At 73.7% G+C, this 55,521-nt stretch carries 54 protein-coding genes, 1 tRNA gene and 1 riboswitch (1 of these 56 only partly in view); of the genes, 24 read left to right on the top strand and 31 right to left on the bottom strand.

All coding sequences use genetic code 11. The features are described from left to right. Positions 1 to 259, bottom strand: partial view of an ECF transporter S component gene (locus tag ACYVJ4_RS01360; protein ID WP_460458309.1) — the start only. It extends 557 nt beyond the left edge of the window; only the first 259 of its 816 coding nucleotides appear in the window; its start codon is at positions 257 to 259; its stop codon lies beyond the left edge, outside the window. A gap of 78 nt (positions 260 to 337) precedes the next feature. After that, a riboswitch (TPP riboswitch) is annotated at positions 338 to 443 on the bottom strand. 32 nt (positions 444 to 475) lie between these two features. Here ACYVJ4_RS01360 and ACYVJ4_RS01355 point away from each other — a divergent pair. Both ACYVJ4_RS01355 and ACYVJ4_RS01350 read left to right on the top strand, forming a co-directional pair. Continuing rightward, a complete protein-coding gene (locus ACYVJ4_RS01355) occupies positions 476 to 634 on the top strand; it encodes a hypothetical protein (protein ID WP_460458308.1) in 159 nt (52 codons plus the stop codon). 14 nt (positions 635 to 648) lie between these two features. Continuing rightward, entirely contained in the window at positions 649 to 927 is a 279-nt protein-coding gene (locus tag ACYVJ4_RS01350; RefSeq protein WP_460458307.1) for a DUF4235 domain-containing protein, read from the top strand. Positions 928 to 1,071: 144 nt separating this feature from the next. Here ACYVJ4_RS01350 and hutI read toward each other — a convergent pair whose 3' ends face one another. The 3 genes from hutI to ACYVJ4_RS01335 are packed head-to-tail and all read right to left on the bottom strand — an operon-like array spanning position 1,072 to position 4,774. After that, positions 1,072 to 2,250, bottom strand: a complete 1,179-nt coding sequence (gene hutI / locus ACYVJ4_RS01345; RefSeq protein ID WP_460458306.1) for an imidazolonepropionase — start codon at positions 2,248 to 2,250, stop codon at positions 1,072 to 1,074. Next, entirely contained in the window at positions 2,247 to 3,569 is a 1,323-nt protein-coding gene (locus ACYVJ4_RS01340; protein ID WP_460458305.1) for a formimidoylglutamate deiminase, read from the bottom strand. The genes hutI and ACYVJ4_RS01340 overlap by 4 nt, the downstream gene beginning before the upstream one ends. Continuing rightward, a complete protein-coding gene (locus ACYVJ4_RS01335) occupies positions 3,566 to 4,774 on the bottom strand; it encodes an allantoate amidohydrolase (protein WP_460458304.1) in 1,209 nt (402 codons plus the stop codon). The genes ACYVJ4_RS01340 and ACYVJ4_RS01335 overlap by 4 nt, the downstream gene beginning before the upstream one ends. 24 nt (positions 4,775 to 4,798) lie before the next feature. Between ACYVJ4_RS01335 and ACYVJ4_RS01330 the strand changes: the two genes are divergently transcribed. After that, positions 4,799 to 5,257, top strand: coding sequence for an aminoacyl-tRNA deacylase (locus ACYVJ4_RS01330; protein ID WP_460458303.1), 459 nt, complete (start codon positions 4,799 to 4,801; stop codon positions 5,255 to 5,257). On the opposite strand, the gene hutU is transcribed toward ACYVJ4_RS01330, so the two are convergent. Beyond that, positions 5,254 to 6,912 (bottom strand): urocanate hydratase, encoded by a 1,659-nt coding sequence (gene hutU / locus ACYVJ4_RS01325; RefSeq protein ID WP_460458302.1) that lies wholly within the window; start codon positions 6,910 to 6,912, stop codon positions 5,254 to 5,256. The two genes, ACYVJ4_RS01330 and hutU, sit on opposite strands and share 4 nt — an antisense overlap. A gap of 110 nt (positions 6,913 to 7,022) precedes the next feature. Beyond that, positions 7,023 to 8,591 carry a histidine ammonia-lyase gene (hutH, locus tag ACYVJ4_RS01320; protein WP_460458301.1) on the bottom strand — a complete coding sequence of 523 codons (1,569 nt, stop codon included), beginning with the start codon at positions 8,589 to 8,591 and terminating at the stop codon, positions 7,023 to 7,025. Between the two features lie 94 nt (positions 8,592 to 8,685). On the opposite strand from hutH, the gene ACYVJ4_RS01315 reads away from it, so the two are divergent. Further along, entirely contained in the window at positions 8,686 to 9,471 is a 786-nt protein-coding gene (locus ACYVJ4_RS01315; protein WP_460458300.1) for an IclR family transcriptional regulator, read from the top strand. Between the two features lie 132 nt (positions 9,472 to 9,603). Further along, entirely contained in the window at positions 9,604 to 11,955 is a 2,352-nt protein-coding gene (locus ACYVJ4_RS01310; RefSeq protein ID WP_460458299.1) for a (Fe-S)-binding protein, read from the top strand. On the opposite strand, the gene ACYVJ4_RS01305 is transcribed toward ACYVJ4_RS01310, so the two are convergent. Next, entirely contained in the window at positions 11,944 to 12,627 is a 684-nt protein-coding gene (locus ACYVJ4_RS01305; protein WP_460458298.1) for a TetR/AcrR family transcriptional regulator, read from the bottom strand. The two genes, ACYVJ4_RS01310 and ACYVJ4_RS01305, sit on opposite strands and share 12 nt — an antisense overlap. A gap of 60 nt (positions 12,628 to 12,687) precedes the next feature. Here ACYVJ4_RS01305 and ACYVJ4_RS01300 point away from each other — a divergent pair, with 60 nt between their 5' ends. After that, on the top strand, positions 12,688 to 13,572 hold the full coding sequence (locus ACYVJ4_RS01300) for an AurF N-oxygenase family protein (RefSeq protein WP_460458297.1): 885 nt from the start codon (positions 12,688 to 12,690) through the stop codon (positions 13,570 to 13,572). Positions 13,573 to 13,595: 23 nt separating this feature from the next. On the opposite strand, the gene ACYVJ4_RS01295 is transcribed toward ACYVJ4_RS01300, so the two are convergent. Further along, positions 13,596 to 14,657, bottom strand: a complete 1,062-nt coding sequence (locus tag ACYVJ4_RS01295; RefSeq protein WP_460458296.1) for a hypothetical protein — start codon at positions 14,655 to 14,657, stop codon at positions 13,596 to 13,598. Positions 14,658 to 14,671: 14 nt separating this feature from the next. Further along, entirely contained in the window at positions 14,672 to 15,247 is a 576-nt protein-coding gene (gene dcd, locus ACYVJ4_RS01290) for a dCTP deaminase (protein ID WP_460458295.1), read from the bottom strand. Between the two features lie 155 nt (positions 15,248 to 15,402). Between dcd and ACYVJ4_RS01285 the strand changes: the two genes are divergently transcribed. The 5 genes from ACYVJ4_RS01285 to ACYVJ4_RS01265 all read left to right on the top strand — a co-directional run bounded on the left by ACYVJ4_RS01285 (position 15,403) and on the right by ACYVJ4_RS01265 (position 19,316). Beyond that, entirely contained in the window at positions 15,403 to 16,788 is a 1,386-nt protein-coding gene (locus ACYVJ4_RS01285; protein ID WP_460458294.1) for an MFS transporter, read from the top strand. Positions 16,789 to 16,846: 58 nt separating this feature from the next. After that, positions 16,847 to 16,917, top strand: a tRNA-Gly gene (locus ACYVJ4_RS01280). A 67-nt stretch (positions 16,918 to 16,984) separates the two neighbouring features. After that, a complete protein-coding gene (locus ACYVJ4_RS01275; protein ID WP_460458293.1) occupies positions 16,985 to 17,764 on the top strand; it encodes an ABC transporter ATP-binding protein in 780 nt (259 codons plus the stop codon). Continuing rightward, a complete protein-coding gene (locus ACYVJ4_RS01270; protein WP_460458292.1) occupies positions 17,761 to 18,522 on the top strand; it encodes an ABC transporter permease in 762 nt (253 codons plus the stop codon). Before ACYVJ4_RS01275 ends, ACYVJ4_RS01270 begins: the two co-directional genes overlap by 4 nt. Before the next feature lie 17 nt (positions 18,523 to 18,539). Further along, positions 18,540 to 19,316, top strand: coding sequence for a MerR family transcriptional regulator (locus tag ACYVJ4_RS01265; RefSeq protein WP_460458291.1), 777 nt, complete (start codon positions 18,540 to 18,542; stop codon positions 19,314 to 19,316). A 21-nt stretch (positions 19,317 to 19,337) separates the two neighbouring features. On the opposite strand, the gene ACYVJ4_RS01260 is transcribed toward ACYVJ4_RS01265, so the two are convergent. The 4 genes from ACYVJ4_RS01260 to ACYVJ4_RS01245 form a co-directional block, all read right to left on the bottom strand. Continuing rightward, positions 19,338 to 19,871, bottom strand: coding sequence for a DUF2231 domain-containing protein (locus tag ACYVJ4_RS01260; protein WP_460458290.1), 534 nt, complete (start codon positions 19,869 to 19,871; stop codon positions 19,338 to 19,340). Between the two features lie 67 nt (positions 19,872 to 19,938). Next, entirely contained in the window at positions 19,939 to 21,183 is a 1,245-nt protein-coding gene (locus ACYVJ4_RS01255; protein ID WP_460458289.1) for a sensor histidine kinase, read from the bottom strand. After that, complete coding sequence (locus ACYVJ4_RS01250; RefSeq protein ID WP_460458288.1) at positions 21,180 to 21,857, bottom strand: response regulator transcription factor; 678 nt, start codon at positions 21,855 to 21,857, stop codon at positions 21,180 to 21,182. The genes ACYVJ4_RS01255 and ACYVJ4_RS01250 overlap by 4 nt, the downstream gene beginning before the upstream one ends. An 8-nt stretch (positions 21,858 to 21,865) precedes the next feature. Next, positions 21,866 to 22,216, bottom strand: a complete 351-nt coding sequence (locus ACYVJ4_RS01245) for an ArsR/SmtB family transcription factor (RefSeq protein WP_460458287.1) — start codon at positions 22,214 to 22,216, stop codon at positions 21,866 to 21,868. Between the two features lie 84 nt (positions 22,217 to 22,300). Between ACYVJ4_RS01245 and ACYVJ4_RS01240 the strand changes: the two genes are divergently transcribed. From ACYVJ4_RS01240 to ACYVJ4_RS01215, 6 genes are all read left to right on the top strand, one after another. After that, positions 22,301 to 22,750: an ArsI/CadI family heavy metal resistance metalloenzyme gene (locus ACYVJ4_RS01240; RefSeq protein WP_460458286.1), complete on the top strand. Its 450-nt coding sequence runs from the start codon at positions 22,301 to 22,303 to the stop codon at positions 22,748 to 22,750. Beyond that, entirely contained in the window at positions 22,744 to 23,454 is a 711-nt protein-coding gene (locus tag ACYVJ4_RS01235) for an aquaporin (RefSeq protein ID WP_460458285.1), read from the top strand. The genes ACYVJ4_RS01240 and ACYVJ4_RS01235 overlap by 7 nt, the downstream gene beginning before the upstream one ends. Further along, a complete protein-coding gene (locus ACYVJ4_RS01230) occupies positions 23,451 to 23,909 on the top strand; it encodes an arsenate-mycothiol transferase ArsC (RefSeq protein ID WP_460458284.1) in 459 nt (152 codons plus the stop codon). Before ACYVJ4_RS01235 ends, ACYVJ4_RS01230 begins: the two co-directional genes overlap by 4 nt. A 94-nt stretch (positions 23,910 to 24,003) precedes the next feature. After that, positions 24,004 to 24,303 (top strand): ANTAR domain-containing protein, encoded by a 300-nt coding sequence (locus ACYVJ4_RS01225; protein WP_460458283.1) that lies wholly within the window; start codon positions 24,004 to 24,006, stop codon positions 24,301 to 24,303. A gap of 21 nt (positions 24,304 to 24,324) precedes the next feature. Continuing rightward, complete coding sequence (locus tag ACYVJ4_RS01220; protein ID WP_460458282.1) at positions 24,325 to 24,894, top strand: MOSC domain-containing protein; 570 nt, start codon at positions 24,325 to 24,327, stop codon at positions 24,892 to 24,894. Between the two features lie 162 nt (positions 24,895 to 25,056). Next, on the top strand, positions 25,057 to 25,533 hold the full coding sequence (locus tag ACYVJ4_RS01215) for an Hsp20/alpha crystallin family protein (RefSeq protein ID WP_460458281.1): 477 nt from the start codon (positions 25,057 to 25,059) through the stop codon (positions 25,531 to 25,533). 31 nt (positions 25,534 to 25,564) lie between these two features. Here the strand turns inward: ACYVJ4_RS01215 and ACYVJ4_RS01210 are convergent, their stop codons facing one another. Genes ACYVJ4_RS01210 through ACYVJ4_RS01200 form a run of 3 tightly spaced genes read right to left on the bottom strand, consistent with a single transcriptional unit; the run spans position 25,565 to position 28,606 of the window. Next, complete coding sequence (locus tag ACYVJ4_RS01210) at positions 25,565 to 27,064, bottom strand: tripartite tricarboxylate transporter permease (RefSeq protein ID WP_460458280.1); 1,500 nt, start codon at positions 27,062 to 27,064, stop codon at positions 25,565 to 25,567. After that, positions 27,057 to 27,587, bottom strand: a complete 531-nt coding sequence (locus ACYVJ4_RS01205) for a tripartite tricarboxylate transporter TctB family protein (protein WP_460458279.1) — start codon at positions 27,585 to 27,587, stop codon at positions 27,057 to 27,059. Before ACYVJ4_RS01205 ends, ACYVJ4_RS01210 begins: the two co-directional genes overlap by 8 nt. Positions 27,588 to 27,595: 8 nt before the next feature. Continuing rightward, on the bottom strand, positions 27,596 to 28,606 hold the full coding sequence (locus ACYVJ4_RS01200) for a Bug family tripartite tricarboxylate transporter substrate binding protein (RefSeq protein WP_460458278.1): 1,011 nt from the start codon (positions 28,604 to 28,606) through the stop codon (positions 27,596 to 27,598). 152 nt (positions 28,607 to 28,758) lie between these two features. On the opposite strand from ACYVJ4_RS01200, the gene ACYVJ4_RS01195 reads away from it, so the two are divergent. Then, positions 28,759 to 30,351 carry an ATP-binding protein gene (locus tag ACYVJ4_RS01195; RefSeq protein WP_460458277.1) on the top strand — a complete coding sequence of 531 codons (1,593 nt, stop codon included), beginning with the start codon at positions 28,759 to 28,761 and terminating at the stop codon, positions 30,349 to 30,351. Next, a complete protein-coding gene (locus ACYVJ4_RS01190; protein ID WP_460458276.1) occupies positions 30,348 to 31,094 on the top strand; it encodes a response regulator in 747 nt (248 codons plus the stop codon). The genes ACYVJ4_RS01195 and ACYVJ4_RS01190 overlap by 4 nt, the downstream gene beginning before the upstream one ends. Here ACYVJ4_RS01190 and ACYVJ4_RS01185 read toward each other — a convergent pair. The 3 genes from ACYVJ4_RS01185 to ACYVJ4_RS01175 are packed head-to-tail and all read right to left on the bottom strand — an operon-like array spanning position 31,069 to position 33,809. Next, complete coding sequence (locus ACYVJ4_RS01185; RefSeq protein ID WP_460458357.1) at positions 31,069 to 33,207, bottom strand: heavy metal translocating P-type ATPase; 2,139 nt, start codon at positions 33,205 to 33,207, stop codon at positions 31,069 to 31,071. The genes ACYVJ4_RS01190 and ACYVJ4_RS01185 overlap by 26 nt on opposite strands. Positions 33,208 to 33,239: 32 nt before the next feature. After that, positions 33,240 to 33,461 (bottom strand): heavy-metal-associated domain-containing protein, encoded by a 222-nt coding sequence (locus ACYVJ4_RS01180; protein ID WP_460458275.1) that lies wholly within the window; start codon positions 33,459 to 33,461, stop codon positions 33,240 to 33,242. Between the two features lie 30 nt (positions 33,462 to 33,491). Then, entirely contained in the window at positions 33,492 to 33,809 is a 318-nt protein-coding gene (locus ACYVJ4_RS01175; RefSeq protein ID WP_460458274.1) for a metal-sensitive transcriptional regulator, read from the bottom strand. A gap of 135 nt (positions 33,810 to 33,944) precedes the next feature. Between ACYVJ4_RS01175 and ACYVJ4_RS01170 the strand changes: the two genes are divergently transcribed. Next, positions 33,945 to 35,813: an acyl-CoA dehydrogenase gene (locus tag ACYVJ4_RS01170; RefSeq protein WP_460458273.1), complete on the top strand. Its 1,869-nt coding sequence runs from the start codon at positions 33,945 to 33,947 to the stop codon at positions 35,811 to 35,813. 84 nt (positions 35,814 to 35,897) lie between these two features. Here the strand turns inward: ACYVJ4_RS01170 and ACYVJ4_RS01165 are convergent, their stop codons facing one another. The 5 genes from ACYVJ4_RS01165 to ACYVJ4_RS01145 all read right to left on the bottom strand — a co-directional run bounded on the left by ACYVJ4_RS01165 (position 35,898) and on the right by ACYVJ4_RS01145 (position 41,395). Next, positions 35,898 to 36,131 carry a DUF6458 family protein gene (locus ACYVJ4_RS01165; RefSeq protein WP_460458272.1) on the bottom strand — a complete coding sequence of 78 codons (234 nt, stop codon included), beginning with the start codon at positions 36,129 to 36,131 and terminating at the stop codon, positions 35,898 to 35,900. Between the two features lie 196 nt (positions 36,132 to 36,327). Further along, a complete protein-coding gene (locus ACYVJ4_RS01160) occupies positions 36,328 to 38,217 on the bottom strand; it encodes an NHL domain-containing thioredoxin family protein (protein ID WP_460458271.1) in 1,890 nt (629 codons plus the stop codon). Continuing rightward, the gene (locus ACYVJ4_RS01155; protein ID WP_460458270.1) at positions 38,214 to 38,558 is read right to left on the bottom strand and encodes a hypothetical protein; all 345 of its coding nucleotides are present in this window, start codon (positions 38,556 to 38,558) and stop codon (positions 38,214 to 38,216) included. The genes ACYVJ4_RS01160 and ACYVJ4_RS01155 overlap by 4 nt, the downstream gene beginning before the upstream one ends. Further along, positions 38,559 to 39,377, bottom strand: a complete 819-nt coding sequence (locus ACYVJ4_RS01150) for a carbon-nitrogen family hydrolase (RefSeq protein WP_460458269.1) — start codon at positions 39,375 to 39,377, stop codon at positions 38,559 to 38,561. Next, the gene (locus ACYVJ4_RS01145; protein WP_460458268.1) at positions 39,374 to 41,395 is read right to left on the bottom strand and encodes a cytochrome c oxidase assembly protein; all 2,022 of its coding nucleotides are present in this window, start codon (positions 41,393 to 41,395) and stop codon (positions 39,374 to 39,376) included. The genes ACYVJ4_RS01150 and ACYVJ4_RS01145 overlap by 4 nt, the downstream gene beginning before the upstream one ends. A 116-nt stretch (positions 41,396 to 41,511) precedes the next feature. Here ACYVJ4_RS01145 and ACYVJ4_RS01140 point away from each other — a divergent pair, with 116 nt between their 5' ends. Together ACYVJ4_RS01140 and ACYVJ4_RS01135 are read left to right on the top strand one after the other, a co-directional pair. Further along, positions 41,512 to 41,997, top strand: a complete 486-nt coding sequence (locus ACYVJ4_RS01140) for a MarR family winged helix-turn-helix transcriptional regulator (RefSeq protein WP_460458267.1) — start codon at positions 41,512 to 41,514, stop codon at positions 41,995 to 41,997. After that, the gene (locus tag ACYVJ4_RS01135; protein WP_460458266.1) at positions 41,994 to 43,703 is read left to right on the top strand and encodes an MDR family MFS transporter; all 1,710 of its coding nucleotides are present in this window, start codon (positions 41,994 to 41,996) and stop codon (positions 43,701 to 43,703) included. The genes ACYVJ4_RS01140 and ACYVJ4_RS01135 overlap by 4 nt, the downstream gene beginning before the upstream one ends. Positions 43,704 to 43,760: 57 nt before the next feature. Here the strand turns inward: ACYVJ4_RS01135 and ACYVJ4_RS01130 are convergent, their stop codons facing one another. The 6 genes from ACYVJ4_RS01130 to hisC all read right to left on the bottom strand — a co-directional run bounded on the left by ACYVJ4_RS01130 (position 43,761) and on the right by hisC (position 51,628). Beyond that, positions 43,761 to 44,651, bottom strand: coding sequence for an endonuclease domain-containing protein (locus ACYVJ4_RS01130; protein WP_460458265.1), 891 nt, complete (start codon positions 44,649 to 44,651; stop codon positions 43,761 to 43,763). A 123-nt stretch (positions 44,652 to 44,774) separates the two neighbouring features. Next, positions 44,775 to 46,316: a dihydrolipoamide acetyltransferase family protein gene (locus tag ACYVJ4_RS01125; RefSeq protein WP_460458264.1), complete on the bottom strand. Its 1,542-nt coding sequence runs from the start codon at positions 46,314 to 46,316 to the stop codon at positions 44,775 to 44,777. A 14-nt stretch (positions 46,317 to 46,330) separates the two neighbouring features. Further along, positions 46,331 to 47,314 (bottom strand): alpha-ketoacid dehydrogenase subunit beta, encoded by a 984-nt coding sequence (locus tag ACYVJ4_RS01120; protein WP_460458263.1) that lies wholly within the window; start codon positions 47,312 to 47,314, stop codon positions 46,331 to 46,333. Position 47,315: 1 nt separating this feature from the next. Then, positions 47,316 to 48,485, bottom strand: coding sequence for a pyruvate dehydrogenase (acetyl-transferring) E1 component subunit alpha (gene pdhA / locus ACYVJ4_RS01115; RefSeq protein WP_460458262.1), 1,170 nt, complete (start codon positions 48,483 to 48,485; stop codon positions 47,316 to 47,318). 272 nt (positions 48,486 to 48,757) lie between these two features. Continuing rightward, positions 48,758 to 50,275 carry a hypothetical protein gene (locus tag ACYVJ4_RS01110; RefSeq protein WP_460458261.1) on the bottom strand — a complete coding sequence of 506 codons (1,518 nt, stop codon included), beginning with the start codon at positions 50,273 to 50,275 and terminating at the stop codon, positions 48,758 to 48,760. Positions 50,276 to 50,524: 249 nt separating this feature from the next. Next, positions 50,525 to 51,628 carry a histidinol-phosphate transaminase gene (gene hisC, locus ACYVJ4_RS01105; RefSeq protein WP_460458260.1) on the bottom strand — a complete coding sequence of 368 codons (1,104 nt, stop codon included), beginning with the start codon at positions 51,626 to 51,628 and terminating at the stop codon, positions 50,525 to 50,527. Between the two features lie 225 nt (positions 51,629 to 51,853). Here hisC and ACYVJ4_RS01100 point away from each other — a divergent pair, with 225 nt between their 5' ends. Both ACYVJ4_RS01100 and ACYVJ4_RS01095 read left to right on the top strand, forming a co-directional pair. Beyond that, entirely contained in the window at positions 51,854 to 54,262 is a 2,409-nt protein-coding gene (locus ACYVJ4_RS01100) for an immune inhibitor A domain-containing protein (protein ID WP_460458259.1), read from the top strand. 103 nt (positions 54,263 to 54,365) lie between these two features. Further along, positions 54,366 to 54,749, top strand: a complete 384-nt coding sequence (locus ACYVJ4_RS01095; RefSeq protein ID WP_460458258.1) for a phage holin family protein — start codon at positions 54,366 to 54,368, stop codon at positions 54,747 to 54,749. 31 nt (positions 54,750 to 54,780) lie between these two features. On the opposite strand, the gene ACYVJ4_RS01090 is transcribed toward ACYVJ4_RS01095, so the two are convergent. Further along, positions 54,781 to 55,521 (bottom strand): aldehyde dehydrogenase family protein (locus ACYVJ4_RS01090; protein WP_460458257.1); only part of this gene is annotated, 741 nt, incomplete at its 5' end.

The raw sequence follows: 55,521 nt of genomic DNA, 5'->3' as shown, positions 1-55,521 counted from the left end.
GCCAGGGCGCGCGGGCGCTGGCCAGCGAGAAGGCGAGCCAGGCCGCGACCAGCGCGATGATCAGGCCGGCGGGCAGGGCGAGGTCGCTCAGCGGCGTCCCGAACAGCGAGGTGCCGGACGGCAGGCCGACGAGGTACACCGCCAGCCCGAGGACGACGCCGACGGCGGCGACGACCAGCGCGGCGCGCGGGGTCGTGCGGGGGGTGGTGCGGGAGGTCGGGCTCGCGTCGAGCCCGGGCTCCGTGGTGCGTGCGGTCATGCTGGGTCCCTCCGGTAGGAGGGGGACCGGGCCGCCGTCACCTTGCCGCGCTGCTGAGCGCGACCGCGTGCCGGCGACCTGGTGAGATGCTCGACTCCCTTCGCCGGTGCTAACCGGAGCAGGTTCGAGGGTCTGCGGACGGGCCGCACTCTCAGCGCCTCGCGGCGCTCCCCTGTCGTGTGGCTCCACGGTACACCCGGGTGCGACACTCGGCCCGTGCTGCTGCGGATGATGCGAGGACGCCGGACGGGCTCGCCGTCCCCGGTGGCGCGCCTGCTCGCGCTGCTCGTGGTCGTCGGGCTGCTGGCCATCACCGCGCCGGTCGTCGGGCCGCCCGCCGTGCGCACGGTGCGTTGGCTGAGCAGCCTGCTCTGAGGCAGGCTGGGGCCATGAGCGCACTGCCGTGGAAGGTCCTGGGCACGGGCGGAGCCGTGCTGTCCGGCATCGCCGCCAAGAAGATCATCACCACCGGGTGGAAGGCCGCGACCGGCAACCCGCCGCCGGCCAACCCCGAGCATCCCGACACGTCCTGGGGCGAGGCGATCGCCTGGGCCGTCGTCAGCGGCGCGATCATCGGCGTGGCCCGCATGCTCGCCGCCCGCAAGGCCGCCGACTACTACCGGCACTCCACCGGCCACCTCCCACCCAAGATGCAAGAGGTCGGCTGACCCTCCGCCACCGCCGCAGTTGATCACGTGATGCATGCGCAGGCGTGCTTCACGTGGGCTGCAGCACCCGACAAGCGCACGCAACCCTCGACAAGTACCCGCCGCCGGCGCCACGACCCAGCGGCCCGGACGACGGCACGCGGCTCAGAGGTCGAGCGCGCGGGCGATCGGCACGCCGGGCCGGTAGGCGAGGTGCCGGTACGTCGGGGCGTCGAGCACCGTGAGGTCGGCCCGCGCCCCGACCCCCAGGTGGCCGACGTCCGAGCGCCGCAGCGCGAGCGCGCCGCCGGCGGTCACGGCCCAGAGCGCCTCGGCCGGCGAGAGCCCCATCTCGCGCACGGCGAGCGCGACCACCAGCGGGATCGAGGACGTGAAGCAGCTGCCGGGGTTGCAGTCGGTCGCCAGCGCGACGACCACGCCCGCGTCGACGAGCGCTCGCGCGTCGGGGTAGGGCGAGCGGGTCGAGAACTCGACGCCCGGAAGCAGCGTCGCCACCGTGCCGTCGCGACCGGACGTCGGCGCCGCACCCGCGAGCGCGTCGACGTCGTCCGTGGTCAGGTGGGTGCAGTGGTCGACGCTCGCCGCGCCGAGCTCGACCGCGAGCCGCACGCCCGGACCGGCCGAGAGCTGGTTGCCGTGCACGCGCGGCAGCAGGCCTGCCGCGATCCCGCCCGTGAGCACCTCGCGCGCCTCGTCGCCGTCGAAGGCGTGCGGGCTGGCCGGCTCGCAGAAGACGTCGACCCAGCGGGCGTGCGGGCGGCAGGCCTCGAGCATCGGGCCGGTCACGAGGTCGACGTACGCGCGGCGGTCGGTGCCGGCGGGCACGACGTGCGCCCCCAGGAACGTCGTCTCGTCGGTGACCTCTGACGCGACCCGCAGGCTGCGCCGCTCGTCGGCGACCGTCAGCCCGTAGCCGCTCTTGACCTCGACCGTGGTGGTGCCCTGCGCCCGCATCTCGGCCACCAGCGCGCGCAACCGCGCGAGCAGCAGCTCGTCCGGCGCCTCGCGCGTGGCGGCCACGGTGGTGGCGATGCCGCCGCCGTCGTACGGCGCGCCGGTCATCCGCGCCTCGAACTCGCGCGCTCGGTCGCCCGCGAACACCAGGTGGCTGTGCGAGTCCACGAAGCCGGGGACGACGGCCCGCCCGCTGACGTCCACCTGCGCGTCGGCGTCGGGCGCCTCGAGCGCCGGGCCGACCCACGCGACACGGCCGTGCTCGACGACGACGGCCGCGCGCTCGACCACTCCCAGCCGCGAGCCGTCGCCGAGCGCCGGGTCGTTCGTCACGAGCTCGGCGATCCCGTTGATCAGCACGCTGCTCATCGGGCGTCCTCCCAGATCGGGTCGATCGCATCACGCAGCAGGCGGGCGACGTCCCCGAGCACGTGCTCGCCGTCCCGGACGACGACCCGGCCGGCGTTGACGACGGTGCGGACGTCGGCCGCCGTGGCGGCGTAGACCGCTTGGGCCGCAGCGCTTCCCGCCGTGCGCACGCTGCCCAGGTCGACGCTCACCAGGTCGGCGGTCGCGCCCACCTCGAGCCGCCCGGCCTCGGGCCAGCCGAGCGACTGGTGCCCGGCCGACGTCAGCGCGTCGACCAGCTCCGACGGCGCGAACACCCCGCGCTCCAACGTGAACAGCCGCTCGTGCATCTCCAGCGCGCGCGCCTCCTCGAGCAGGTCGACCACCGCGTTCTGGTCGCTGCCGAGGCAGATCGGGCTGCCGTGCTGCGACATCAGCCGCGCCGGCCCGATGCCGTCGGCCAGGTCGCGCTCGGTGGTGGGGCACAGGCAGATCGAGGTGCCGGTGCTGCCCAGCAGCTCCATGTGCGGGTTCACCGTCGCGTGCACCATCGTGCTGCGCTCGCCGAGGGCGTCGGCCGCGGCCATCAGCTCGGTGGGCGACAGCCCGTAGAACTGGAAGGCGGCCTGGTTCTCGGCCACCTGCTCGCTGAGGTGCGCGTGCAGCGGCAGCTCCGGGAAGGCCGCCGCCACCTCGCCCATCTCGATCCGCGGCACCCCCCGCACCGAGTGGATCGCCGTGCCGACCCGGAACCCGTCGTCGGCCTTCAGCTCACCCACCCGCGCCGCCCAGCGCGAGGCCGAGCCGTCCGAGAACCGTTGCTGCACAGCGTCCGGTCGGGTGTGCCCCTCCGCGGTGAGCCCGCCCGCGAGGTAGCAGGCGTCGAGCAGCGTGAGACGCACGCCGGCGTCGCGCGCCGCCTGCCGCAGGGCCTCCGCCATCGCGTTGGGGTCGTCGTACGGCGTGCCGCCCGGCGCGTGGTGCAGGTAGTGGAACTCGCCGACGCACGTCACGCCCGCCAGCGCCATCTCGGCGAACGTCGCGCGCGCCAGCGCCAGGTAGGAGTCGGGGTCCAGCCGCGACGCCACGGCGTACATGCGCTCGCGCCAGGTCCAGAAGGTGCCGCCCTCGTCGTGCGTGCGGCCGCGCAGGGCGCGGTGGAAGGCGTGCGAGTGCGCGTTCGCGAAGCCGGGCAGCACCAGCCCGGCCAGCCGTTCGTCGTCCGGGCCGGGGTCGACGTCACGCTCGACCGCGCTGATCTCGCTGCCCTGCACCGTGATCCGGACCCGCGCCACCGGTGCGCCCTCGAGCCAGGCGTGCTCGCACCACCAGGTCGTCATCCGGCCAGCCTCTCGACCACCGTCGTCAGGGCCGCCACGCCGGCCAGGCAGTCGTCGCGCTCGGCGTGCTCCGACGGCGAGTGCGATACCCCGGTCGGGTTGCGGACGTAGAGCATGGACGACGGCACGCCGGCCAGGGCCAGCACCCCGGCGTCGTGCCCGGCCCCGGTCTCCAGCACCGGCACCGCGTCAGACCCGCCCAGGACGTCCACCAGCCGCGACGTCAGCCCGTCGTCGAACGGCGTGCGCGCCGTCCAGGACTCCTCGGCCGGCTCGCCCAGCTCGCCCGCGAGGTCGGCGACGACGGCGCGCACCGCGGCCTCCTCCGCCCCGCGCGCGTCGAGCCAGGCGGTCACCGACGACGGGATCGCGTTGACCCCGTTGGGATCCACCCGCACCTTGCCGACCGTGGCGACGGCGCCGTGCCGCTCCGCCGCCGACCGCGCACCCGTGACCAGAGCCGCCAGCCGCAGCATCGGGTCGTCCCGGTCGGCGAGCCGCGTGGTGCCGGCGTGGTCGGCGCGCCCGGCGAGGTCGAAGCGCCAGCGGCCGTGCGGCCAGATCGCGCTGCCCGCCCCTACCGCGGCCGAGCCGTCGACGAGCCCGCGCCCCTGCTCGACGTGCAGCTCGACGAACGCGCCGACCCGGCGCAGCGCCTCGTCGTCGCGCCCGAGCTGCTGCGGGTCGCGCCCGGCCGCCGACATCGCCTCGGCCATGGTGGTGCCGTCGGCGTCGCGCAGCGCACGGGCCCGGTCGGCGTCCAGCGCCCCGGTGACGAGCCGCGACCCGGCGCACGCGATGCCGAAGCGAGCGCCCTCCTCGTCGCCGAAGCAGGCGACGGCGACCGGACGCGAGGGCGTGAACCCGTTGCGTCGCAACGTGCCGACTGCGACCAGCGAGGACACGACGCCGAGCGGGCCGTCGAAGGCACCACCCTCGGGCACGGAGTCCAGGTGGCTGCCGACGACGAGGCCCGGGCCGTCCGAGTCCGGGTCGCCCCACCAGGCCCACAGGTTGCCGGCGCGGTCGGCGACGACGTCCAGGCCGAGGCTCGACGCCGCACCGGTGAACCACTCGCGCAGCGTGAGGTCCTCGGCGGTCCAGGCGAACCGGCGGTAGCCGCCGGCCGACGTCCGGCCGACCGGCGCCAGGTCGTCCCACCAGCGGTCGAAGGCCGACGCGGCTGCGGGGTCGATGGCGCTCACGGCACCACCGTAGGCTCGACGTCCATGAGCGAGGAACGGGCGATCGCGGCGCTCGACGCCAGCGGCATCGCGTACCGGGTGGTGCGGCACGGCAAGGTCGGCTCGCTCGAGGAGGCCGCCGCGGCCCGCGGCATCGAGCCGCGCTCGCTGCTCAAGAGCATCGTGGTGCGCCGCGCGGACGACGACTTCCTGTTCGTCCTGGTGCCCGGCGACCGCGAGATCTCGTGGCCGAAGCTGCGCGCGCTGCTCGGCGTCAAGCGGATGTCGATGCCGGACGCCGCCACCGCGCTCGCGATGACCGGGTACGAGCGCGGCACCATCACGCCGTTCGGCTCGACCCGGCCGTGGCCCGTGGTCATGGACGCCTCGGTCGCCGGCACCAAGATCTCGCTCGGCGCCGGCGCGCACGGGGTCGGCGTCGTCGCGCAAGCGGACGACGTCGTCCGCGCCCTCGACGCGCAGGTCGCGGACGTCACCGACTAGGACTCCTCGCGCATCGGCACGCGCACGCCGCGCTCGGCCGCCACCTCGTCGGCCAGGTCGTACCCGGCGTCGACGTGCCGGATCACGCCCATGCCCGGGTCGTTGGTCAGCACGCGGTCGAGCTTGGCCGCCGCGAGCGCCGTGCCGTCGGCGACGCTGACCTGGCCGGCGTGGATCGAGCGGCCGATGCCGACGCCGCCGCCGTGGTGGATCGACACCCAGCTCGCGCCGGACGCCGTGTTGACCAGCGCGTTGAGCAGCGGCCAGTCGGCGATGGCGTCGGAGCCGTCCGCCATGGCCTCGGTCTCGCGGTACGGCGAGGCGACGCTGCCGCAGTCGAGGTGGTCGCGGCCGATGACGATCGGCGCGCTGACCTCGCCGCTGGCCACCATGTCGTTGAACCGCGCGCCCGCCTTGTCGCGCTCGCCGTAGCCCAGCCAGCAGATGCGCGCCGGCAGGCCCTGGAACGCCACGCGGTCCTGCGCCGCGCGGATCCACCGGTGCAGGTGGTCGTTGTCGGGGAACAGGTCCAGCACCGCGCGGTCGGTGGCGGCGATGTCCTTCGGGTCGCCGCTCAGGGCGGCCCAGCGGAACGGGCCCTTGCCCTCGCAGAACAGCGGGCGGATGTACGCCGGCACGAAGCCGGGGAACGCGAACGCGCGGTCGTACCCGCCCTGCCGCGCCTCGTCGCGGATCGAGTTGCCGTAGTCGAAGACCTCGGCGCCGGCGTCCATGAAGCCGACCATCGCCTCGACGTGCTTCGCCATCGCGGCGCGGGCGCGGTCGGTGAACTCCTCGGGCTTGGCGTCGGCGTAGTCGTGCCAGTTACCGAGGTCGACGCCCTCGGGCAGGTAGCTGAGCGGGTCGTGCGCGCTCGTCTGGTCGGTGACGACGTCGACCTCGACGCCCCGCCGCAGCAGCTCGGGCAGCACGGTGGCGCTGTTGCCGACGAGGCCAACGCTCAGGGCCTGGCGCTCGCGCCTGGCCTTCTCGCAGCGGGCGATCGCGTCGTCCAGGTCGTCGGCGACCTCGTCGAGGTAGCGGTGCTCGACCCGGCGCTGCAGGCGGGTGCCGTCGACGTCGACGACGAGGCAGACGCCGCCGTTCAGCGTGACGGCGAGCGGCTGCGCGCCGCCCATGCCGCCGCAGCCGCCCGTGACGGTGAGCGTGCCGGCCAGCGTGCCCCCGAACCGCTTGGCGGCCACGGCCGCGAAGGTCTCGTAGGTGCCCTGCAGGATGCCCTGGGTGCCGATGTAGATCCACGAGCCGGCGGTCATCTGGCCGTACATCGTCAGGCCCTGGCGCTCGAGCTCGCGGAACTTCGGCCACGTCGCCCAGTCGCCGACCAGGTTGGAGTTGGCGATCAGCACGCGGGGTGCCCACTCGTGGGTGCGCATCACGCCGACGGGCCGGCCGGACTGCACGAGCAGCGTCTCGTCGTCCGCGAGCGTCGTCAGCGTGCGGACGATGGCGTCGTAGCTGCGCCAGTCGCGCGCCGCCCGGCCGGTGCCGCCGTAGACGACCAGGTCGTCCGGCCGCTCGGCCACCTCGGGGTCGAGGTTGTTCATGAGCATGCGCATCGGCGCCTCGGTCTGCCAGCTGCGCGCGGTCAGGGTCGTGCCGCGCGGCGCCCGCACCGGTCGTGCTCCGTCCATCGTCGTCGTCCTCTCGTCGTGCCGTTTCCTGCACCTGCTTGAGGAGTCGGCCCCATCCGGCCCGGATGAGCCCGAGTGCTTGAGCAGGTGCAGAAGGTAGGGGGCTGGGGTCAGGTCAGGGGGCCGGTGGCGGACTCGGCGGCGCGGCGGACGGCGCCGCTGGCCACCGCCTCGACGGCCAGCTCGAGCTCGGGGGCCAGGAACCGGTCGGCCCCGGGGCCGGGAACGCCCGCCGCCCGCAGGACGTCGCGCACGGCCCCGGTCGCGGCCGCCGGCTCGAGCGGGGCGCGCAGGTCCAGGGCGCGGGTCGCGGTCAGCACCTCGACGGCCAGCACGCGCGTGAGGCCATCGACCGCCCGGCGCAGCTTGCGCGCGGCCGACCAGCCCATCGAGACGTGGTCCTCCTGCATGGCGCTGCTCGGGATCGAGTCGACCGACGCCGGCGCCGCCAGCCGCTTGAGCTCGCTGACGATCCCGGCCGCGGTGTACTGCGCGATCATGTGGCCGCTGTCGACGCCCGCGTCGTCGGCGAGGAACGGCGGCAACCCGTTGCTGCGCGCGACGTCCAGGAACCGGTCGGTGCGGCGCTCGCTCATCGACGCGACGTCGGCGACCGCGATCGCCAGGAAGTCGAGCACGTACCCGACAGATGCGCCGTGGAAGTTGCCGTTGCTCTCGACCCGCCCGTCAACCGTCACGACCGGGTTGTCGACCGCGGCCTGCAGCTCGCGCCCGGCGACGAGGGCCGCGTGGTCGAGGGTGTCGCGCGCGGCGCCGTGCACCTGCGGCGCGCACCGCAGCGAGTAGGCGTCCTGCACCCGCGTGCACTCCGGACCACGGTGGCTCGCCATGACGCCGCTGCCGGCCAGCACCGCCCGCAGGTTGGCCGCGCTGGCGGCCTGGCCCGGGTGCGGCCGCAGCGCCTGCAGGTCGTCGGCGAAGACCGCGTCGGTACCCATCAGCGACTCGACGCTGAGCGCCGCCGCGACGTCGGCGACGACGAGCAGCGAGCGCAGGTCGTGCAGCGCCAGCACCAGCATGCCGAGCATGCCGTCGGTGCCGTTGATGAGGGCGAGCCCCTCCTTCTCGGCCAGCTCGACCGGCTCGATCCCGTTCTCGTGCAGCACGTCGAGCGTCGGCCGTCGTACGCCCGAGGCGTCGCGCACGAATCCCTCGCCCATGATCGCGAGCGCGCAGTGCGCCAGGGGCGCGAGGTCGCCCGAGCAGCCGAGCGAGCCGTACTCGTGCACGACCGGCGTGATGCCCGCGTCGAGCACCGCCGCGTAGGTCTGCGCCACCACCGGTCGCACGCCGGTGCGCCCGGTCGCGAGCGTCGACAGGCGCAGCAGCATCAGCGCGCGCACCACCTCGCGCTCGACCTCGGGGCCCGACCCCGCGGCGTGCGAGCGCACCAGGCTGCGCTGCAGCTGCGCGCGCCGCTCGGTGGGGATGTGCTTGGTGGCCAGCGCGCCGAAGCCGGTCGAGACGCCGTAGTGCGGCTCGACGTCGTCCGCGAGCGCCTCGATGACGGCCCGGGTGCGGGCGATCTCGGCCAGCGCCGCGTCGTCCAGCCGCACGCCGGCGCCGTCGCGCGCCACGGCCACGACGTCGGACGGCGACACCGGGCCGGTGCCGACGGTGACCTGGCGGGTGGCGGAGCGGGGGAGCGTCTCGGTCATGCCGTCCATGGAACCGCCCGCCCGGGGCCCGGACGACGGCTCGCACCGCAGAAGTGTCTGGTATCCCAGACCTGACCAGCCTACCGTGGTCGCCGTGCCCCCCACCAGCGCGCCCGCCAGCCGCGTGCCGGCCGCCGAGCAGACGCTGCGCATCCTGACCCACCTGGCCCGCCACGCCGGACCGCTGCCCGCCGGCCGCATCGCTGCCGACCTCGGGCTGCCCCGCTCGACGACCTACCACCTGCTGGCGGTGCTGGCCGAGGCCGGTTTCGTCGTCCACCTGCCCGAGGAGCGGCGCTACGGCCTGGGCGTCGCGGCGTTCGAGGTCGGCTCGGCGTACACCCACCAGGACGCGCTCGCCCGCCTCGCCCGGCCCCTGCTGGCCCGGCTCGTCGACGCGCTCGGCCAGAGCGCGCACCTCGCGGTGCTGCACGGGCGCGAGGTGCTCTACGTCGTCGAGGAGCGCGCCACCGGCCGGCCGAGCCTCGTCACGGACGTCGGCGTCCGCCTGCCCGCGCACCTCGCGGCGTCCGGCCGGGCCCAGCTCGCCGCGCTGCCGGCCGCGCAGGTGCGCGCGCTCTTCCCCGACCGCTCGGCGTTCGTGCTGCGCCATGCCGCCGGCCCGAGCTCGCTGTCGGCGCTGCGGCACCTGCTGGTCGACGTCCGGGCGCGCGGCTACGCGGTGGAGGACGGCGAGATCACCCCCGGGTTCGCCAGCGTGGCCACCGCGGTGCTCGACCACTCGGGGCACCCGGCCGCCGGCGTCGCGATCACCTACGCCGTGGACGACCCCGCCGGGCCGCCCGACCCCGCCGCGCTGGCGGCACGGCTCACCGACCTGGCCAGCACGCTGAGCCGGCGCATCGGCGGCCGCGGCTGACGGCTGCCGCCGAGAGGCTGGTCACACCGGGTGGGCAGCACAAGTTACCCGCCAGTACAGTGAGGCGGCCTGCTGGTGCGCCCCGCGCGCACTAGCCTCGGCACGCCGCACCCGCACCCGACAGGAGCCCGCATGCAGGCCGTCGCCGCCGTCCTGGCCCTCGCCGCCACCGCCGCGGGCGTGGCGCTGCTCGCCCGCGCGGCCGGCACCATCGTCAGCACCGTCCGCCTCGGCCAGCCCGACCCGCGCCGCACCGACGCCCCGGCCACCCGCACCGTCACGCTGGTGCGCGAGTTCCTCGGCCACACCCGGATGGCCCGGCTGCCCGTCGTCGCGATCGCGCACTGGTTCGTCATGGTGTCGTTCGGCCTGCTCTTCCTCAGCCTCGTCACGGCGTACGGCCAGCTCTTCTCCCCCGACTTCGCGCTGCCGCTGATCGGCCACCTCGCGCCGTTCGAGTGGCTGGTCGAGGCGATCGCCTGGGCCTCGCTGCTCGGCATCCTCACCCTGATCGCGATCCGGCAGAAGAACCACCCGCGCCGCGCGGCCGCCGACGGCCGCCGCTCGCGCTTCTTCGGCTCGACCTTCTGGCAGGCCTACTACGTCGAGCTCACGATCCTCGGCGTCGTCGTCTGCGTGCTGCTGCTGCGCGCGCTCGAGTACGGCTTGGGGCTCAGCGAGGGCGAGGACTGGGCGTCCGCGCTGCACTTCCCGCTGACCGCGTGGATCGGCGGCGGCTTCGACGGCCTGACCCGCACCAGCCTCGAGAACGCCGTGGTCGTCGTGGCCGCGGTCAAGATCCTCATCTCGATGGCGTGGGCGATCACCATCGGCCTCAAGCCCACGATGGGTGTCGCCTGGCACCGGTTCCTCGCGTTCTTCAACATCTGGTTCAAGCGCCACGCGAGCGGCCGCACCAGCCTGGGCGCCCTGCAGCCGATCGCCGTCAAGGGCGAGCCGGTGGACTTCGAGAACGTCGACGAGCTCGACGAGGACGCCGCGCTCGGCGTCGGCAAGGTCGAGGACTTCACCTGGAAGGGCCTGCTCGACTTCAGCACCTGCACCGAGTGCGGCCGCTGCCAGAGCCAGTGCCCGGCCTGGAACACCGACAAGCCGCTGTCGCCCAAGCTGCTGATGATGGCCCTGCGCGACCACGCCGCCGACAAGGCGCCGTACCTGCAGGCGCTCGCCAACCCGACCTACCTCGCGGCGCAGAACGGCAAGCCGCTGCAGGCCGCCGAGCCGGACGTCGCGCAGTTCTCGGCCGCCGTCCGGGCCGCGCACGAACGGCCGCTGGTCGCCGCCACCGGGTACGACCAGGGCGAGGGCGCGCCGGACATGACCCGCGCCTACAACCCCGGCGGTCGCGGCGCGGCCGAGCTCGGCGTGGTCGACCCCGACGTCCTGTGGTCGTGCACCACGTGCGGCGCCTGCGTCGAGCAGTGCCCCGTCGACATCGAGCACGTCGACCACGTCGTCGACATGCGCCGCTACCAGGTGCTCATCGAGTCGGCCTTCCCGAGCGAGCTCGGCGGGCTGTTCAAGAACCTCGAGAACAACCAGAACCCGTGGGGCATGAACGCCCGCGCCCGGCTGGACTGGGCCAAGGACCTGCCGTTCGAGGTCAAGCAGGTCGGCCAGGACGTCGAGAGCCTGGCGGACGTCGAGTACCTGTTCTGGGTGGGGTGCGCGGGGGCGTTCGAGGACCGCGCCAAGAAGACGACGCGCGCCGTGGCCGAGCTCCTGCACACCGCCGGCGTCGACTTCGCGGTGCTCGGCGACGGCGAGAGCTGCACCGGCGACCCGGCGCGCCGCGCGGGCAACGAGTTCCTCTTCCAGATGCTGGCCCAGGCCAACGTCGAGATGCTCGACGAGCTCGGCGCCAAGAAGGTCGTCGTCACCTGCGCCCACTGCTTCAACACGCTGTCGAACGAGTACCCGCAGCTCGGCGGCTCGTACGAGGTCGTGCACCACACCCAGCTGCTCAACCGGCTGGTGCGCGACAAGCGGCTGGTGCCCGTCGCGCCGCCGGCGGGCTCGACGTCCGCCAAGGACGGCGTCACCGCGGCGGGCACCGCGATCACCTACCACGACCCCTGCTACCTGGGTCGCCACAACGGCGTCTACGAGGCGCCGCGCGAGCTGATCGGCGCCCTGCCGGGCGTCGAGTACCGCGAGATGGAGCGCAGCCGCGAGCGGTCGTTCTGCTGCGGCGCCGGCGGCGCGCGGATGTGGATGGAGGAGACGCTCGGCACGCGCATCAACACCAACCGGACCGCCGAGGCGGTGGGGACGGGCGCCGACAAGATCGCCATCGGCTGCCCGTTCTGCCGGGTCATGATGAGCGACGGGCTCGCCGCGCAGCAGGCCGACGGGTCGGCGCGCGAGGAGGTCGAGGTGGTCGACGTCGCGCAGATGCTGCTCGCCGCCGTCCGCCGGGGCCAGGGCGAGGCCGAGCCGCAGCCCGAGCCGTCAGGCGTCTGAGCCCGGGGCCTCCGGCCCGCCGAGCAGCACCCCGGCCAGGCCGCCGGTGACGAGCGTCGTGAGGTAGTCGACCAGGGCGTCGACCGACATCGTGCGCTGGTCGAACCACCGCTGGGTCGCCAGCTGCACCATGCCGACGATGCCGAACGCCCAGACCTCGGCGCCGCCGGAGTCCAGGTCGAGCTCGCGCAGCCGGTCGCCGATGACGGCCGAGAGCGCTTGTGCCACACGGCGTTCGGTGGCCGCGACGAAGTCGCCCTCGCGGCCGGCCGAGGCGTTGGCCAGCGCGAAGCGGTAGAGCTCGGGCTCGTCGTCCACCACGCTGACGAAGGCCCGGATCACGTCGCGGATGCCGTCGACTCCGGCCAGCAGGTCGTCCGGCGCCTCCTCGGGCACCTGGGCGAGGGCCTGCAGCATGCGCGGCATCAGGACGTCGCCCGCGATCGCGTCGAGGACGGCCGCGAACAGGTCCTGCCGGTCGTGGAAGTGCCGGTAGACCACCGACTTCGAGACGCCGACCTCGGCCGCCACCTCGTCCAGGCCGGTGCTCGCGCCGTGCCGGCGCACCGCGGCCAGCGCCCCCTGCACGAACTCCTGGCGCCGCTCGCGGCGGTGCTCGTCCCAGCGCCGACGACGCCCGTCGGACGACGTCCGGCGTCCACCCTCTTGCATGTGACCGAGATTAGCAGTAAACATGATTCACATGTACTTCCGACTCCCCCAGGAGGACTGATGACGACCACCGACATCGAGGTGATCTCCGGCCGCCTGCTGCGCTCGTCGGCCAAGGCCTCGTTCGACCCCAACGTCGCGCTGGACTGGGACGCCCCGGTCGACCCGCTGCTGCACGGGATGAGCCCCGAGTGGTCGAGCCTGCACGGCACGCCGCTGTGGGACGAGCTCGACCCCGAGCGCCAGGCGCTGCTCACCCGCCACGAGTTCGCCTCGATCAGCGGCGTCGGCATCTGGTTCGAGATGATCCTGATGCAGCTCGTGCTCCGCGACGTCTACGACGACGACCCCAGCCAGCAGCACGTGCAGTGGGCCCTCACCGAGATCGGCGACGAGTGCCGGCACTCGGTGATGTTCGCGCGGATGGCGAGCGCCTACGGCTGCCCCGCGTACGGACCCTCCCCCGCCGGACGACGGCTCGGCCGGCTGTTCAAGACGCTGGGCCACGGGCCGGCCGCCTACGCCGCGATCCTCGTCGCCGAGGAGGTGCTCGACATCCTGCAGCGCGACCTGGTCAAGGACGAGCGCGTGCAGCCGCTGTCACGCGAGGTCAGCCGCATCCACGTGCTGGAGGAGGCGCGGCACATGCGCTTCGCCCGCGAGGAGCTCGAGCTGCGCGCGCCGCTGCTGTCGGCCCGCGAGCGCCGGCTGCACCGTGCGGTCATCGCGGTCGTGGCCGACGTCATCGTGAGCAACCTCGTGCACCCCGACGTCTACGCCGCGGTCGGGCTCGACCCGGTACGGGCGCGCGAAGCCGCCCGGGCCAACGAGCACTACGCCGAGCAGCTGCGCAGCAGCGCCCAGCAGCTGACGTCGTTCCTCGACCGGCTCGGCCTGATGGGCGGCCCGACCATGCGCCTCTGGCGCCGCACCCGCCTCGTCTGACCGACCCGGCCCAGTCGGAACGCCTAGAGCGCGTAGCGGTCGACCTCGAAGCCGACGGCGTCGCTCACCACGCCGGCGGTGGCCTCGGCGAGGGCCAGGGCCGCGGCCTGCATCCGCGGCCGGACACGGTCGCGCTCGAGCCGGAACCCGTACGGCGGGTCCTCCGACTCCAGCAGCGCCGGCTCGTGGGGGAGCCAGCGCACCGCGTAGGTGACCACCGGGTTGCCGTCGGCCAGCAGCTGGTGCCCGACCCGCTCGCGCACCCAGCCCGGCACGGCGTCCTCCTGGATCACCTCGACCAGCAGGTTGCCCAGCGCCGTCAGGGCGTACCCGTCGAGGACCACGCCCCCGCCGAGCGCGCGGGCGTCGTGCTCGTCGGCGACCTCGTCGATCAGCTCGTGGTCGACGTCCCCCAGCGCGTGCTCGAGGTCGACCGCGCGCGGGTCGAGCGGGTCCATGTCCCAGTCGGTGTCGGACGGGTCGCGCGGCGCCGGGGCCGCGTGCCGGCCGCGGACGCCGAGGTCGACCGTGGCGCCGGGCAGCACCGGCGCGAGCAGGTCGAGCAGCCGGTCGGGCTCGAGCCAGTACCCCGACCACACCGTCAGGTCGACGACGCGCCCGTGGTCTGGCTGCATGACGACGTTGCTGCCGGCAGCGCGCAGCGCCCCGCCGAGCCGGCGGGCCAGCGCGAGCGCGAGGTCGACGGCGTCGCCCTCCTCGCGGAACGGCTTGCCCTGGGGGAACGCACGCATCCACCAGGCCCGCAGCACCGGGTCGCCGATGTCGTCGAACGCCGCGGGGTCGGGCTCGGCGTCGACCTCCAGCGCGTACGCCACGGACCAGCCGGTGGGCACCCGCACGTGGTCGAGCTCGTCCGGCTCGAGCAGGTGCGGACCGCTGATCGCGGACTGCCGGCCGAGCCGCGCGCGGCGGTTGTCGACGAGCCGCGCGTCCGGGTAGCGGCAGCGCACCAGGGCGTCGACGCGCTCGACGCCGACCTCCGGGGGCACCAGCAGCAGGTGCCAGCGGCGCAGCTCGTCCAGGGTGGGCTCGTCGTTCGCCCGCCGCCGTCCGAACCACGCCATCGCGACCGTGCGCCTCAGACCTGGGTGCGGTGGAAGCTCTGGAAGGAGCGGCTGGCCGTCGGGCCGCGCTGCCCCTGGTAGCGCGAGCCGTACTCGCTGCTGCCGTAGGGGTGCTCGGCCGCGCTGGTCAGCCGGAAGAAGCACAGCTGGCCGATCTTCATGCCGGGCCAGAGCTTGATCGGCAGCGTCGCGACGTTGCTCAGCTCGAGGGTCACGTGGCCGCTGAAGCCGGGGTCGATGAACCCGGCCGTGGCGTGCGTCAGCAGGCCCAGGCGGCCCAGGCTCGACTTGCCCTCGACGCGCGCGGCGACGTCGTCCGGCAGGGTCACGACCTCGTACACGGACCCCAGCACGAACTCGCCCGGGTGCAGCACGAAGGGCTCGTCCGGCTCGACGTCGACGAGGCGGGTGAGGTCGGGCTGGTCCTCGGCGGGGTCGATGACCGGGTACTTGTGGTTGTCGAACAGCCGGAAGTACCGGTCCAGCCGGATGTCGACGCTGGACGGCTGCACCATCGCCGGGTCCCAGGGGTCGAGGCTGACCCGCCCGGCGTCGATCTCTGCGCGGATGTCGCGGTCGCTGAGGAGCACGCGCCGAGCCTAACCGCCCCGGCCGGACGACGACGGCGACCGTTCGACCTGCGGTTCCCGTGCTTCGGTGCAAAGGTGACCGACGGGGCATTTCGCCACGACGACGTGGCGAGCGCGGGCCGCCCGTCCTGGCGGCGCAAGGAAGGCCGTCTGCCATGACTCTGGACCCCGCGAAGGCGGAGGCGGCCACGGCCGCCGCCGGCACGCCCGAGCAGTCGCGCCAGGTGCGCAAGGCGGCCATCGCCAGCGCCGTCGGCACGAGCATCGAGTGGTACGACTACTTCCTCTACGGCACCGCCGCGGCGCTCGTCTTCCCCAAGGTGTTCTTCCCGGACTCCTCGCACTACATCGGGCTGCTGGAGTCGTTCGCCACCTACTTCGTCGGCTTCGCGGCCCGCCCGATCGGGGCAGCGATCTTCGGCCACTGGGGCGACCGCATCGGGCGCAAGGTGACCCTGATCGTCACCCTGCTGATGATGGGTGGCGCCACCACCCTGATCGGCGCGCTGCCGGGCCGGGGCACGATCGGCGACGCCGCGCCGCTGCTGCTGATCCTGCTGCGCGTGCTGCAGGGCGTGGCCGTCGGCGGCGAGTGGAGCGGCTCGGTGCTGCTCTCGATGGAATGGGGCGACCAGAAGCGCCGCGGCCTGATGGGCTCGTGGCCGCAGCTCGGCGTGGCCATCGGCTTGATCCTGTCGACCGCGATGCTGACGCTGTTCAACAACGTCGCCTCCGAGGAGGCGTTCCTCAGCTGGGGCTGGCGCGTGCCGTTCCTGCTGAGCCTGGTGCTGGTGATGATCGGCCTGTACATCCGGCTGCAGATCCTCGAGACGCCGATGTTCGCCAAGCTGGTCAAGGACGAGGCGGTCGAGAAGGCGCCGGTCGCCGAGGTGATCCGCCGCCACCCCAAGGAGATCCTGCTCTCGGCGCTGGTGCGCATGTCCGAGCAGATGCCGTTCTACGTCGTGACGGCCTTCGTGCTCTCGTACCTCACCGACGACGACCACGGGTACTCGCGCAACTTCGTCCTCGTCGGCACGCTGGTCGCCGCGGGCATCGAGTTCGCGCTGGTGCCCTACTTCGGCCACCTCTCCGACAGCGTGGGGCGCAAGAAGATCTACCTCACCGGCGCCGTCCTGATGGGCGTGTGGGGCTTCGCCTACTTCGCGCTGCTCGACTCCGGCGTCGGGTGGTTGGTGTTCCTGGCGCTCGCGCTCGGCCTGGTGCCGCACGCGATGCAGTACGGACCGCAGGCCTCGATCATCGCCGAGAGCTTCCCGACCCGGCTGCGCTACGGCGGCGCGGGCATCGGGTACCAGCTGTCGTCGGTCATCGCGGGCGGACCGGCCGCGCTCATCGCGACCTGGCTGATCCACACCTTCGGCACGGCGTACGCGGTGTCGGCGTACATCGCGCTCTCGGCGGTCATCACGGTGGCGGCGACGATCGCGCTGCCCGACCGCTCACGAGCCGACATCGAGGACGACGCGACGTACGCGCCGACGTCCGCGACGTCGTCCGTGGCCACCTCGGCCCGCTGAGGTCGTGAGCCCGCTCGCCCATCGGATATGCTCGCTGCGCGCTCCGCGAGGGGCGCGCGCGGGTGTAGTTCAATGGCAGAACATCAGCTTCCCAAGCTGACAGTGCGGGTTCGATTCCCGTCACCCGCTCCCCTCCGGCCGGTCGGTGCGACCCGGGCTTGACCTTGACGCAGCGTCAGGGTTGCAGCCTTCTCGCATGACACCTGAGAACACCCTCGAGATCACCGGTCTCACCCACGCGTACGGCGACCAGCCGGTGCTGCGCGGCGTCGACCTGACCGTGCGGCGCGGCACGGTCCACGCGCTGCTCGGCTCCAACGGCGCCGGCAAGACGACGCTGGTGAAGATCCTGTCCACGCTGCTGCGCCCGGACGGCGGCACCGCCGTCGTCGCGGGCCACGACGTCACGAGCCGGCCCTCCGACGTCCGCGCCGCCATCAGCCTCACCGGCCAGTTCGCCGCGGTCGACGAGGTGCTGACCGGCCGCGAGAACCTCGTGCTCACGGCGCGGCTGCGCCGCCTCCCGGACGCCGGCCGGCTGGCCGACGAGCTGCTCGCGCGCTTCGACCTCGCCGATGCCGGCGGACGCCGGGCGGGCACCTACTCCGGCGGCATGAAGCGCCGCCTCGACATCGCCATGAGCCTGGTCGGCGACCCCGAGGTGCTCTTCCTCGACGAGCCCACCACCGGCCTCGACCCGCAGTCGCGCCTCGAGGTCTGGCGCACCGTGCAGGAGCTCGCCGGTCGCGGCACGACCGTGCTCCTGACCACCCAGACCCTGGACGAGGCCGAGCACCTCGCCGACCGCATCTCGGTGCTGCACGAGGGACGGATCATCGCCGACGGCACGCTCGCCGAGCTCAAGGCCCTGCTGCCCGCGGCGACCGTCGAGCTGGTCGAGAAGCAGCCCACCCTCGAGGAGGTCTTCCTCGCCCTGGTCGACCACACCCCCCACCAGCAGGGAGCGCACCGATGAACGCCACCTTCTTCGCCAACACCACGACGCTCGTCGGCCGCTCGCTGCGGCACGTGCTGCGCAGCCCGGACACCCTCGTCACGACCGCCGTCACGCCGGTCGCGATGCTGCTGCTGTTCGTCTACGTCCTGGGCGGTGCGATCGACGTCGGCACCGGCTCGTACGTGAACTACCTGCTGCCCGGGATCCTGCTGATCACGGTGGCGTCCGGTGTCGCGTACACGGCGTTCCGGCTCTTCACCGACGTGTCGAGCGGCATCTTCGAACGGTTCCAGTCGATGCCACTGGCGCGCTCGGCGGTGCTGTGGGGCCACGTCATCACCTCGGTCGTGGCCAACCTGGTCTCGCTGGTGCTCGTCGTCCTGGTGGCACTCGCGATGGGATTCCGTTCTGGCGCAGGCGTTCTGGCCTGGCTCGCCGTGTTCGGCATCATGGTCGCGTTCACCCTCGCGCTCACCTGGCTCGCCGTCGTCCCGGGCCTGACGGCGACGTCGGTCGACGGCGTGAGCGGCTTCTCGTACCCGTTGATCTTCCTGCCGTTCATCAGCTCGGCCTTCGTGCCGACCTCCGGGATGCCCGGCCCGGTGCGGTGGTTCGCCGAGCACCAGCCGGTCACGCCGGTGGTCGGCACCCTCCGCGACCTGCTGGCCGAGCAGCCGGTCGGCAGCACCGGGTGGGTCGCCGCGGCGTGGTGCGGTGGGCTGCTGGTCGTCGCGCACGCCCTGGCCATGCGCACCTACCGCAGCAAGATCGCGTGACCGCGCATGATGGGCCCATGCTGACGATCAGCCAGCTCGCGACGGCCGCAGGCGTGACCGTGCGGGCGGTGCGGCACTACCACGCCAAGGGCCTGCTGCCCGAGCCCGAGCGCGACGCGTCCGGGTACCGCCGCTACGGCGCGGCCGCCGTGGTCGAGCTGGTCAAGATCCGCACCCTGGCCGACGCCGGCGTCCCGCTCTCGCGGGTGCGCGAGCTGCTGGCCGCGGACGACGACGAGTTCGCGCAGGCGGTGGCCGACATCGACCGCCGCCTGCGCGCCGAGATCCGCGAGCGCCAGCGGCACCGCGAGCGCATGGCGCAGCTCGCGGCCGGCGACAGCCTGGTGCTGCCGCCGGAGGCCGTGGCGTACGTCGAACGGATGCGCGAGCTCGGCTTCCGCGAGCGGCTGATCGAGGTCGAGCGCGACAGCTGGATCCTCATCACGGCGCAGATGCCGGACGCCGTCGCCGACCTCATGGCCATCAAGCACACGCAGATCGAGCACCCGGTGCTGCGCCAGCTCTACCTCGACATCGGCGACGTGGTGGACGTCGGCGCGGACGACCCGCGGCTGCCCGCGATCGCCGACCGCGTGGCCGCCTTCATCGAGGCGGCCGCCTCGAAGGCCGAGGCCGAGGGGCTGGTCGAGGAGCACCCGGTCAGCCCCGAGCTGGTCGACCTGCTCGACCAAGCCTTCGTCGAGTGCATCCCTTGCGCGCCAAGGCTGCTGCAGCTGCTGGAGCAGCGCGGCTGGACCGGCTGGACTGACGTCCGCCGGCTCGAGCCCGCCTGACGGCGCCCGCCGGTTCGAGGGTCAGCCGTCGCCCTCGCCGCCGGACGGCGTCGTCTGCACCGCGTCGGACCAGGCGGCCTTCGCGCCCGCGTGCCCGATGCGGGCGGTCTGCACGACCGTGCCCACCGACCCGACCGCCGCCACCACGAGCACCACGGCGACCAGAGCGCGCGGCGCCTGCCCACCGCGCACCAGCGGGCGCAGGCGGGAGGGCACGTGGTCGGCGTCGCGCTCGCGCAGGTGCACGTAGAGCAGGCCGACCGCGGCGACCGTCAGCAGGACCACGAACGGCAGCAGCCCGTCGGCCATCCGCGTGTGCGCCTCGACCAGCGCGTTGTGCTCGACCCGACGCTCGAGCGACTCGCCGGTGGACGTCGACAGCGGCACCAGCACCAGCGCCAGCACCGCGGCCGCGAGCGGCAGGTACCCCGCCCACGAGCGCACGCGGCGCGAGATCGCGGTGAGCGCCACCAGCAGCGCGGCCAGCGGCACCATCACCACGGTGGCGTGGACGACGAGCGCGTGCGTGGGCAGCCCGAAGACGGTGTCGAGCACGGGGCCTCCTCGAGGGTGGGCTGAGGTCGTGACGCCGGACGACGTCACCGGCCAGCCTGGCGGGCCCTCATGGGAGGTTTCTGGGAGCCGGCCCGCCGTCGTCCCGGGGCAGCACGAGCGCGAAGGTCGCCCCCTCGGCCGGCCGGCCGTCGACGTCCAGCCGGCCGCCGTGGGCCCGCGCCACCTCGGTCACCAGCGCCAGCCCGAGCCCGTAGCCGCTGCTGGCGTCGGCGCGCCGTCCTCGCGCGAAGCGCTGCACGAGGTGCCGCGCCTGCTCGACGTCGAGGCCGTCCCCGTCGTCGGTCACCAGCACGCGCACGTGCGACGGCCCGTCCGCCCGGACGTCGACGACGACCGAACCGCCGCCGGCGTGGGCCACGGCGTTGTCGACCAGCGCCCCCACGGCACGGCGCAGCGCCGTGCGCGCCCCGGCCACGGTGATCTCGGCCGGGTCGGGCGCCGCCCGCACGTGGACCTGCGCCTCGGCGGCGAGCGGCTGCAGGTGGTCGACGACCTCGCGCACCAGCTGGGCCAGGTCGACCGGCTCGGCGCGGCCGCCGTCGGGTCCGTGGTGCTCCAGGACGGCCGACTCGAGCAGGTCCTGGACGACGTCCCCGAGCCGACGCGCGTCGTCGACGACCCGGTCGGCCTGGGCCAGCTGCTCGCCGTCCGCGGTGCGGTCGCTCGCGATCGAGCGGCGCAGCAGTTGCGCACGGGTCGACAGCACGGTCAGCGGGGCGCGCAGCTCGTGGCTCGCGTCGGCCACGAAGCGCCGCTGCAGCGCGAGGGCGTCGCCGAGGGGCCGCACCGCGCGTCGTCCGACGAACGCGCCGACCGCTGCGGCACAAGCGATCCCGACGAGCGAGGCCACCCCCAACGACACGACCAGGCGACCCAGCTCGGCCAGGTCGGCCGACCGGTCGTAGACGGCGACGACCCGGCCCAGCCGGGGCCGGTCGCCCGCCCAGAGCACCAGCTGCCGCTCGCCCTGCTCGAGCTGGCCGGGTCCGTCCGGGAGCGTCGCCGGGTCGAGCCGGGCCACCGAGGCCGGGGCCCCGGGCGTCGTGGTGCGCGCGCCGTCCGGGCCGACCACGGTCAGCCAGGTGCTGGGCGGCGGGTCGTCGACGTCGTCCGCGCGCGCCCAGGCGCTGTGCGCGACGTCGCGGGCCTGGCCCGCGCGCTGCCGGACGTCGACGAGCAGCGCGACGCCGGACACCACCAGCACCACGAGCGCGACGAGCCCGGTGGTGCGCACCGCGACCGACCGGGCCGCCCGCCGCAGCGCCCGCCGGTCGTCCTCCCCGGCGCTCACGCCCGCCCCAGCCGGTAGCCGACGCCGCGGACCGTGCGCACCACGTCGTCGCCGAGCTTGCGCCTCAAGTAGTGCACGTAGGTGTCGACCGAGCCCGGCATCTCGGCGTCGTCGAAGACGGCGGTGAGCAGCTCGTCGCGCGTCAGCACCTGCTGCGGGTGGCGCGCGAGGTGCGCGAGCAGCGCGGCCTCGCGGGGCGACAGGTCGACCGGCTCGGGTCCGCCCACCACCTGGTGCGCGCCGACGTCGAGCCGCCGGCAGCCCGGGTCGCTCCCGAGCGCCAGCTGCTCGGCGTCGTCGTGGTGGCGGCGCAGCAGGGCGCGCACCCGCGCCAGCAGCTCGTCGACCGCGAACGGCTTGACCAGGTAGTCCTCCGCTCCCGCGTCCAGGCCCTCGACCCGGTCGGCGACGGTGCCGCGCGCCGTGAGCAGCAGCACCGGGGAGGAGACGCCCCGGCGGCGCAGCCGCCGCACCAGGTCGACCCCCTCGACGGCCGGCAGGCCGCGGTCGACGAGCAGCAGGTCGTAGCGGTCGACGAGCGCGCGGTGCAGGCCGGCCTGGCCGTCGCGAGCGACGTCGACCGCGTAGCCCTCGCCGGTCAGCAGCTCGGCCAGCAACGTCAGCAGCTCGCGGTCGTCCTCGACCACGAGCACGCGCGACGCCGGCGTCGTCACGGGTGCGGTCAGGCCGGGGCCAGCACGGCGCGCAGCGCGGCCAGCTGCTCGGGCACCACGGCGTACCAGACGTTGGCGCCGCGTCGCGTGCCGGTGACGAGCCCGGCGTCGCGCAGCACCCGCAGGTGGTGGCTCACCGTCGGCTGGCTGCGCTCGACCGGCTCGACCAGGTCGCAGGCGCACACCTCGCCGCCGTCCGCGGTCATCAGCAGGCTGACCAGCCGCAGCCGCACGGGGTCGCCGAGGGCCGCGAAGGCCTGCGCGAGGGTGCCGGCCGACGCCTCGTCGATCGGCGAGGCCGACAGCGGGGCGCAGCAGGCGCCGCCGCGGTCGAGCAGGGGCAGGACGGTGCGGGACATGCCCCCAGCCTAGATCGGGTATTGACAGATGTCGATATCCGCTGCAGATTGATGCCCGTCGATATCCACCCCGAGGAGGACCCCGTGTCTCGTCTCCAGCTCGCCCTGAACGTCGACGACGTCGACGCCGCCGTCGCCTTCTACTCCACGCTCTTCGCGACCGAGCCGGCCAAGCGCCGTCCGGGGTACGCCAACTTCGCGGTCACCGACCCGCCGCTCAAGCTGGTGCTCTTCGAGAACGCCGCCGCGACCGGCACGCTGAACCACCTCGGCGTCGAGCGCGAGTCGATGCAGGACGTCGTCGAGCAGGCCGACCGCCTCGAGGCCGCCGGGCTGCCGCTCGAGACCGAGGACGACGTCGAGTGCTGCTACGCGCGGCAGTCCAAGCACTGGGTCACCGGCCCCGACGGCCAGCGCTGGGAGAACTACGTGGTGCTCGCCGACGCCCGTCCCGAGCTCGAGGGCGTCACGGACGTCGCGCAGACCCCCGCCGCCGCGGGCTGCTGCGGGTCGGCGGCGACCTCCTGTTGCTGACCCGTCCGCTGCTGCGACGGGCGCTCGCCGAGGCCGTCGGCACCGGCACGCTCGTCGCCGCCGTCATCGGCTCCGGGATCATGGCGACCGACCTGACCACCGACCGCGCGCTGCAGCTGCTCGTCAACGCGGTCGCCACGGTCGCCGTCCTCGCGGTCCTGGTGGGCACGCTCGGCCCGGTGTCCGGCGCCCACCTCAACCCGGCGGTCACGCTGGTCGAGCTGGTGCGGCGCGACGTCGGGGCCACCGAGGCCGTCGCGTACCTCGGGGCTCAGGTGGCCGGCGGCCTGCTCGGGGCGGCGGTGGCCGACCTGATGTTCGGCCGCCCGGCGTGGCAGGCGTCGACCCACGAGCGGACGGGCGCCGGGCTGTGGCTGGGCGAGGTCGTGGCCACGGCCGGCCTGCTGCTGCTCGTCGGCCTGCTGACCCGCACCCGTCCCGGACACCTCGGGCCGCTGCTCGTGCCGGCCTGGATCGGCGGCGCCTACTTCTTCACGTCCTCCACGTCGTTCGCCAACCCGGCCGTCACGCTGGCCCGGACGACGTCCGACACCTTCGCCGGGATCGCACCCTCCAGCCTCCCCGGCTTCGTCGTCGCCCAGCTCGTGGGCGCGGCGCTCGGCGCCCTGCTCGCTGCCGTGCTGGTGCCCGTCGCCGGCCACGCCGCCCCGCCCGACCTGCCCGAAGAGGTGCACCGCCCATGACCGACGTCCCGCGCATCCTGTTCGCCTGCAAGGCCAACGGCGGCCGCTCGGTCGCCAGCCGCGTCCTGGCCGCGCACTACGGCGGGGCCGCCGTCGATGCCTTCTCGGCCGGCTCCGAGCCCGGCACCGAGATCCACCCCGAGGTCGCCGCGGTGCTCGCCGCGCACGGGCTCGACGTCAGCGGGGAGGTGCCGAAGGCGTTCGACCCGGACGCCGCCTACGACGTCGTCGTGACGATGGGCTGCGGCGAGACCTGCCCGTTCTACGCCGGCGCGCACTACGAGGACTGGCCGCTGGACGACCCCAAGGGCCAGGACGCCGCCACCGTCCTGCGCGTGGTCACCGAGATCGACGGCCGGGTGCGCGACCTCCTGCAGCGCCTGCTGCCCGGCCACGACCTGCCCCCGTCCCCGCTCGGCGAGGGGCTGGCGGGAACCACCCGCCCGGTTGGGTAACATCTGTCCCGCGCGGCTCAAGAAATCGGCCCGTCCCAGTCAAGTCCATGGCTCACCGTCGCCTCGGCGGTCGAGCCACGTGAGGGAGGGCGTGTTGAGCGACGCTTTCCCCGAGGCCGACGCCGTCGTCCCTCGGGAGCTGTACGAGCAGGCGGTCACGGAGGCGGAGCAGCTGCGCGAGGCGCTGCTGTCGCGTGCCGTGATCGACCAGGCCAAGGGGATCCTCATGGCCCAGCACCGGTGCGACGCCGACTCGGCGTTCGCCATCCTGGTGCGCCGGTCCCAGGACGAGAACGTCAAGCTGCGCACGGTCGCGACCTCGCTCGTCCGCTCCGTGCGCGACCCGGTCGAGGACCGCGACGACGACGAGGACCTCGAGCCCTCGCCGCGCTGACGCCTGCCTAGGCTGGGCGGCATGACCGGTCCGCAGATCGTGGCGCTCGTCGTGTCACCGGGCCACAACTACTGGTTCCACTCCAGGGACCCGGCGGACGGCGTCGGCCCGTACCCGACGTCGTACCCGGACTCCGTCGAGGTCGTCGCCGACCAGGGCATCCGCGGCGACCGCTTCTTCGGCCGGGTCGGCAACCTCGCGTCCGCAGTCTCGTTCGTCGCGGCCGAGTCGCTGGAGCAGGTCGAGGACGAGCTCGGCCTCGACCGCGGGAGCCTCGACCCCCGCACCACCCGGCGCAACGTGGTGACGCGCGGCATCGACCTCAACGCCTTGCGGCACAGCACCTTCACGCTGACCGGCCGTGACGGCGACGTCACCTTCCGGGCCGCGGGCGAGACCTCGCCGTGCGCCTGGATGGACGACCGGCTCGCTCCCGGCGCGCGCGACGCCCTGCGCGGCCGCGGCGGCCTGCGCGCGCTGCCGACGACGTCCGGCGTGCTGAGCGTCGGCCCGGTCGGCCTGGTCACGGACGTCGACCACGACCCCTCACGGGCGGGCGACCGGGTTCGACGGCGCCAACGCCTCCCGTAGCCCCGCACACCTGTCCCGTTCTGGGACTAGCACTCTGGCGGCAAGAGTGCTAAAACACTGCTGTCGCGTGCTGGACGGCGTGACCGTCACCGCACCCGCCTCGCGCGCGACGTGCGAGCCAGGGGGCTCGCACCTCCGTCCCGCCCCGAGGAGGTGGTACCGATGGTGACGCGGTTCGACCCGTTCCGTGACCTCGACGACATGGCCTCGCGCCTGCTCGACCACGCCAGCGGCATGAGCCAGGCGATGCGCGCCATGCCGATGGACCTGTTCCGGTCCGGCGACCACTACGTCCTGCTGTGCGACCTGCCCGGCGTCGACCCCGGATCGGTGGACGTCGGGGTCGACGGCCGGGTGCTGACGATCAGGGCCGAGCGGTCCCATCGCGGCGAGGACGTCGAGTGGCTGACCCAGGAGCGGCCCTCCGGCACCTTCGTGCGCCAGCTGACGCTCGGCGCGGGGCTGGCGCTGGACCGCATCGAGGCGACCTACACCGACGGCGTCCTCGCCCTGACGCTGCCCGTCGCCGAGGACGCCAAGCCGCGGCGCATCGAAGTCTCGCACGGCACCAGCCAGACCGCGATCGGCACGCAGGGGTCCGGTACCGCGGACGCCGAGCTCGCCGGCTCCTCCGGCTGAGCCGCGCCGCCCCGCCGCGGTGGCCGGCCGGTCATGGCCGGCCGGCCGCCCGACGGGCGCGCAGGCGCAGCAGCACGACGACCGCGGTCAGCACGGCGAGCAGCGAGTAGACGACCGCCGCGAACGGGCTGGCGACCAGCGCCGTCGGGTCGCCCTGGCTGATGGCGAGGGTGCGGCGCAGCTGCTCCTCGGCGATCGGGCCGAGGATCAGCCCGATGATCGCCGGGGCGATCGGGTAGCCGAAGCGCCGCATCACGTAGCCCACCACGCCGATCGCGAGCAGCAGCACCAGGTCGGCGCGCAGCCCGTTGATCGCGTAGGCACCCAGCGCCGCGAACAGCAGGATGCCGGCGTACAGGTACGGCCGCGGGATGCGCAGCACCCGCACCCACAACCCCACCAGCGGCAGGTTCAGCACCAGCAGCAGCACGTTGCCGACGTACAGGCTCGCGATGAGCGCCCAGACCAGGGCGCCCTCGTCCTCGAACAGCAGCGGCCCGGGCCGGATGCCGTAGCCCTGGAAGGCCGCGATGAGCACCGCGGCGGTGGCGGACGTCGGCAGGCCGAGCGTCAGCAAGGGCACCAGAACCCCTGCGGCAGAAGCGTTGTTGGCGGCCTCCGGCCCGGCAACGCCCTCGATGGCGCCCTTGCCGAACTCCTCGGGGTGCTTGGTCAGCTTCTTCTCGATCGCGTACGACAGGAAGGTCGGCACCTCGGCCCCGCCGGCCGGCATCGCGCCGATCGGGAAGCCGAGCGCGGTGCCGCGCAGCCACGGCTTCCACGAGCGGCGGAAGTCGTTGCGCGACATCCACTTCGACCCGCTCGCGCCCATGACGTGCACCGGCCCGTGCCGCATGCGCGAGGCCACCCACAACGCCTCGCCGACCGCGAAGACGCCCACGGCCACCGTCACGACGTCGATGCCGTCGGCGAGCGCCGGAGCGCCGAGGGTGAACCGTTGCTGCCCGGTGAGCGTGTCGGTGCCGACCAGCCCGAGCAGCGCGCCGAACGCGAGGGCGGCCAGCCCGCGCGACACGGACGAACCCAGCAGCGCACTCACCGTGAGCAGCGCGACGACGGTGAGGGCGACGTAGTCCGGGGCTCCGAGCTGCACCGCGAACCGGGCGACGGACGGCGCCAGCAACGTCAGCAGGGCGGTGCCGATGGTGCCGGCGACGAACGAGCCGATGGCGGCGGTGGCGAGCGCGGCCGCACCGCGGCCCGCCTTGGCCATGAGGTTGCCCTCGATCGCCGTGATGATCGACGAGGACTCCCCCGGCGTGTTCAGCAGGATCGACGTCGTCGAGCCCCCGTACATGCCGCCGTAGTAGATGCCCGCGAACATGATGAACGCCGCGGTCGGCTCCAGCGTGTACGTCACGGGCAGCAGCAGCGCGACCGTCATGGCCGGCCCGATGCCGGGCAGCACCCCGACGGCGGTGCCGAGCGTGACGCCGAGCAGCGCGTAGAGCAGGTACAGGGGCTGCAGGGCGGTGCCGAACCCGTCGAGCAGCGAGCTGATGTCACCCATCGATGAACGGCACCCCCGCGAGGACGCCGGCCGGCAGCGAGACGCCGAGGCCGGAGACGAACAGGCCCTGGATCACCAGCCCGAGCACCAGGCCCACGGCGAGCCCGCGCCACCAGACCGCACCGAGCGCCCAGGCCACGCCGCCGAACAGCAGCGCGGCGGCGAGCGCCCAGCCGATCGTGTCGACGAGCACGACGTGGACGGCGAACGCGGCCACCACCTTCGCGACGGTGAGCCAGTCGGTGCCGGCGTGCGTGTCGACGTCCTCGCCCGCCTCGGGCTCGGCGGTGCGACCGCGCAGCGCCCCGACGAGCACCGCCCCGCCGGCGAGCACCAGCGCGACGCCGACGGCGTACGGGAACGCCCGCGGCCCGACCGCGTTGGCGCTGAGCGGCACCGTGATCCGGTGCGAGTCGACGAGGGTGAAGACCCCCAGGCCGACCACGACGAGGGCGACCACGGCGTCCGGGACGGCGGCGGTGCGCCGTCCCGGGGCCGCAGCGGCGAGCTCCTGCTGGGTCATCGGGTCGCCTACTTCACCAGGCCGAGGTCGGCCAGGACGGCCTCGGTGGTGGTGGTCTGCTCCTTCAGGTAGCTGTCGAACTCGTCACCGGCGAGGAACGTGTCGGTCCAGCCGTTCTTGGTGAGCGCGTCCTTCCAGCCGGCGCTGGCGTGCATGTCGGTCACGGCCTTCACCAGGCGCGCCTTGTCGTCGTCCGAGACGCCACCGGGCGCCACCACGCCTCGCCAGTTGATGATCTCGACGTCGAAGCCGGACTCCTTCAGGGTCGGCGCGTCGACGCCCTCGACCCGCTCCGGACCGGCGACGGCCAGGGCGCGCAGCTTGCCGGCCTTGATCTGCTCGGCGTACTCGCTGACGCCCGAGACGCCGGCCTGCACCTTGTTGCCGAGCAGGGCGGCCAGCGACTCGCCACCGCCGGAGAACGCGATGTAGTTCAGGTCGGACGGCGGCAGGCCCGCGGACTTCGCCAGCAGCCCGGCGACGATGTGGTCGGTGCCGCCGGCCGAGCCCCCGGCGATCGGGAAGCCACGCCCCTTCTCCTTCAGGGCCGCCGCCAGCTGCTTGATGTCCTGGTACGGGCTGCTGGCCGGCACCACGACGACCTCGTCCTCGGCGGTGAGGCGCGCGATCGGCGTGACGTCCTCGAGCGTGGCCTGCGACTGGTTGGTCTTCACCGCGCCGACCATCACCAGGCCCATGACCATCAGCGAGTGGTCGCTCTTGTCGTTGGCCAGCTGCGCGAGGCCCACGGTGCCGCCGGCGCCGTTGACGTTCTTGACCGTCACCGAGCGGGCGAGCTTCGCGGACTCCATGGCCGCGCCCATCGCCCGGGCGGTGCTGTCCCAGCCGCCGCCGGGGGCGGCCGGCGCCATGATGTCGAGCCGGGAGTACGACTTCCCGGCGTCGGTGCTGCCCGAGCCGCTGGTCGAGCCGCACGCGGCCAGGGCCAGGGCGGCGACGGGGACGACCGCGGCCGCGGCCCAGCGGCGGTGCGGACGGGGAGTGCTGCGGAGCGTCATCGGTACCTCCCGGACAGCCAGGACGCCGTCGTCCCGGTCGGGTCGGGACGCTAGGGAGCACAGGGCCTCGCACGGAATGCTGAGGTCGTAGACGTCGTAGAGGTCGTTCTGGTCGTGCGGTCGTGACGGCCCGCCTGAGGCACCATGGAGCCGTGCGACGGAGCATCCCCCTGGCCGTGCAGCTGCTGGCCATGCAGGTGGCGATCGTCCTCGTCACCGTGCTGGTGGCAGGGGCGCTCGCGGTGCGCGTGCAGGACCACCAGATCCGGGAGAACTACTCGCGCCGGGTGCTGACCATCGCCCGCAGCCTCGCCAGCGTCCCGGCCGTGCAGGACGCGTACGCGTCGTCCGACCCCTCGCGCACCCTGCAGCCGCTCGCCGAGACGGTGCGCCAGGCCGCGGGTGCGACGTTCGTCGTCTTCACCAACGCGCAGGGCGTGCGGTACTCGCACCCCGACCCCAGCAAGATCGGCCAGATGGTGTCGACCGACCCCAGCGTGCCCCTGGGCGGCGAGGAGTTCGTCGGCACCGAGACCGGGTCGCTCGGCACGTCGTTGCGCGCCAAGGTTCCGGTGCGCGCCCAGGACGGCACGGTGCAGGGCACGGTGTCGGTCGGCATCCTGGAGAGCCGGCTGTCGGCCGACCTCGCGAACGTCGTCCCGGCCCTGGCGGCGTGGCTCACCGCCGCTGCGATGCTCGGCGTCGTCGGCGCCGCGGTGGTCTCGCGCCTGGTGCGGCGCCGGCTGTTCGGGCTCGAGCCGGTCGAGATCGCCGACCTGCTCAAGACCCGCGACGCCATGCTGCACGGCATCCGCGAGGGCGTCGTGGCGCTCGACGACCGTGGCCGGGTGGCCCTGGTCAACGACGAGGCCGTGCGGCTGCTCGGCCTGGTCGAGCTGCCCACCGGCCGCCTCGCCGAGGAGGTGCTCGACCCGGACGTCGTCGCCGCGCTCGTCACCGACGAGGACCCCGTCACCGACCGGCTGGTGCTGGCCGGCGAGCGGCTGCTGGTGGCCAACCGCACCCACGCCACCGTCGGCGACCGGGACGTCGGCCGGGTGCTGACGTTGCGCGACCGCACCGAGCTGTTCGACGCGCTGCGGGCGCTGCACGGCGAGCGCAGCACCTCCGACGCCCTGCGCGCCCAGGCCCACGAGTTCAGCAACAACCTGCACGTGCTGTCGGGGCTGATCGAGCTCGGTCGGCACGACGAGGCGGTGCGGTTCATCGAGCGGCTGGGCGCCGGCAGCAGCCTGCTGGGCGGCGCGAGCATGAGCCAGATCGAGGACGCCTCGGTCGCGGCACTCCTGGTGGCCAAGGGCGCCGCGGCCCGCGAGCGCGGCGTGACCCTGCGCCTGGACGACGCGTCGGAGGTCGGCGACGGCGTGGGCGACGACGTCGTCACCGTGCTCGGCAACCTCGTCGACAACGCGGTCGACGCCACCGGCGCGGGCGGGACCGTCGAGGTGCGGGTGCTCGCCGACGGACCGCACGGGGCCATCTCGATCCAGGTGCAGGACGACGGCCCCGGGGTGCCGCACGAGCGCCGGACGACCATCTTCGAGGCGGGCACGTCGTCCAAGCACCGCACGGCCGACCACCACGGGCAGGGCATCGGCCTGGCGCTGGTGTCGCGCATCGTGCGGCGCCGGCGCGGCAGCGTGGTGGTCGGCGACCGCGGCGGCGGTGGCGCGGTCTTCACGGTCGAGCTGCCCGCGGTGCAGGAGAAGGCAGGGACGCGGTGAGCGACCGGACCGACGACCGCGTGGCGCCGGTGCGCGTGCTGGTGGTCGACGACGACTTCGCGGTGGCCGCCATCCACCGGCGGTACGTCGAGACGCTGCCCGGCTTCGTCGTGGTGGGCGAGGCGCACCAGGGCACCGACGCGCTGCGCGCCGTCGAGGAGCTCGCGCCGGACCTGGTGCTGCTCGACATCTACCTGCCGGACCTCAGCGGCGTCGAGGTGCTGCGGCGGCTGCGCGCCGACCCGGCCGGCCAGCGGGTCGACGTCATCGCGGTGACCGCCTCGCGCGAGGTCGAGACGGTGCGCGCCGCGATGGCCGGCGGCGTCGTCCACTACCTCATCAAGCCGTTCACCCTCGCCGCGCTGCAGGAGCGGCTGCTCGCCTACGCGGCGCAGCGGCGCGAGCTCGACCGGCTCACCGGCGGCGAGGGCTCGGTGCGCGACCAGGCCGAGGTCGACCGGCTGCTCGCACCGCGCACCGCGGCGCCGACGGCGCCGCCCGACCTGCCCAAGGGCCTGTCGGCGCACACCTTGCAGCTGGTCGAGGGCGTGCTGCGCGAGGCCGACCGCGAGCTGTCCGCGGGCGAGACGGCCGAGCTGTGCGGGCTGTCGCGGGTCAGCGCGCGGCGCTACCTCGAGCACCTCGCGACGCGCGGTCAGGCCCAGGTGCGGCCACGCTACGGCTCGGCCGGACGGCCCGAGCACGGCTACCGCTGGATCAGCGCACCGGCTGGAAACGCCTGAGCCGCAGGCTGTTCGTCACGACGAAGACCGAGCTGGCCGCCATCGCCGCGCCCGCCACCATCGGGTTCAGCCAGCCGGCCGCGGCCAGCGGCACGGCGGCGACGTTGTAGGCGAAGGCCCAGAACAGGTTGCCCTTGATGGTGCGCAGCGTCGCCCGCGCCAGCCGGACGGCGTCCGCGGCCGTCCGCAGGTCGCCTCGCACCAGGGTGAGGTCGGACGCCTCGATCGCGACGTCGCTGCCGGTGCCCATCGAGAGACCGAGGTCGGCCGCAGCGAGGGCGGCGGCGTCGTTCACCCCGTCGCCCACCATGGCGACCACGGCTCCCTCGCGCTGGAGCCGTTGCACCGCAGCGACCTTGTCGGCCGGGAGCACCTCGGCCACGACGTCGTCGATGCCGACCTCGGCCGCCACGGACGCGGCCGCGCGCCGGTTGTCACCGGTGAGCAGCACCGGCCGCAGCCCCAGCTCGCGCAGCGCTCGCACCGCGGCCGCCGAGGAGTCCTTGACCGTGTCGCCGACGACGACCAGGCCGACGAGCTGCTGGTCGACCGCCACCCACACCGGCGTGCGACCGGCGTCCTCGTGGCGCTCGGCCGCCTCGGCCAGCGCGGCCGGCACCTCGCCCGGCACGTGGCCGGACGTCGTCAGCCACGACCACCGGCCCACCGCGACGGCACGGCCATCGACCGTCGCCGTGACGCCACGACCGGCGTGGTCGGCGAAACCCGTTGCGGCAGAGAGGTTCCCACGCGACGCCGCGACGTCAGCCACCGCGGTCGCCACCGGGTGCGCCGAGCCGTGCTCGACCGCTCCCGCGATCGCCAGGACGTCCTCCGGCGTCCAGCCGCCGTCAGCCACGACATCGTGCACGGTCATGCGTCCGGTGGTCACGGTGCCGGTCTTGTCGAGCACCACGGTGTCGACCGCCCGTGTCTGCTCGAGCACCTGCGGCCCGCGGATCAGCACGCCCAGCTGCGCACCGCGCCCGGTGCCCACCATGAGCGCGGTCGGCGTGGCGAGCCCCAGCGCGCACGGGCAGGCGATCACCAGCACCGCGACCGCGGCCGTGACGGCCTTCTCGGCACCGGCCCCCGACGCCAGCCACCCGACGAGCGTGAGCACGGCCAGCACCAGCACCACCGGCACGAAGACCGCCGACACCCGGTCGGCGAGCCGCTGCACCGGCGCCTTGCCGTGCTGCGCCTGCTCGACCAGCCGGGCCATCTGGGCCAGCTGCGTGTCCGAGCCGACCCGCGTGGCCCGCACGATCAGCCGCCCGCCGGCGTTGACGGTGGCGCCGACGACCGCGTCGCCCGGCCCGACCTCCACCGGCACCGGCTCGCCGGTGAGCAGCGAGGCGTCGACCGCCGACGTGCCGTCGAGCACCACGCCGTCGGTCGCGACCTTCTCGCCCGGCCGGACGACGAACCGGTCGCCCACGACCAGCGCCGCCGCCGGCACCCGCTGCTCGACGTCGCCGGACGACGTCGCGCGCAGCACCGCGACGTCCTTGGCCCCCAGGTCGAGCAGCGCGCGCAGCGCCGCCGCCGACCGCCGGCGGGCGCGGTCCTCGAGCCGGCGGCCGGCCAGGATCGCGACCGTGACCACCGAGGCGACCTCGAGGTAGGGCTCGCCACGGCCCGATGCGACGGCCCAGACCGACCACGCCGTCGCGGCCGTGACGCCCAGGGAGACCAGGGTGTCCATGGTGGCCGCACCGTGGCGGGCGTTGACCAGCGCCGCCCGGTGCAGCGGCCACGCACCCCACGTGACGACGGGCAGCGCCAGCAGCAGCACGACCTGCTCCCAGCCGGTGAACCGCAGGGCCGGCACCATCGAGACCAGGGTGACCGGGACGGCGAGCAGCGCCGACAGCGCGAGCCGCGAGCGCCACCAGGGACGGCCCGGGTCGTCGTCCGGCGTCGACCCGGGCGGCGCGGGCGGCTCGGCCGTGTAGCCCGTGGCCTCGACGACGGCGACGAGCGCGTCGGTCGACACCGTCGGCTCGCGGGTGATGCTGGCGCGCCCGGTCGCGTAGTTGACGCTGGCGCTGACGCCCTCGACGCGGTTGAGCTTCTTCTCGACCCGCGCCGCGCACGAGGCGCACGTCATCCCGCCGATGACGAGCTCGAGCTGGTCGGCGCTCAAGCGGTCACCAGCCGGTAGTCACCGGCCTCGTCGAGCGCGGCCTCGACCTGCTCGGCGGTCAGCGGGGCGTCGCTGGTGACCGTCACGGTCGAGGTGGCCGCCGGGTCGAGCGCGACCTGCACGTCCTTCACGCCGTCGACGGCGGTGAGCTCCTCGGTGACCGCGCTGACGCAGTGGCCGCAGGTCATCCCGGTGACGGAGTACGTGGTGGTGGTCATGGTGCGGCTCCTCGGGTCGGTCAGGGAGGGTCAGGAACGGACGAGCCGGGCGATGGCGTCGGACGCCTCGCGCAGCTTGGTGTCGGCCTCGTCGCCGCCGGCGGCCACCGCGTCGACGACGCAGTGGCCCAGGTGCTCGTCGAGCAGGCCGAGCGCGACGGCCTGCAGCGCCTTGGTGGCCGCCGAGACCTGGGTGAGGACGTCGATGCAGTACTGGTCCTGCTCGACCATGCGGGCGATGCCGCGCACCTGGCCCTCGACCCGGCGCAGCCGCTTGAGGTGCGCCTGCTTGGTGTCGCTGTACCCAGGGACGACGGCAGGCACGTCCGGGAGCGTGGTGTCGGTCATGCTGCCACTATACCCCCACCCCGTATCGGAGATGTGATGTGCACCCGAAGGGGTTGCGAGGGTTACCGGCGAGTAGCATCATGGGTTACCGGTGGGTAACCACGACTGCTGCCGCACACGGAAGGACCCGCGACCATGGGCCACTACAAGTCCAACGTCCGCGACATCGAGTTCAACCTCTTCGAGGTGCTCGGCCGCCAGGAGCTGCTGGGCCAGGGCCCGTACGACGAGATCGACCCCGACACCGCGCGCGAGATGGTGCGCGAGGTCGCGCGCCTGGCCGAGAACGAGCTGGCCGAGAGCCTGCTCGACTCCGACCGCAACCCGCCGGTCTACGACCCGAGCACCTACGAGGTCACGGTGCCGGCGTCGTTCCGCAAGAGCTACCAGGCCTACCTGGACGCCGAGTGGTGGCGCACCGACATCCCGGCCGAGCTGGGCGGCACCGTCGTCCCGCCGTCCCTGCGCTGGGCGATCGCCGAGCTGGTGCTCGGCTCAAACCCCGCCGTGCACATGTACTCCGCCGGCTTCGCGTTCGCCAAGGTGCTGCACGGCCTGGGCACCGACGAGCAGAAGAAGCTCGCCCGGCACCTGGTCGACCAGCACTGGGGCTGCACCATGGTGCTCACCGAGCCGGACGCCGGGTCCGACGTCGGCGCCGGCCGCACCAAGGCCGTGCAGCAGCCGGACGGCACCTGGCACATCAGCGGCGTCAAGCGCTTCATCACCAGCGCCGAGGCCGACTTCTACGACAACGTCGTGCACTTCGTGCTGGCCCGCCCCGAGGGTGCGGGGCCGGGCACGAAGGGCCTGAGCCTGTTCGTCGTGCCGAAGTACCACGTCGACCTCGAGACCGGCGAGAAGGGTGAGCGCAACGGCGCCTTCGTCACCAACGTCGAGCACAAGATGGGCCTCAAGGTCTCGACCACGTGCGAGGTGCGTTTCGGCGAGGTCGACGGCATCCCGGCCGTCGGCACGCTGCTCGGCGAGGTGCACGACGGCATCGCGCAGATGTTCAAGATCATCGAGTTCGCCCGGATGATGGTCGGCACCAAGGCCATCGCGACGCTGTCGACCGGCTACCTCAACGCTCGCGACTACGCCAAGGAGCGCGTGCAGGGCGCCGACCTGACGCAGATGACCGACAAGGCCGCGCCGCGCGTCACCATCACCCACCACCCGGACGTGCGCCGCTCGCTGATGCTGCAGAAGGCGTACGCCGAGGGCCTGCGCGCGCTGGTGCTGTTCACCGCCAGCCAGCAGGACACCGTCGACGTCGCCGGCCACGCCGCGGGCAGCGAGGACTTCGACGAGGGCTCGGCGGCCGACATGGCCGTGCGGGTCAACGACCTGCTGCTGCCGATCGTCAAGGGCTGCGGCTCCGAGCGCGCCTGGGTGCTGCTCGGCACCGAGTCGCTGCAGACCTTCGGCGGGTCCGGCTTCCTGCAGGACTACCCGGTCGAGCAGTACGTCCGCGACTCCAAGATCGACAGCCTGTACGAGGGCACGACCGCCATCCAGGGCATGGACTTCTTCTTCCGCAAGATCGTCCGTGACAAGGGCCAGGCGCTCGGCCACCTCGCCACCCAGATCCAGGAGTTCGTCAAGGGCGGCACGGGCGACCTGGCCACCGAGCGCGAGCTGCTCGGCAAGGCGCTCGAGGACGTGCAGGGCATCGTCGGCACCATGGTCGCCTCGCTGATGTCGTCCGACACCCGCCAGGGCGGCGACGTCACGAACATCTACAAGGTCGGCCAGAACACCTCGCGACTGCTGCTCGGCACCGGCGACCTGGTGGTCGGCTGGCTGCTGCTGCGCCAGGCCGAGGTGGCCACCGAGGCGCTCAAGGGCGACGTCTCGGCGTCCGACCGGGCGTTCTACACCGGCAAGGTCGCGGCCGCGTCGTTCTTCGCCCGCACGGTGCTGCCGAAGCTGGCCGCCGAGCGCGCGATCGCCGAGGCCACCGACAACGCGCTGATGGACGTGCCCGAAGAGGCGTTCTGAGCCGCTGACCGACGCACGGCCGTCGCACGAGGGGCCGCCACCCGGCTGGGTGGCGGCCCCTCGTCGTTCCCCGAGAGCTGACGGCTACAGCCGGCGGTCCTCCGGGGGGAGCCCGGTGTCCCGGTGCTCCACGACGGTCTGGTGGGAGGTGTTCGCCCGCTGCTGGTTCATGACCAGCGCGAGGATGATCGCCAGCACACCGGCACCCATGCAGATGTAGCCGATGGCGGTCAGGTCGAAGTCGGACAGCCGGTCCTGCACCCCGAAGGCGAGGATGCCGCCGACGACGAGCAGGAAGATGCCTGCGCCGATTCCCATGGTGGTCCCTCCTGTGCGGTCACCGGGCGGCGACCTGTGCGCCGAGTGTGGATCAGGTGAGGGACCGGCGCACCCCGAAACGCCGCCGTCCGGGTGACCCACCCGCTCAGGGCCCCTTCTGGGGAATTCGCCCTCCCGGGGCCGCTCCGGGGGCGAATTCCCCAGAAGACGCCCCCGGAGCGGGGGCGGGGTGGGGTCAGGTGCCGCGGAGGTCGAGGACGAGGTCGGACGGCGCGCCCGCCACGAGCCGCACGGGGATGCCCCAGTCCTGCTGGTAGAGGTGGCAGGCGGCGTGCTCGGCCGGCTCGCCGGTCTCGGGGTCGCCGTCGCACGCCGCGGCCTGCACGCTGACGTGCAGCACCCCCTCGGTGACGCCGTCGGCGAGCCGCAGCTCGCGCACCAGCCCCTGCGCGCTGCCCGCGCCCTCGACGAGCAGGGACGGCGGGGTCGCGCTGACGTCGAGCCGGGTCGGGTCGCCCCACCGGTGGTCGAGCTTCTGCCCGGACGGCGGCACGAAGCTCACCGCGAGCGTGACCTCTCCCGGGGCGAGCTCGGTCGGCGGGCGCTGCGTGCGACGCGCGCCGCCGTCGACGCGCTGCGCGTCGGCGGGGATCGCCACCCGCACCAGCCGGTGCGCCCCCGACTCGACGACCACCAGCACGGGCGGCTCGCCGTCCGCGCCGGGCTCGACGACCGCAGCGCTCGGCTCGGCGAGCCCGGTCGCGAGCGTCTGCACCTCCCCGGACGACGGGTCGAACCGCCGCACGGCCCCGTTGTACGTGTCGGCGAGCGCGACCGAGCCGTCCGGCAGCACGGTCACCCCGAGCGGGTGCTGCAGCAGCGCCTCGGCGGCCGGCCCGTCGACGTGCCCGAAGTCGAACAGGCCGGTGCCGACGTCCGTGAGCACCTCGAACCGCGCGCCCTCGAGCGCGGGGTCGTCGGGCGCCGCGTGCAGGTGCCGCAGCGCCGAGGTCTCGGAGTCGGCGACCCACAGCACCTCGCCGTCGGGCGACGTCGCGAGGCCGGACGGCTGGGCGAACCACGCGTGGTGGGCGGCGCCGTCGCGGACGCCCTCGGCGCTCGTGCCGGCCAGCACCTCGATGCTGCCCTCGACCGGGTCGAACGTCCACAGCTGGTGGGTGCCGGCCATGGCCACGACGACGGCGTGGTCGAACCACGCGACGTCCCACGGCGACGAGAGGTCTTGTGCCGCAGCGGGTCCAGCGCCGGTGCGCAGCCGCAGCTGACGGCCGGTTCCGGCCACGGTGGTCACCGCGCCGTCGTCCAGCCGGAGCCCGCGCAGCGCGTGGTTGACCGTGTCGGCGACGACCACGTCGTAGCCCACGTTCGCGGCCACGTCGGCCGGCAGCAGCGCCAGGCCCTGCGGCTCGCTGAACCGCGCGGCCGCCGGGCCGCCGTCGACCAGCCCGCGCCCCCCGTCGCCGAACCGCCGCCGCTCGGTGACCAGGTCGGCCTCGAGCTCGACCAGCTGGTGGTGCGCGGTGTCGCTCACGAGGTACGAGCCGCCGGGCAGCGCCAGCACCTTGCCGGGGAAGCGCAGCGCGGTGGACGGCGAGGGCGGCGGCACGTACGGACCCGAGCCGCGGTGCAACGTGCCCTTCGCCTCGTGCTCGGCGACCAGCTCGTCCAGCAGCACGCCGAGCCCGTGCGCGTGGCCCTCCCCGGACAGCTGCGCCACGACGTAGCCCTCGGGGTCGACGACGGTGAGCGTCGGCCAGGCCCGGGCCGCGAAGGCCTTCCAGGTGACCAGCTCGGGGTCGTCGAGCACGGGGTGGTGCACGCCGTACCGCTCGACCGCCGCGACGAGCGCGTCGGCGTCCGCCTCGTGCTCGAACTTCGGCGAGTGCACGCCGATCGTCACCAGGACGTCGGAGTACTTCTCCTCCAGCGGGCGCAGCTCGTCGAGCACGTGCAGGCAGTTGACGCAGCAGAACGTCCAGAAGTCGAGCAGCACGACCTTGCCGCGCAGCCCGGCCAGCGTCAGCGGCTCGCCGCCGGTGTTGAGCCAGCCGCGGCCGGCGAGCTCGGGTGCGCGCACGCGGGCGCGGCGGGTGGGAGCGGTCATCGCGGCGTCGCCTCGTCGTCCTCGTCGGGTCCGTCGGGTCCGTCGGGTCCGTCGGCCGGGTCGTCCGGCCCGGGCGGGCGGCGGTGCTCGACGAACGTGCGCCGCAGCAGCACGACCTGCGCGAAGCCGGTGCCGATCAGGCCGCCCGTGAACAGCGCCTGCGCGGTGGCCGGGTCGCCGTGCCGCTCGGACGACGCCGCCAGCACCGCGGTGATCCCGAGCAGCACCCAGACGACGGGCGCGCCGGTCACGGTCACGTACCGCGTCATCGACCGCGAGCGCCGGTACGAGATCGGCCCGACGACGAGGCAGACCGCGAGCACCACGAGGTAGAAGTCCACCTAGAGCCGCCGGTCGGCCAGCACCGGGAAGGCCGCTCGCACGTCGGCCAGCCCCTCGACGTCCAGGGTCACCGAGAGCACCTGCTCGCCCTCGCCCGCGGAGGCCAGCACCTCGCCGGTGGGCGCGACGACCTGGCTGCGCCCGCCCATGGCATGGCCGGAGTGCGTGCCGCCGGTGTTGCAGGCGACGACGAAGACCTGGTCCTCGACCGCGCGGGCCTGGCCGAGCAACGTCCAGTGGGCGACGCGCGCGGCGGGCCAGGCCGCCGGGACGACGACCACCTCGGCCCCGGCGTCGAGCAGCAGCCGGAACTGCTCGGGGAAGCGCAGGTCGTAGCAGGTGGCGAGCCCCAGCCGCACCGGTGCGCCGCCGGAGCGCGGCTGCGGCACGTCCGCCGTGACGACGTCGAGGCCCGCCTCGAGCAGGTGCGGCTCGCCGGCGCCGAAGCCGAACCGGTGCACCTTGCGGTAGGTGGCCAGCAGGTCGCCGTCCGGGCCGAGCAGCACCGAGGTGTTCCAGAGCCCGCGGCCCTGCGGGCCGGGGTCGGCACCGTCCGCCGCCTTCTCGACCACCGAGCCGGCGTGCAGCACGACGCCGGCGTCGCGGGCCGCCTCCCGCATCGCGGTGACGGTCGGGCCGTCGAGGGTCTCGGCCCGGTCGGCCCACAGCGGGTACGAGAAGCCCTCGGGTGCCCACAGCTCGGGCAGCACGACCAGGTCGTGGCCGGCCTGCGCGCGCACCAGCGCGGCGACCCGCTCGACCCGCTCGGCGACCGGCTCGCCGTCGCCGTACGCGACCTGCACCACCGCGACCTTCATCGCCGCACCTCCTCGTCGCGCATGCGAGCCAGCCGGGCGTTGTAGGCCGCGAGCTCGGCGTCGCCGTCGCGGTCGGCCTGCCGGTCGCTGCGCCGGGCCTCGCGGTCGTCCGAGCGCACCCAGGCGATCGCGATGCCCATGCCGAGCAGCAGCACCGGCAGCTCGCCGACGCCCCAGGCCACCGCGCCGCCGTACTGCTGGTCGGCGATCGGCGAGCGCCCCCAGGTGCGGCCGAGCGCGCCCAGGACGTCGGGCGCGAGCAGCTGCGAGCCCTGCACGAGCGCGATGCCGAAGAAGGCGTGGAACGCCATGGTGGCGAACAGCAGCAGCAGGCGCATCGGGTACGGCGGGTGGCGCGGCCCGGGGTCGACGCCGATCAGCACCGATGCGAACAGGTAGCCCACCAGCAGGAAGTGCACGTGCATCAGGACGTGCCCGGTGTGGGTGCGCAGCGACAGCTCGAACAGCGGCGAGTAGTAGAAGGCGATCAGGCTGCCCGCGAAGAGCCCGGCCGCGACGAGCGGGTGGCCGACGAGCGCGAGGAACCGCGAGTGGACGACGGCCAGCAACCACTCGCGCGGACCCTGGCTGCCGTCGCGGCGGGCGGGCAGCGTGCGCAGCGCGAGCGTCACGGGAGCGCCGAGCACCAGCAGCGGAGGCACGACCATCGACATGGTCATGTGCCCCATCATGTGCGCGCTGAACAGCACGCGGCCGTAGATGCCGGGCGCCCCGCTCGTCGCCCACACCAGCACGACGCAGCCCGCGACCCAGGCGACGGTGCGCAGCACGGGCCAGCGGTCGCCGCGCGCCGCGAGCCGGCGCACCCCGACGACGTAGAGGCCGGCGAGCAGGACGGCGACCGTCGTCCAGAGCAGGTCGACGCGCCACGCGCCGAACCACCGGGCGAGGTCGAGCGGCGGCGGCATCGGGTAGCCGGTGAGCGCGAGCGCCGGGGTGCCTGCGGCCTCGACCTCGCGCGGCGGCGCGCTGCTCGCGAGCGCCACCGCGGCGCCGACCGCGACACCCATCACGACGAGCTCGCCGATCGCGAGCCGCCAGAAGGCTTGCGCCGCAGCGGGTTCGGCGGCGATGACGCGGATGGTGCGGCGACGGTGCGCCGCGCCGGCGACGCCCAGCAGCACCAGCGACGCGACCTTGACCCCGACCAGCGCCCCGTACCGGGTCTGCAACCCGTCGAGCCCGCCGAGCCGCAGCCAGGCGTTGACGGCACCGGACAGCGCGACCAGCCCGAAGCACCACAGCGCCAGGGTCGAGTAGCGGGCGACGACGTCCGGCAGTGCGGGCCCGAGCCGGCCGCGCAGGACGACGAGCCCGACCAGGCCGCCGACCCACACCGTGACGCCGACGAGGTGCATCGCCAGGCTGTCGACGGCGAGCTCGTGGTCGAGGGAGCCCGACGCGTGACCCGTGAGCGCCACCGGCAGCAGCGCGACGACCGAGAGCAGCGCCATCCAGCCGACGGTCACCTGCCGCGTGGCGACGACCGCGCCGGTGGCCACGACCGCCACCACGAGCGAGCTGACGAGCAGGGCGCGCAGCAGGTCGATCTCGGTGATGAACTGGCCGAGCTGCTGGGAGAAGCCGGGCTCGCCCGGACCCACGCCGGCCAGGCGCGCGTAGCTGAGGACGAGCACCACGGCGCCCGACACCGCCCACACGAAGGCCGTCGCCCCGGCGAGGCGCACCACCGTCAGGGCGGTGCCCGCGAGCTCGGGCGAGCGCGAGCCGGCCGTCCGTCGTCCGGCACCGCCCAGGGGCAGCGCGACCGCGGCCAGCACGAGCAGTCCGACCGTGAGGCACGCGGCGACGTCGTCGACCACCTTGGCCAGCGGCAGGCCCCAGCGGGTGGCCGCACCCGGGTCGGCCACCAGCGAGGCCCCGGCCGCCCCGGTCAGGGTCAGCCCGAGCAGCACCACCGCGAGCGCCACGGCGCCCAGCCCGCCACCGGCCGCGGCCAGGCGCGCGCCGCGGACCGCGGGGACGGGGGTGGCCATGCGTCCAGGGTAGGTGGCTGGCGCGAAAGGGATTTGCGCCGGGCGGGGCTGCGGGTGCACCCTGGTCGAGTTGCTTGTATCACGCAACTAAGTATCTGCACCGACCGGAGACCTCCTTGACTGATCTCGCTCCCGCTGCCGCGGAGCTCAGCACCCAGGTGGTGCGGCTCACCCGGCAGGTCGGCGCGCTCAAGTCGCACCTGAGCGCGCGCACCCGGCACGGCCTGGAGTGGTCGTCGTACGTCGCGCTGTTCCACCTCGTCACCCGCGGCGCCATGCGCGCCAACGCGCTCGCCGAGGTGCTCTGCGCGGACCCGTCGACCGTCAGCCGTCAGGCGGCCGCCCTCGTCGAGGCCGGCCTCGTCGAGCGCCGTCCCGACCCGGACGACGGCCGCGCCGTCCAGCTCGTCGCCACCGACCGCGGGGCCGAGCTGTTCGCCACCGTGCGCGCCGAGCGCGACGCGCTGATCGCCGGGGTGCTGCAGGACTGGGACGTCGACGACGTCCGCACCCTGGCCACCCTGCTCGACCGTTTCACCACCGACCTCGAGCGGCACCGCCCGCGCCTGGTCCAGACCCTCGAATCCCAGGAGACCGCATGACCTCCGACGCCGCTGCGGCACCGGCCGCACCGAGCGCAGACCACGACGGCGGGCTCACCCACCGGCAGATCCTCACCATCCTGGTGGGGCTGATGATGGGCATGTTCCTCGCCGCCCTCGACCAGACGATCGTGGCCACCGCGATCCGCACCATCGCCGACGACCTCAACGGGCTGTCGGTGCAGGCGTGGGTGACCACCGCCTACCTGATCACCTCGACGATCGCGACGCCGCTGTACGGCAAGCTCAGCGACATCTACGGCCGCAAGCCGTTCTTCATCACGGCCATCTCGATCTTCGTGGTCGGCTCGCTGCTGTGCACGTTCTCGACGTCCATGTACATGCTCGCGGCGTTCCGCGCGCTGCAGGGTCTCGGCGCCGGCGGCCTGTTCTCGCTGGCGCTGGCGATCATCGGCGACATCGTCTCGCCGCGCGAGCGCGCCAAGTACCAGGGCTACTTCCTGGCCGTCTTCGGCACCTCGAGCGTCCTGGGCCCGGTCGTCGGCGGCTTCTTCGCCGGCGCCGACTCGATCCTGGGCGTCACCGGCTGGCGCTGGGTCTTCCTGGTGAACGTGCCGATCGGCATCGCCGCCCTGTACGTCGTCAACCACACGCTGAACATCGAGCACCACCGGCACGACCACCGGATCGACTGGCGCGGCGCCGTGGCCCTCACCGTCGGCCTGGTGCCGCTGCTGACCGTGGCCGAGCAGGGCCGCGAGTGGGGCTGGGGTTCCGGGCGCTCGATCGCGTGCTTCGTCGTCGGCGTCGTCGGCCTGGTGGCGTTCTTCGTCGCCGAGCGCGCCATGGGCGACGAGGCGCTGATCCCGCTGCGGCTGTTCCGCGACCGCACGGTGTCGACGTCCACGATCGCCAACATCGTGCTGGGCATGGGCCTGTTCGGCGGCGTCTCGGTGCTGCCGCTCTACCTGCAGATCGTCAAGGGCGCCTCGCCCACCGTCGCCGGCCTGCAGCTGCTGCCGCTGACGCTCGGCATCATGACGGCCTCGATCGCCTCGGGCCAGACGATCTCGCGCACCGGCAAGTACCGGCCGTTCCCGATCCTGGGCGCCGGCCTGATGCTGGTCGGCCTGGTGCTGTTCTCCCGCATCGGGGCGGACACGCCGCTGTGGCAGACGATGCTCATCATGCTGGTGTTCGGCCTGGGCCTCGGCAACTGCCTGCAGCCGCTGGTGCTGGCGATCCAGAACGCCGTGTCGCCGCGCGACATCGGCACCGCCACCGCCTCGGCGACGTTCTTCCGGCAGATCGGCGGCACGCTCGGCGTCGCGGTGTTCCTGTCGATCCTGTTCAGCAGCCTGCCGGACAAGCTGGCCTCGGCCTTCTCGGTCGCGCGCACGCAGCCGGACTTCCAGGCCGCGCTCGCGGACCCGAAGAACGCGCAGTTCGCGCAGCAGCTGAAGTCGGGCGCGTTCGGAGGCTCGTCGTCGCTGAACGACAGCTCGTTCCTCGACCGGATCGACCCGCGCCTGGCGCACCCGTTCCTCGTCGGCTTCTCGGACGCCATGCACATGGTGTTCGTGGCGGCCGCGGTGGTCGTGGCCGTCGGGTTCGTCGTGGTGCTGTTCCTGCCGGCGCGCGAGCTGCGCTCGCAGTCGGGCCTGCAGGCCGCGGCCGGCGAGCGCCGCGCCGAGGCCGAGGCCGCCGCTGCGGCGAAGGCCGAGGCCTCCACCAAGGACGCCTGACCGCAGTCGACCTGACGCAGAAGGGGCACCTGACCGTCGTCGGGTGCCCGTTCTGCGTCAGGTCACGGCACCACTGCGACGGACGAGCGCGGCTCGCACCCGCTCGGCCAGACGATCCGGGTGCTGCAGGACGTCGCGCGACGTCACCTCGATGACCTGCCAGCCGTGGTCCTCCAGCAGACGACGGCGGGCCTTGTCGCCCAGCCACTGGCGACGGTCGGTGCGGTGGTGGTCGCCCTCGTACTCGATGGCGAGCCGTGCCTCCTGGTAGCTGAGGTCGGGACGGGCCAACCACGCGCCGTCGACGACGACGTCCCGGTTCACCTGCGGCGCGGGGAGCCCGCTCGTGACGAGCAGCAACCGCAGCCTCGACTCCATCGGCGACTCGCTGCGCCCGTCGAGCAAGGGCAGCGCTCGGCGCAGCAAGCGGACCCCTCGACGTCGCGCCGGAGTGGCAGCTGCCTGCGCGAGCGACGCCCTCGAGGCGCCGCGCCCCAGCACGGCGTCGCCCAGGACCACGAGCTCCGCGAGGTCGAGCCGACTGCCCAGGTCCGCCCACGTCGTCTCGGCCCGGACCACCGCGAGGCCAGACCGCAGGACCACGTCGTCCGGCAGCAGCCCCTGGTGCCCGACGACACCGGCTCGTCGTGGCGGGCGCTTCTCACCGACGGTGCTCACCTCGAGCTCGGGCCGGCGCGGCGCAGGGAGCCGCAGGAGCTCTGCCGCGGTGGCGTGGCTGAACACCACGTCGGGCGCGGCGCAGACCAGGGCGCGGCACCGGGTCAGCAGGTCGAGCTCGCCGTCCGCGAGGACCCTCACCCCGTAGGTGGGCGAGACGAACCGCGCGCCGCGCTGCACGTCGGCAGACAGCCCGAAGGACTCCCCCTCGCTGCGGGTGAACGGGACGCCGGGCACGACCGTCGGAGGGAGCGGTCGACGTCCGGGCACGGCACCAGCGTGTCGCGGTCCGGCCCACTGGGGCCGGCGTCGTCCACAGGCGCTCGTGACCTGACGACGAAGGGGCACCAGACCGTGGTCCGGTGCCCCTTCTTCGTCAGGTCGACGTCGCGGTCAGGCCCAGACCAGGGCCTGCTCGGGACGCTCGAGCACGGTGGCGACGTCCGAGAGGAAGCGGCTGCCGAGGTCGCCGTCCACCAGCCGGTGGTCGAAGCTCAGCCCCAGCGTCGTGACCTGGCGCGGCGTGACCTTGCCCTTGTGCACCCACGGCATCGCCCGCACCGCGCCGAAGCACAGGATCGCGGCCTCGCCCGGGTTGAGGATCGGCGTGCCGGTGTCGACGCCGAAGACGCCGACGTTGGTGATCGACATCGTGCCGCCGGCCATCTCGGCCGGCTGGGTACGACCCTCGCGCGCGGTGGCGGTCAGCGCGGCCAGCGCGTCGGCCAGCTCGCGCAGCGACATGGCGTGCGCGTCCTTGATGTTCGGGACGACGAGCCCGCGCGGGGTGGCCGCGGCGATGCCGAGGTTCACGTAGTGCTTGACCACGATCTCCTGGGCCGCCTCGTCCCACGCCGCGTTGATCTCGGGGTTGCGGCGCGCCGCGATGAGCATGGCCTTGGCCACGACCAGCAGCGGCGAGACCTTGACGTCGCGGAACTCGCGGTCGGTGCGCAGCCGGTCGACGAGCTTCATCGTGCGGGTCACGTCGACCTGCACGAACTCGGTGACGTGCGGCGCGGTGAACGCCGAGCCGACCATGGCCTGCGCGGTCATCTTGCGCACGCCCTTGATCGGCACCCGCGTCTCGCGCTGCCCCTCGGCCGGCCGGGACGACGGGAGCGCCGCCACCGCGGCCGGGGCCGCAGCCGCCGATCCGCCGGAGACGTGGTTCTGCAGGTCCTCCCGCGTCACCACGCCACCCGGACCGCTCGGCGCCACCGAGGTCAGGTCGACGCCGAGGTCCTTGGCCAGCTTGCGCACCGGCGGCTTGGCCAGCGCCCGGCCGTGCACCCGCGGCGTCTCGTCGTGCCCGAGGTGGTCGGGCAGGTCGGTGTGCGGCGCACGGTGCGGCTCGACCGGAGGGAGCTCGGCCTCCTCGGCCAGCTCCTGCGAGACCATCCGGCCGATCTCGTAGCCGCCGTGGCGCGCGGGCTTGACGCCCTCGTCGGCGAACTGGTCGACGTTGGCCTTGCGTGGGCGGCGCTTGGCGGACGTCGTCCGGGGGCCGTAGCCCACGAGCACCGACGTGCGCCCACCGGGCGCGGGACCACCGATGAGGCCGGGCTCGACGGCGCCCTCCTCGGGCGCCTGCTCGACCTCGGTCGCGCCCTCGGCCGCACCGGGGGGCTCGGTCGAGCTGCCGGACGCCTCGGCCGGGGAGGCCGGGGCCGCCGGAGCCGCGCCGCCGGGATCGACGTCGACCGCGATGATCGGCGTGCCGACGTCGACGGTCTGGCCCTCGGGCACGAGCAGCTCGCTGACCACGCCGGCGAACGGCGTCGGCAGCTCGACGAGCGACTTGGCCGTCTCGATCTCGACGATGATGTCGTTGGTGCGCACCGTGTCGCCGGGCTTGACCTTCCAGGTCACGATCTCGGCCTCGGTGAGGCCCTCGCCGACGTCGGGCAGGCGGAACTGCTTCAGGTCAGGCACGTCCGTCCCCTTCCTCAGTAGGCGAGCGAGCGGTCGACGGCGTCGAGCACCCGGTCGAGGTCCGGCAGGAACTCCTCCTCGAGCTTGCTCGGCGGGTAGGGCAGGTTGAACCCGCCGACCCGGAGCACGGGCGCCTCGAGGTGGTAGAAGCAGCGCTCGGTGATGCGCGCGGCGACCTCCGCCCCCATGCCGAGGAACGTCGACGCCTCGTGGACGACGACGAGCCGGCCGGTCTTCTCGACCGACGCCGCGAGCGTGTCGACGTCCAGCGGAGACAGCGAGCGCAGGTCGACGACCTCGATGCTGCGCCCCTCCTCGGCCGCGGCGGTGGCGGCCTCGACGCAGGTCTTCACCATCGGGCCGTAGGCGGCGACGGTGACGTGCTCGCCCTCGCGGACGACCTTGGCCTGGTGCAGCGGCTGGGCGTCGGCGAGCGACATGCCCTCGGGCAGGTCGCCCTTCTCCCAGTAGCGCCGCTTGGGCTCGTAGAAGATCACCGGGTCGTCGCTGGCGATGGCCTGCTGGATCATGAAGTGCGCGTCGACCGGGTCGGCGCAGCACACGACGCGCAGGCCCGCGGTGTGCGCGAAGTAGGCCTCGTTGGACTCGCTGTGGTGCTCGACCGCGCCGATGCCGCCACCGACCGGGATCCGGACGACGACCGGCAGCTTGACGGCGCCGAGCGCGCGGGCGCGCATCTTGGCCAGCTGCGACACGATCTGGTCGAACGCGGGGTACACGAACCCGTCGAACTGGATCTCGCAGACGGGCCGGTAGCCGCGCAGCGCCATGCCGATGGCGGTGCCGATGATGCCGGACTCGGCCAGCGGGGCGTCGATGACGCGGTCCTCGCCGAAGTCCTTCTGCAGGCCGTCGGTGACGCGGAAGACGCCGCCGAGCTTGCCGATGTCCTCACCCATGATGAGGACCTTGGGGTCGGCCTCCATCGCGGCCCGCAGGCCGGTGTTGATGCCCTTGGCCAGGCTGATCTGCGCCATGTCAGCGACCTCCCTCGGTGCCGTGGCCGGCATCGGCGAACGAGTCGAGGTAGGTGGCGAACTCGCGCCGCTCCTCCTCGACCAGCGGGTGCTCGTCGACGTAGACGTGGTCGAACATGCTCAGCGGCTCGGGGTCGGGCAGGCTCAGGCAGCCCTGCCGCACGTGCGCCGCGAGCTCCTCGCTCTCGGCGTCGAGCGCGGAGAAGAAGTCGTCGTCGGCCATGCCGTTCGCGACCAGGTGCGCCTTGAGCCGGATGATCGGGTCGCGCTCCTTCCACACCTCGACCTCGGCCGAGACGCGGTAGCGCGTGGGGTCGTCGGACGTCGTGTGCGCGCCCATGCGGTAGGTGAACGCCTCGATGAACGTCGGCCCGCCGCCCTGGCGCGCGTTGTCGAGCGCGGCCTTGGTCACGGCGTACACGGCCAGGACGTCGTTGCCGTCGACCCGCACGCCCGGGAAGCCGAAGCCGGCGGCGCGCTGGTAGAGGGGGATGCGCGTCTGGCGCTCGTTGGGCTCGCTGATGGCCCACTGGTTGTTCTGGCAGAAGAAGACCACCGGGGCGTTCTGCACTGCGGCGAAGACGAACGCCTCGTTGACGTCGCCCTGGGACGTCGCGCCGTCGCCGAAGTAGGCGATGACGGCCGCGTCGCGACCCGGCTCGCCGCTGCCGACCGCGTGGTCGCGCTGGATGCCCATCGCGTACCCCGTCGCGTGCAGCGTCTGCGCACCGATGACGATCGTGTAGAGGTGGAAGTTCTTCTCGTCCGGGTCCCAGCCGCCGTGGTTCACGCCGCGGAACAGGCCGAGCAGGTTGAGCGGGTCGACCCCGCGGCACCAGGCGACGCCGTGCTCGCGGTAGGTGGGGAACGCGTAGTCCTGCGGCGCGAGCGCGCGGCCCGAGCCGACCTGCGCGGCCTCCTGGCCCAGCAGGCTGGCCCAGATGCCCAGCTCGCCCTGGCGCTGCAGCGCGGTGGCCTCGGCGTCGACGCGGCGCACGAGCACCAGGTCGCGGTAGAGGGCCTTGAGGTCGTCCGCGCCGAGGTCGGCCACGTAGGACGAGTACTCGGGGTGGTCGACGCGCTCGCCCTCGGGGGTGAGCAGCTGGACGAGATCGGGGCCGCCGTCGATGGTGCTGACGCCGACCTCGCTCCCGACGACGCTGTCGGTCACGTGGTTCTCCTTCGTCGACCCGGCGCGAGGGTGACCCGCGGCGGGAGCTGACCGGTGGGCCCGCCGTCACGGCGGGCGGGGTGAGCCAGCCGGACGTCGGGTGCACCCGCGAGCGCTGTGGCGCGCGTCACGACTGCTCAGGGGACAAGGTACCCGCCGCGCGGGGCCCCCTGCGAACCAGCCGGTCGCCCGCCACCCGCCCGCAGCAGCACGCAGCAGCGGGGCACCCGGACGTGCCGGGTGCCCCGCTGCGAGCAGGCGTGGTGCGCGGGTCAGGCGCGGTGCCGACCGCCCTCGTGACGGCTGCGGGCGTGGCGGCCGCCACGGTCGGGGCGCGTGGGCTGCGAACCGTCGGTGCCGTCGTCCGGGCCGCCGCGACGCGGGCCGCGCCGGCCGTTCTGCTGGCCGGAGGCGTTGGTCGGGGCACCCAGCGGCGCGCAGGGCGCGCCGTCCGTGCTGTCGTCGCCCTTGTCGCCCTTGCGGTGCTTGCCGTGGTGGCCGTCGTGACCGTTCTGGTCCGGCACGGTGGCGCCCGCGTCGGAGCCGGTCGTGGCGGAGGTCGACGGCGAACCCGTCGGCGCCGCGGTGGCGGAGGTCGAGGAGGTCTCGCTCGGCGTGCTCGGCGCCGTCGTCGTGCTGGAGGAGGACGTCGGGTCGCTCGACGGCGTGGACGGCTCGTCGGTCGGGGTGTCGGGCGTGGTCGGCGGGTCGCTCGGCGTCGTCGGCTCGGTGGTGGGGCTCGGGCTGTCGGTCGGCGTCGTCGGGGTGTCGGTCGGGGTGTCGGTCGGCGTGCTGGGGGTGTCGGTCGGGGTCGGCGGGATGCTCGGCGGCGTCGTCGGGCTCGGCGGCGTCGGCGGCACCTCCTGCGTCACGGTGTCGACGACGGTGGTGGCGACCTCGGCGACGGCCTCGGCGGCCTGCTCGACGACGGTGGGCACCGCGGCCTGGGACGCCTGGTCGACCAGGGCCGACACGACCTCGGGCGAGCCGCCCACCTGGGGCACGTCGCTGACGGCGTTGTAGACGGGCAGCGCGACGTTGGCGGCGATCGCCTGCGGCAGCGCCTGCTCGAAGTCGGCCTTGGCCTGCTCGAGGATCTGCTCCCGCGGCAGGTCGGGCGTCTGCTGCGCCTGCTCGAACGCCTGGGTGTAGGCGTCGTTCGCGGCAGCGGTCATGGCCGCCGTGACCGGCTCGGTGAGCGTGAACGTCATGGTGGTGTCGGCCTTGCGGACCTGCTGCCGGCCGAACTTGTCGTTGCCGACGGCCTCGACGAGCTTCTCGACGACCTCGCCCTTGATGACGTCCTTGGCCGCCTTCACCGTGTCGTCGGAGAAGCTGACCTGGAAGTCCTTGCCGGGGGTGGGCTTGTCGGTGGTGGGCTTGCCGGTGCCGTGACCGGTGCCGTGGCCGTTCCCGTGACCGTTGCCGTGACCCGAGGACGGGGCGGTGGGGCCGGTGGTCGGGACGGAGGTGCTGCCGCCGGTGGACCCGGCCGGCACGACGGTGCCGGCGCCGGGGCCGCCCTGGCCGGACGACGACCCGCCGGCCGACGAGCTCGAGCCGCCGTCGGGACGCGACGGGGTCTTGACGGCGACCGGAGGCTTGGGCGCCTGCAGGACCTGCACGCCACCCGGCTCGGCCAGGCCGACGACGGCGCCGCGCTCGGGCGCGGTGGCCGGGCGCGTGCCGAAACCGGCCATCGCGGCGCCGACCAGCGCGAGGGAGGACACGGCGGCGACCGCGGCGGCAGGGCCGCTCGCGCGCACGCGCAGCACTGAGCCGGCCCGCATCTGCGGCAGCCTCGTCACTGCAGTCATGACCATCGCCCCCGGTGGCGTCGTCGTGGTGTGCGATCACAGACCGTGACCGTCGTGCTCAACTATAACTCCATGCTATCGGTTGTGCGCAGCGAGTGATACCCCTCGGACTAGCCTACGGTCTGCGGCGAGCGCCGCATATGCCCCGTTCGGACTAGTCCGGAGATGACCCGACAGCACTACATCGGCAGCCCGCTCGGAAACCTTTAGCCCGATCGGGTCTTACTCCGAACGGGTCGCGCCCGCGGCCAGGAACTGCCCCGCGACCTGCACCAACCGGTCGTTGGCCTCGGTCTCGCCGATGCTCACCCGCACGCCGTCCGTGCCGTACGGGCGCACGACCAGACCGGCCTCGTCGCAGGCGGCGGCGAAGGCCGGGGTCTGCTCGCCGACGGGGAACCACACGAAGTTGGCCTGGGTGGCCGGAAGCCGCCAGCCCTGCTCGGCGAGCGCGGCCACGACCCGGGTGCGCTCGGCCACCAGGGCCTCGACCCGCTCGGCCAGCTCGTCGGCCGCGGCCAGCGAGGCCACGGCGGCCTCCTGGGCGATGCCCGAGACGCCGAACGGCACGGCCGTCTTGCGCAGGGCGGCAGCCACCGGGGGGTGCGCCACCGCGAACCCGACCCGCAGGCCGGCCAGCCCGTAGGCCTTGGAGAAGGTGCGGAGCACGGCGACGTTCGGCCGCGCGCGGTGCACCGCGAGCGCGTCGGGGGCGTCCGGGTCGTGCACGAACTCGACGTACGCCTCGTCGATCACCACCAGGACGTCGCGCGGCACGCGGTCGAGGAAGGCCTCGAGCTCGTCGGCGTGGACGACGGGACCGGTCGGGTTGTTGGGCGTGCAGACCAGCACGAGGCGGGTGCGGTCGGTGATGGCGTCGGCCATGGCGTCCAGGTCGTGCCGCGCGTCGGCGGTGAGCGGCACCATGACCGGCACGGCACCGGCGGCCTGCGCGACGATCGGGTACGCCTCGAACGAGCGCCAGGCGAACAGCACCTCGTCGCCCTCGCCGCAGGTGGCCGCCACGACCTGCCCGAGCACGCCGACGCTGCCGGTGCCGGTGGCCACGCACTCGGCGGGCACGCCGAGGTGGTCGGCGATCGCCTGCACGAGCCCGGTGGCGAACATGTCGGGGTAGCGGTTCATCGCGGCCGCGGCCTGCTCGACCACGGCCTGCACGGCGGGCAGCGGCGGGTAGGGGTTCTCGTTCGACGACAGCTTGTACGTCGTGCGGCCCGGCTGGGCGGCCGCCGGCTTGCCGGGCACGTACGCCGGGATCGCGTCGAGGGTCGGGCGCAGGTGCACGGAGACGTCGGGCTCGCTCATGGCCGCCACCCTAGAGGGACGTGCGGACGGCGGCCGGACGTCGTCCACAGGCCTCGACGGCGTGCGGCGATCTGTCACGATTCGTGACTTTCTTCCCTCAGCCCCTTCTCAACTGCTGGTGGCCCGGCTTACGTTGTCGCTCGCTGCGCGTGGGCGATCTGACCCTGATCATCCCCTTCGCGGTTCTTCGTACCCATCTGTCTGCACCACGAATGGAGACCATCCGTGCGAAAGGTCACCGCGGGGGTCGTGAGCCTCGCGCTCGCGGCCGGCGCCGGAGCCGCCTTCGGGCTCGCCCCGGCCTCAGCCGCGCCCCACGTCAACGCCCCGTCCACGTCCCAGGCCAAGGCGACCGCCCAGGCCTCCGACGAGCTCGGCAACGCGCTCGAGACCAAGCGTCGCGACCTGCGCGAGGCCGCGCTGTCCGACGTCATCGCGGGCAAGGCGACGCCCGTCACCAAGAACGGCAGCACCGTGGTCAAGGTCGGCCGCACCGCCGACGCCCGATCGCGCAGCACCTCCGGCCGCACGTCGGCCGCCGCGCAGCGCACCGACCAGTACGTCGAGCTGCAGCGCGAGAAGACCGACCGGATCTTCGTCGTCCTCGCCGAGTTCGGCAACGAGCGGCACCCGAGCTACCCGGACAAGGACCAAGACCCCGCCACCCCCGGCCCGGCCACCTTCGAGGGCCCGCTGCACAACAAGATCCCCCAGCCCGACCGGAGCAAGGACAACAGCACGGTCTGGCAGGCGGACTACAACCAGGCGCACTTCCAGGACCTGTACTTCGGCAAGGGCGAGAACTCGCTCGCCTCGTACTACAAGAAGCAGTCGAGCGGCCGGTACACCGTCAGCGGCCAGGTCACCGACTGGGTGAAGGTCCGCTACAACGAGGCGCGCTACGGCCGCAGCAACGGCTACCCCTGCGCCGGCAACGTCTGCTCCAACACCTGGAACCTCGTCGCCGACGCCGTGAACCAGTGGGTCGCCGACCAGAAGGCCAAGGGCCGCACCACCGCCCAGATCACGGCCGACCTCAAGTCGTTCGACCAGTGGGACCGCTACGACTTCGACCACGACGGCAACTTCAACGAGCCCGACGGGTACATCGACCACTTCCAGATCGTGCACGCCGGCGGCGACCAGGCCGACGGCGACCCGCAGCAGGGCGAGGACGCCGTCTGGAGCCACCGCTGGTACGTCAACCAGGCCGGCACCGGCAGCTCGGGCCCGGCGACCAACAAGCTCGGCGGCACCCAGGTCGGCGACACCGGCCTGTGGGTCGGCGACTACACGATCCAGCCCGAGAACGGCGGCCTGAGCGTCTTCACGCACGAGTACGGCCACGACCTCGGCCTGCCGGACGAGTACGACACCGCCGGCGGCAGCAACGGCGTCGAGCACTGGACCCTGATGGCCCAGAGCCGGCTCAACGCCCCCGGCGAGGCGCTCGGCGAGAAGCCCGGCGACCTCGGCGCGTGGGACAAGCTGCAGCTCGGCTGGCTCGACTACGAGATCGCCCCGGCGGGCACGAAGCGCACGCTGGAGCTCGGGCCGCACGAGTACAACTCGGCCAAGGCCCAGGCGCTCGTCGTCCCGCTGCCGCCCAAGAAGGTCACGACGCAGCTCGGCGCCCCGGCGTCCGGCTCGTTCCAGTGGTTCAGCGGCCAGGGCGACGACCTCAGCACCACGCTGACCCGGTCGGTCACGCTGGCGGCCGGTACCTCCACGTTGGCCTTCAAGGCCCGCTGGAACATCGAGGACTGCGGTCCGGACGCCTGCGACTACGCCTACGTCGAGGTGAACGACGGCAGCGGCTGGGTCGCGATCCCGGGCTCCATCGGGACGGCGGCCGAGGGCAACGGCATCGACGGCGCCCACCCGGCGTGGACCCCGGCGACGTTCGACCTGTCGTCCTACGCCGGCAAGTCGGTGCAGCTGCGGTTCCGCTACACCACGGACGGCGCGGCGCAGGGCACCGACCCCGACCTGGGCTGGAGCGGTCTGTTCGCCGACGACATCTCGGTGACCTCGGGCGGCGCCACGGTGTTCACGGACGACGTCGAGACCGCCCAGCCGGGCTGGACCGCCGCGGGCTTCACCCGCGTCGGCTCGAGCGTCACGAACTCGTACGCCAACGCCTACATCGCGTCGAACCGCTCGTACGTCTCGTACGACCGGTGGCTGCAGAGCGGCCCGTACAACTTCGGGTTCGCGTCGAAGCCGGACTTCGTCGAGCACTTCCCGTACCAGCAGGGCCTGCTGGTCAGCTACTGGGACACCTCGCAGTCCGACAACAACACCAGCCAGCACCCCGGTGAGGGCCTGATCCTGCCGATCGACAGCCACCCGGCGCCGATCTACCGGATCGACGGCCAGCCCTGGCGCACCCGCGTCCAGGTCTACGACGCGCCGTTCTCGCTGCAGAAGGCCGACTCGTTCACCCTGCACGTCGCCGACCAGCCGAGCTACGTGCGCGGCCAGAACGCGGTCCCGACGTTCAACGACACCAAGTCGTACTGGAGCTCGGTCGTGCCGGGCTCGAGCGCGAAGGTGGCGAACGCCGGCGTGAAGCTGCAGGTGCTCGAGCAGGACGGCACCACCATGAAGGTCCGCCTCTCGCCCGTGGGCTGAGGCACCTCGCCGGCCACCAGCCGGCAGCGACGACGGGCCGGGAGGGCGACCTCCCGGCCCGTCGTCGTCCGGTCGCCCGGGGCGCGGTGGCAGGATGATCCACATGCGCTTCCTGCTCAACGTCGTGGTCGGGGCCGTCGCGGTCTGGGTGGCCGACCTGCTCCTGGACGGCGTCTCGGTGACCGGCACCAAGGACTCCACCCTGAACGAGGTGCTGACCTACCTCGTGATCGGCCTGATCCTCGCGGTCGTCAACGCCGTGGTGAAGCCGGTGGTGAAGTTCTTCGCGTTCCCGTTCTACGTGCTGACGCTCGGGCTGCTGTCGGTCGTCGTGAACGCCGCCATGCTCGAGCTCACCGCGTGGATCTCGAGCCACTTCTCGCTGCAGCTGGAGATCGACCAGTTCTGGTGGACCGCCATCGGCGCCGCACTGGTCGTGACGGTCGTGACGATGGTGCTCAACGCGGTGCTGCCCGACAAGGACTGACCGCCGGGGCCGTACGGGCGACCGCGCCGCCTCAGCTGTGCCGGCGCGAGGTGACGACCCGGAAGCGGTTGGCCACGAACGCACCGTCGGTGTAGGCCGCGTTGGCAGCCGGGTTCGCCCCCGTGCCGTGGAAGTCGCTGAAGGCCGCGGTCTGGTTGACGAACACCTGGCCGCCGAGGTTCTCGCTCAGCGCGACCCCGGCGTCGGCCGCGGCCTCGCGGGCGTCCTCGAGCACCTGCTCGGACGTCGAGTAGACCGCCGCCGTCATGGCGCCGTGCTCGCGCACGGTGTCGCGGAACGTCGCGAGCGACTGCTCGGTGGAGTCCGTGGCCACCAGGAAGGCGACCGGCCCGAAGCACTCCTGCGTGTACGTCGAGGTCGCGCCGACGTCGAGCGCCACCAGGCCCGGCGTCCGGACGACGGCGTCGGGGTAGCGCGGGTGGGTGACCTGGCGGGAGTCGACGACGACCGAGCCGCCGGCGGACGACGCGAGGTCGGCCAGCCCGGCTGCGCGCTCGCGGACGCCGTCGTTCACGGTGGCGCCGAGCAGCTCGACGGCCTTGGCGTCGTCGCCGGTGAGGCGCCCCACGGCGTCGGCCAGCCGCGCGCCGAAGTCCTCGAACGACAGGTGGCCCTCGTCGGTGTCGACGCCGGTGCGCGGCACGTAGACGTTCTGCGGCGTCGTGCACATCTGGCCGCTGTAGAGCGTGAACGAGAAGGCCAGGTTGCCGAGCGCGCCGCGCAGGTCGCCGATCGAGTCGACGACGACGGT

This window comes from Angustibacter peucedani (assembly GCF_054779595.1).
This window is presented reverse-complemented; position numbering and strand designations above follow the sequence as displayed.

Excerpts from the sequence above, each read along its gene's own strand:
- ACYVJ4_RS01305 (WP_460458298.1), bottom strand. The coding sequence starts at position 12,627 with ATGCAAGAGGGTGGACGCCGGACGTCGTCCGACGGGCGTCGTCGGCGC.
- ACYVJ4_RS01300 (WP_460458297.1), top strand. The coding sequence starts at position 12,688 with ATGACGACCACCGACATCGAGGTGATCTCCGGCCGCCTGCTGCGCTCG.
- ACYVJ4_RS01350 (WP_460458307.1), top strand. The coding sequence starts at position 649 with ATGAGCGCACTGCCGTGGAAGGTCCTGGGCACGGGCGGAGCCGTGCTG.
- hutI (WP_460458306.1), bottom strand. The coding sequence starts at position 2,250 with ATGAGCAGCGTGCTGATCAACGGGATCGCCGAGCTCGTGACGAACGAC.
- ACYVJ4_RS01185 (WP_460458357.1), bottom strand. The coding sequence starts at position 33,207 with ATGACGTGCGCCTCGTGCGCGGCGCGGGTCGAGAAGAAGCTCAACCGC.
- ACYVJ4_RS01275 (WP_460458293.1), top strand. The coding sequence starts at position 16,985 with ATGACACCTGAGAACACCCTCGAGATCACCGGTCTCACCCACGCGTAC.
- hutH (WP_460458301.1), bottom strand. The coding sequence starts at position 8,591 with ATGACCGAGACGCTCCCCCGCTCCGCCACCCGCCAGGTCACCGTCGGC.
- ACYVJ4_RS01330 (WP_460458303.1), top strand. The coding sequence starts at position 4,799 with ATGAGCGAGGAACGGGCGATCGCGGCGCTCGACGCCAGCGGCATCGCG.
- ACYVJ4_RS01110 (WP_460458261.1), bottom strand. The coding sequence starts at position 50,275 with ATGCGGGCCGGCTCAGTGCTGCGCGTGCGCGCGAGCGGCCCTGCCGCC.
- ACYVJ4_RS01310 (WP_460458299.1), top strand. The coding sequence starts at position 9,604 with ATGCAGGCCGTCGCCGCCGTCCTGGCCCTCGCCGCCACCGCCGCGGGC.
- ACYVJ4_RS01265 (WP_460458291.1), top strand. The coding sequence starts at position 18,540 with ATGCTGACGATCAGCCAGCTCGCGACGGCCGCAGGCGTGACCGTGCGG.
- ACYVJ4_RS01175 (WP_460458274.1), bottom strand. The coding sequence starts at position 33,809 with ATGACCGACACCACGCTCCCGGACGTGCCTGCCGTCGTCCCTGGGTAC.
- ACYVJ4_RS01220 (WP_460458282.1), top strand. The coding sequence starts at position 24,325 with ATGACCGGTCCGCAGATCGTGGCGCTCGTCGTGTCACCGGGCCACAAC.
- ACYVJ4_RS01120 (WP_460458263.1), bottom strand. The coding sequence starts at position 47,314 with ATGGCGCAGATCAGCCTGGCCAAGGGCATCAACACCGGCCTGCGGGCC.
- ACYVJ4_RS01180 (WP_460458275.1), bottom strand. The coding sequence starts at position 33,461 with ATGACCACCACCACGTACTCCGTCACCGGGATGACCTGCGGCCACTGC.
- ACYVJ4_RS01215 (WP_460458281.1), top strand. The coding sequence starts at position 25,057 with ATGGTGACGCGGTTCGACCCGTTCCGTGACCTCGACGACATGGCCTCG.
- hutU (WP_460458302.1), bottom strand. The coding sequence starts at position 6,912 with ATGGACGGAGCACGACCGGTGCGGGCGCCGCGCGGCACGACCCTGACC.
- ACYVJ4_RS01135 (WP_460458266.1), top strand. The coding sequence starts at position 41,994 with ATGACCTCCGACGCCGCTGCGGCACCGGCCGCACCGAGCGCAGACCAC.
- ACYVJ4_RS01145 (WP_460458268.1), bottom strand. The coding sequence starts at position 41,395 with ATGGCCACCCCCGTCCCCGCGGTCCGCGGCGCGCGCCTGGCCGCGGCC.
- ACYVJ4_RS01170 (WP_460458273.1), top strand. The coding sequence starts at position 33,945 with ATGGGCCACTACAAGTCCAACGTCCGCGACATCGAGTTCAACCTCTTC.
- ACYVJ4_RS01200 (WP_460458278.1), bottom strand. The coding sequence starts at position 28,606 with ATGACGCTCCGCAGCACTCCCCGTCCGCACCGCCGCTGGGCCGCGGCC.
- ACYVJ4_RS01245 (WP_460458287.1), bottom strand. The coding sequence starts at position 22,216 with ATGTCCCGCACCGTCCTGCCCCTGCTCGACCGCGGCGGCGCCTGCTGC.
- ACYVJ4_RS01340 (WP_460458305.1), bottom strand. The coding sequence starts at position 3,569 with ATGACGACCTGGTGGTGCGAGCACGCCTGGCTCGAGGGCGCACCGGTG.
- ACYVJ4_RS01165 (WP_460458272.1), bottom strand. The coding sequence starts at position 36,131 with ATGGGAATCGGCGCAGGCATCTTCCTGCTCGTCGTCGGCGGCATCCTC.
- hisC (WP_460458260.1), bottom strand. The coding sequence starts at position 51,628 with ATGAGCGAGCCCGACGTCTCCGTGCACCTGCGCCCGACCCTCGACGCG.
- ACYVJ4_RS01160 (WP_460458271.1), bottom strand. The coding sequence starts at position 38,217 with ATGACCGCTCCCACCCGCCGCGCCCGCGTGCGCGCACCCGAGCTCGCC.
- ACYVJ4_RS01285 (WP_460458294.1), top strand. The coding sequence starts at position 15,403 with ATGACTCTGGACCCCGCGAAGGCGGAGGCGGCCACGGCCGCCGCCGGC.
- ACYVJ4_RS01095 (WP_460458258.1), top strand. The coding sequence starts at position 54,366 with ATGCGCTTCCTGCTCAACGTCGTGGTCGGGGCCGTCGCGGTCTGGGTG.
- ACYVJ4_RS01205 (WP_460458279.1), bottom strand. The coding sequence starts at position 27,587 with ATGACCCAGCAGGAGCTCGCCGCTGCGGCCCCGGGACGGCGCACCGCC.
- ACYVJ4_RS01270 (WP_460458292.1), top strand. The coding sequence starts at position 17,761 with ATGAACGCCACCTTCTTCGCCAACACCACGACGCTCGTCGGCCGCTCG.
- ACYVJ4_RS01295 (WP_460458296.1), bottom strand. The coding sequence starts at position 14,657 with ATGGCGTGGTTCGGACGGCGGCGGGCGAACGACGAGCCCACCCTGGAC.
- ACYVJ4_RS01150 (WP_460458269.1), bottom strand. The coding sequence starts at position 39,377 with ATGAAGGTCGCGGTGGTGCAGGTCGCGTACGGCGACGGCGAGCCGGTC.
- ACYVJ4_RS01230 (WP_460458284.1), top strand. The coding sequence starts at position 23,451 with ATGACCGACGTCCCGCGCATCCTGTTCGCCTGCAAGGCCAACGGCGGC.
- ACYVJ4_RS01210 (WP_460458280.1), bottom strand. The coding sequence starts at position 27,064 with ATGGGTGACATCAGCTCGCTGCTCGACGGGTTCGGCACCGCCCTGCAG.